The organism is Trichocoleus desertorum ATA4-8-CV12, assembly GCA_019358975.1.
Lineage (GTDB): Bacteria > Cyanobacteriota > Cyanobacteriia > FACHB-46 > FACHB-46 > Trichocoleus > Trichocoleus desertorum_A.
Window position 1 is genome coordinate 173015 of the sequence record JAHHIL010000004.1, and the last position, 57671, is coordinate 230685.

General features: G+C 48.9%; 55 protein-coding genes and 1 pseudogene (1 of these 56 cut by a window edge). 24 read left to right on the forward strand and 32 right to left on the reverse strand.

The window, feature by feature from the left end:
• Positions 1–44 precede the first annotated feature (44 nt).
• Positions 45–704: a hypothetical protein gene (locus KME12_06490; GenBank protein ID MBW4487422.1), complete on the forward strand. Its 660-nt coding sequence runs from the start codon at positions 45–47 to the stop codon at positions 702–704.
• A 7-nt stretch (positions 705–711) separates the two neighbouring features.
• On the opposite strand, the gene KME12_06495 is transcribed toward KME12_06490, so the two are convergent.
• From KME12_06495 to KME12_06505, 3 genes are all read right to left on the reverse strand, one after another.
• A complete protein-coding gene (locus KME12_06495; GenBank protein ID MBW4487423.1) occupies positions 712–1899 on the reverse strand; it encodes a class I SAM-dependent rRNA methyltransferase in 1188 nt (395 codons plus the stop codon).
• 144 nt (positions 1900–2043) lie between these two features.
• Positions 2044–2445 carry a hypothetical protein gene (locus KME12_06500; protein ID MBW4487424.1) on the reverse strand — a complete coding sequence of 134 codons (402 nt, stop codon included), beginning with the start codon at positions 2443–2445 and terminating at the stop codon, positions 2044–2046.
• A 52-nt stretch (positions 2446–2497) separates the two neighbouring features.
• A complete protein-coding gene (locus tag KME12_06505) occupies positions 2498–6007 on the reverse strand; it encodes a leucine-rich repeat domain-containing protein (GenBank protein ID MBW4487425.1) in 3510 nt (1169 codons plus the stop codon).
• 207 nt (positions 6008–6214) lie between these two features.
• On the opposite strand from KME12_06505, the gene KME12_06510 reads away from it, so the two are divergent.
• Positions 6215–6364 (forward strand): hypothetical protein, encoded by a 150-nt coding sequence (locus KME12_06510; GenBank protein MBW4487426.1) that lies wholly within the window; start codon positions 6215–6217, stop codon positions 6362–6364.
• On the opposite strand, the gene KME12_06515 is transcribed toward KME12_06510, so the two are convergent.
• The 5 genes from KME12_06515 to KME12_06535 all read right to left on the reverse strand — a co-directional run bounded on the left by KME12_06515 (position 6347) and on the right by KME12_06535 (position 13554).
• A complete protein-coding gene (locus tag KME12_06515) occupies positions 6347–7924 on the reverse strand; it encodes an AarF/ABC1/UbiB kinase family protein (GenBank protein MBW4487427.1) in 1578 nt (525 codons plus the stop codon). The two genes, KME12_06510 and KME12_06515, sit on opposite strands and share 18 nt — an antisense overlap.
• A 315-nt stretch (positions 7925–8239) precedes the next feature.
• Complete coding sequence (locus KME12_06520; GenBank protein ID MBW4487428.1) at positions 8240–9301, reverse strand: mannose-1-phosphate guanylyltransferase; 1062 nt, start codon at positions 9299–9301, stop codon at positions 8240–8242.
• A gap of 170 nt (positions 9302–9471) precedes the next feature.
• The gene (locus KME12_06525; GenBank protein ID MBW4487429.1) at positions 9472–10974 is read right to left on the reverse strand and encodes a PAS domain S-box protein; all 1503 of its coding nucleotides are present in this window, start codon (positions 10972–10974) and stop codon (positions 9472–9474) included.
• 26 nt (positions 10975–11000) lie between these two features.
• Positions 11001–11438: a response regulator gene (locus KME12_06530; GenBank protein ID MBW4487430.1), complete on the reverse strand. Its 438-nt coding sequence runs from the start codon at positions 11436–11438 to the stop codon at positions 11001–11003.
• 10 nt (positions 11439–11448) lie between these two features.
• Complete coding sequence (locus tag KME12_06535) at positions 11449–13554, reverse strand: PAS domain S-box protein (GenBank protein MBW4487431.1); 2106 nt, start codon at positions 13552–13554, stop codon at positions 11449–11451.
• Between the two features lie 102 nt (positions 13555–13656).
• Between KME12_06535 and KME12_06540 the strand changes: the two genes are divergently transcribed.
• Together KME12_06540 and KME12_06545 are read left to right on the forward strand one after the other, a co-directional pair.
• Positions 13657–14352 (forward strand): protease complex subunit PrcB family protein, encoded by a 696-nt coding sequence (locus KME12_06540; GenBank protein ID MBW4487432.1) that lies wholly within the window; start codon positions 13657–13659, stop codon positions 14350–14352.
• Between the two features lie 244 nt (positions 14353–14596).
• Positions 14597–15772 (forward strand): SpoIID/LytB domain-containing protein, encoded by a 1176-nt coding sequence (locus KME12_06545; protein MBW4487433.1) that lies wholly within the window; start codon positions 14597–14599, stop codon positions 15770–15772.
• 62 nt (positions 15773–15834) lie between these two features.
• Here KME12_06545 and KME12_06550 read toward each other — a convergent pair whose 3' ends face one another.
• Both KME12_06550 and KME12_06555 read right to left on the reverse strand, forming a co-directional pair.
• The gene (locus KME12_06550) at positions 15835–15993 is read right to left on the reverse strand and encodes a hypothetical protein (protein MBW4487434.1); all 159 of its coding nucleotides are present in this window, start codon (positions 15991–15993) and stop codon (positions 15835–15837) included.
• Positions 15994–16628: 635 nt separating this feature from the next.
• Positions 16629–16757, reverse strand: coding sequence for a ribbon-helix-helix domain-containing protein (locus KME12_06555; protein MBW4487435.1), 129 nt, complete (start codon positions 16755–16757; stop codon positions 16629–16631).
• A gap of 28 nt (positions 16758–16785) precedes the next feature.
• On the opposite strand from KME12_06555, the pseudogene KME12_06560 reads away from it, so the two are divergent.
• A pseudogene (locus KME12_06560) lies at positions 16786–18036 on the forward strand (transposase).
• Positions 18037–18400: 364 nt separating this feature from the next.
• Here KME12_06560 and KME12_06565 read toward each other — a convergent pair.
• Positions 18401–19711 carry a hypothetical protein gene (locus tag KME12_06565; GenBank protein MBW4487436.1) on the reverse strand — a complete coding sequence of 437 codons (1311 nt, stop codon included), beginning with the start codon at positions 19709–19711 and terminating at the stop codon, positions 18401–18403.
• A gap of 229 nt (positions 19712–19940) precedes the next feature.
• On the reverse strand, positions 19941–20807 hold the full coding sequence (locus KME12_06570; GenBank protein ID MBW4487437.1) for a hypothetical protein: 867 nt from the start codon (positions 20805–20807) through the stop codon (positions 19941–19943).
• A gap of 345 nt (positions 20808–21152) precedes the next feature.
• On the opposite strand from KME12_06570, the gene KME12_06575 reads away from it, so the two are divergent.
• A complete protein-coding gene (locus KME12_06575) occupies positions 21153–21623 on the forward strand; it encodes a hypothetical protein (GenBank protein MBW4487438.1) in 471 nt (156 codons plus the stop codon).
• An 8-nt stretch (positions 21624–21631) separates the two neighbouring features.
• Here KME12_06575 and KME12_06580 read toward each other — a convergent pair whose 3' ends face one another.
• Both KME12_06580 and KME12_06585 read right to left on the reverse strand, forming a co-directional pair.
• Positions 21632–22765 (reverse strand): class I SAM-dependent methyltransferase, encoded by a 1134-nt coding sequence (locus KME12_06580; GenBank protein MBW4487439.1) that lies wholly within the window; start codon positions 22763–22765, stop codon positions 21632–21634.
• Positions 22766–22869: 104 nt separating this feature from the next.
• Positions 22870–23412, reverse strand: a complete 543-nt coding sequence (locus KME12_06585; protein MBW4487440.1) for a DedA family protein — start codon at positions 23410–23412, stop codon at positions 22870–22872.
• A 186-nt stretch (positions 23413–23598) separates the two neighbouring features.
• Between KME12_06585 and KME12_06590 the strand changes: the two genes are divergently transcribed.
• The 3 genes from KME12_06590 to KME12_06600 all read left to right on the forward strand — a co-directional run bounded on the left by KME12_06590 (position 23599) and on the right by KME12_06600 (position 26265).
• Entirely contained in the window at positions 23599–24039 is a 441-nt protein-coding gene (locus KME12_06590; GenBank protein MBW4487441.1) for a hypothetical protein, read from the forward strand.
• A gap of 542 nt (positions 24040–24581) precedes the next feature.
• On the forward strand, positions 24582–25439 hold the full coding sequence (locus tag KME12_06595; GenBank protein ID MBW4487442.1) for a DUF1206 domain-containing protein: 858 nt from the start codon (positions 24582–24584) through the stop codon (positions 25437–25439).
• Positions 25440–25485: 46 nt separating this feature from the next.
• Positions 25486–26265, forward strand: coding sequence for a photosystem II S4 domain protein (locus KME12_06600; GenBank protein MBW4487443.1), 780 nt, complete (start codon positions 25486–25488; stop codon positions 26263–26265).
• Between the two features lie 16 nt (positions 26266–26281).
• On the opposite strand, the gene KME12_06605 is transcribed toward KME12_06600, so the two are convergent.
• On the reverse strand, positions 26282–26752 hold the full coding sequence (locus KME12_06605; GenBank protein ID MBW4487444.1) for a tetratricopeptide repeat protein: 471 nt from the start codon (positions 26750–26752) through the stop codon (positions 26282–26284).
• A 176-nt stretch (positions 26753–26928) separates the two neighbouring features.
• Here KME12_06605 and KME12_06610 point away from each other — a divergent pair, with 176 nt between their 5' ends.
• The 7 genes from KME12_06610 to msrA all read left to right on the forward strand — a co-directional run bounded on the left by KME12_06610 (position 26929) and on the right by msrA (position 34786).
• Positions 26929–27666 (forward strand): PspA/IM30 family protein, encoded by a 738-nt coding sequence (locus KME12_06610; GenBank protein MBW4487445.1) that lies wholly within the window; start codon positions 26929–26931, stop codon positions 27664–27666.
• A 13-nt stretch (positions 27667–27679) separates the two neighbouring features.
• Positions 27680–29080 (forward strand): ABC transporter substrate-binding protein, encoded by a 1401-nt coding sequence (locus tag KME12_06615; protein MBW4487446.1) that lies wholly within the window; start codon positions 27680–27682, stop codon positions 29078–29080.
• A gap of 138 nt (positions 29081–29218) precedes the next feature.
• Positions 29219–29623 (forward strand): hypothetical protein, encoded by a 405-nt coding sequence (locus KME12_06620; GenBank protein ID MBW4487447.1) that lies wholly within the window; start codon positions 29219–29221, stop codon positions 29621–29623.
• A gap of 81 nt (positions 29624–29704) precedes the next feature.
• On the forward strand, positions 29705–30352 hold the full coding sequence (locus tag KME12_06625) for a sigma-70 family RNA polymerase sigma factor (protein MBW4487448.1): 648 nt from the start codon (positions 29705–29707) through the stop codon (positions 30350–30352).
• Between the two features lie 45 nt (positions 30353–30397).
• On the forward strand, positions 30398–31525 hold the full coding sequence (locus KME12_06630) for a DUF1822 family protein (GenBank protein ID MBW4487449.1): 1128 nt from the start codon (positions 30398–30400) through the stop codon (positions 31523–31525).
• Between the two features lie 38 nt (positions 31526–31563).
• Entirely contained in the window at positions 31564–33972 is a 2409-nt protein-coding gene (locus KME12_06635) for an ABC transporter substrate-binding protein (GenBank protein MBW4487450.1), read from the forward strand.
• Positions 33973–34132: 160 nt separating this feature from the next.
• Entirely contained in the window at positions 34133–34786 is a 654-nt protein-coding gene (gene msrA / locus KME12_06640; protein ID MBW4487451.1) for a peptide-methionine (S)-S-oxide reductase MsrA, read from the forward strand.
• Positions 34787–34931: 145 nt separating this feature from the next.
• Here msrA and KME12_06645 read toward each other — a convergent pair whose 3' ends face one another.
• The 13 genes from KME12_06645 to KME12_06705 form a co-directional block, all read right to left on the reverse strand.
• On the reverse strand, positions 34932–35555 hold the full coding sequence (locus tag KME12_06645) for a cold shock domain-containing protein (protein ID MBW4487452.1): 624 nt from the start codon (positions 35553–35555) through the stop codon (positions 34932–34934).
• A gap of 406 nt (positions 35556–35961) precedes the next feature.
• Positions 35962–36162, reverse strand: coding sequence for a DUF2949 domain-containing protein (locus KME12_06650; GenBank protein MBW4487453.1), 201 nt, complete (start codon positions 36160–36162; stop codon positions 35962–35964).
• A gap of 27 nt (positions 36163–36189) precedes the next feature.
• Positions 36190–36405 (reverse strand): hypothetical protein, encoded by a 216-nt coding sequence (locus tag KME12_06655; protein MBW4487454.1) that lies wholly within the window; start codon positions 36403–36405, stop codon positions 36190–36192.
• A gap of 407 nt (positions 36406–36812) precedes the next feature.
• Positions 36813–37742: a GUN4 domain-containing protein gene (locus tag KME12_06660; protein MBW4487455.1), complete on the reverse strand. Its 930-nt coding sequence runs from the start codon at positions 37740–37742 to the stop codon at positions 36813–36815.
• A 22-nt stretch (positions 37743–37764) separates the two neighbouring features.
• On the reverse strand, positions 37765–38136 hold the full coding sequence (locus KME12_06665; GenBank protein ID MBW4487456.1) for a hypothetical protein: 372 nt from the start codon (positions 38134–38136) through the stop codon (positions 37765–37767).
• Between the two features lie 120 nt (positions 38137–38256).
• Positions 38257–39156 (reverse strand): SH3 domain-containing protein, encoded by a 900-nt coding sequence (locus KME12_06670; GenBank protein ID MBW4487457.1) that lies wholly within the window; start codon positions 39154–39156, stop codon positions 38257–38259.
• Between the two features lie 9 nt (positions 39157–39165).
• Positions 39166–40275 (reverse strand): LptF/LptG family permease, encoded by a 1110-nt coding sequence (locus tag KME12_06675; GenBank protein ID MBW4487458.1) that lies wholly within the window; start codon positions 40273–40275, stop codon positions 39166–39168.
• A gap of 114 nt (positions 40276–40389) precedes the next feature.
• Complete coding sequence (gene lptB, locus KME12_06680) at positions 40390–41118, reverse strand: LPS export ABC transporter ATP-binding protein (GenBank protein ID MBW4487459.1); 729 nt, start codon at positions 41116–41118, stop codon at positions 40390–40392.
• A 113-nt stretch (positions 41119–41231) separates the two neighbouring features.
• Entirely contained in the window at positions 41232–41705 is a 474-nt protein-coding gene (locus KME12_06685) for a hypothetical protein (protein ID MBW4487460.1), read from the reverse strand.
• A 173-nt stretch (positions 41706–41878) separates the two neighbouring features.
• Positions 41879–42319 (reverse strand): DUF309 domain-containing protein, encoded by a 441-nt coding sequence (locus tag KME12_06690; GenBank protein MBW4487461.1) that lies wholly within the window; start codon positions 42317–42319, stop codon positions 41879–41881.
• Positions 42320–42348: 29 nt separating this feature from the next.
• A complete protein-coding gene (locus KME12_06695) occupies positions 42349–42717 on the reverse strand; it encodes a ferredoxin--nitrite reductase (protein MBW4487462.1) in 369 nt (122 codons plus the stop codon).
• A gap of 127 nt (positions 42718–42844) precedes the next feature.
• Complete coding sequence (locus KME12_06700; protein ID MBW4487463.1) at positions 42845–44008, reverse strand: DUF58 domain-containing protein; 1164 nt, start codon at positions 44006–44008, stop codon at positions 42845–42847.
• 79 nt (positions 44009–44087) lie between these two features.
• Positions 44088–44690, reverse strand: a complete 603-nt coding sequence (locus tag KME12_06705) for a hypothetical protein (protein ID MBW4487464.1) — start codon at positions 44688–44690, stop codon at positions 44088–44090.
• Between the two features lie 181 nt (positions 44691–44871).
• Between KME12_06705 and dxs the strand changes: the two genes are divergently transcribed.
• On the forward strand, positions 44872–46776 hold the full coding sequence (gene dxs / locus KME12_06710; GenBank protein MBW4487465.1) for a 1-deoxy-D-xylulose-5-phosphate synthase: 1905 nt from the start codon (positions 44872–44874) through the stop codon (positions 46774–46776).
• Between the two features lie 85 nt (positions 46777–46861).
• On the opposite strand, the gene KME12_06715 is transcribed toward dxs, so the two are convergent.
• Both KME12_06715 and KME12_06720 read right to left on the reverse strand, forming a co-directional pair.
• Entirely contained in the window at positions 46862–47080 is a 219-nt protein-coding gene (locus KME12_06715) for a DUF433 domain-containing protein (GenBank protein ID MBW4487466.1), read from the reverse strand.
• A complete protein-coding gene (locus tag KME12_06720; protein MBW4487467.1) occupies positions 47070–49586 on the reverse strand; it encodes a hypothetical protein in 2517 nt (838 codons plus the stop codon). The genes KME12_06715 and KME12_06720 overlap by 11 nt, the downstream gene beginning before the upstream one ends.
• Positions 49587–49688: 102 nt before the next feature.
• Here KME12_06720 and KME12_06725 point away from each other — a divergent pair, with 102 nt between their 5' ends.
• The 3 genes from KME12_06725 (at position 49689) to KME12_06735 (ending at position 51385) form a co-directional block, all read left to right on the forward strand.
• On the forward strand, positions 49689–49895 hold the full coding sequence (locus tag KME12_06725; GenBank protein MBW4487468.1) for a hypothetical protein: 207 nt from the start codon (positions 49689–49691) through the stop codon (positions 49893–49895).
• 124 nt (positions 49896–50019) lie between these two features.
• On the forward strand, positions 50020–50625 hold the full coding sequence (locus KME12_06730) for a cytochrome b/b6 domain-containing protein (GenBank protein ID MBW4487469.1): 606 nt from the start codon (positions 50020–50022) through the stop codon (positions 50623–50625).
• A gap of 37 nt (positions 50626–50662) precedes the next feature.
• Positions 50663–51385 (forward strand): molybdopterin-dependent oxidoreductase, encoded by a 723-nt coding sequence (locus KME12_06735; GenBank protein ID MBW4487470.1) that lies wholly within the window; start codon positions 50663–50665, stop codon positions 51383–51385.
• 29 nt (positions 51386–51414) lie between these two features.
• Here the strand turns inward: KME12_06735 and KME12_06740 are convergent, their stop codons facing one another.
• On the reverse strand, positions 51415–51903 hold the full coding sequence (locus tag KME12_06740; protein ID MBW4487471.1) for a hypothetical protein: 489 nt from the start codon (positions 51901–51903) through the stop codon (positions 51415–51417).
• Between the two features lie 186 nt (positions 51904–52089).
• Between KME12_06740 and KME12_06745 the strand changes: the two genes are divergently transcribed.
• On the forward strand, positions 52090–53532 hold the full coding sequence (locus KME12_06745) for a bifunctional orotidine-5'-phosphate decarboxylase/orotate phosphoribosyltransferase (GenBank protein MBW4487472.1): 1443 nt from the start codon (positions 52090–52092) through the stop codon (positions 53530–53532).
• Here KME12_06745 and KME12_06750 read toward each other — a convergent pair.
• Positions 53529–53717: a hypothetical protein gene (locus KME12_06750; protein MBW4487473.1), complete on the reverse strand. Its 189-nt coding sequence runs from the start codon at positions 53715–53717 to the stop codon at positions 53529–53531. The two genes, KME12_06745 and KME12_06750, sit on opposite strands and share 4 nt — an antisense overlap.
• Positions 53718–53764: 47 nt before the next feature.
• Here KME12_06750 and KME12_06755 point away from each other — a divergent pair, with 47 nt between their 5' ends.
• From KME12_06755 to KME12_06765, 3 genes are all read left to right on the forward strand, one after another.
• The gene (locus KME12_06755) at positions 53765–55699 is read left to right on the forward strand and encodes a diguanylate cyclase (protein MBW4487474.1); all 1935 of its coding nucleotides are present in this window, start codon (positions 53765–53767) and stop codon (positions 55697–55699) included.
• Between the two features lie 125 nt (positions 55700–55824).
• A complete protein-coding gene (locus tag KME12_06760) occupies positions 55825–56394 on the forward strand; it encodes a hypothetical protein (GenBank protein MBW4487475.1) in 570 nt (189 codons plus the stop codon).
• Between the two features lie 262 nt (positions 56395–56656).
• A protein-coding gene (locus KME12_06765) for a response regulator (protein MBW4487476.1) crosses the window boundary here: on the forward strand, positions 56657–57671 show its 5' portion. It continues 1715 nt past the right edge of the window; the window shows 1015 of its 2730 coding nt (coding positions 1–1015); its start codon is at positions 56657–56659; its stop codon lies beyond the right edge, outside the window.

Sequence of the window (57671 nt, forward strand, 5' to 3'; positions counted from 1 at the left end):
TTGAAGTTGGATGACTAGATAGAGATAGTGTTTAGTTATACCGTATGTTCGATCAGCGAGAATTGTATGCGCTAGAAGAGGGAGGACCGTTACGCCTCGACATTTCTTGGGGATTCTTCAGCCCCAAAATTGTGATTCGGCTCGATGGCGAGGTCATTAGCAAAATCCCTAAAAGCCAACTTACTGAGCTGCATACGTTTCTCCTTAATGACGGCTCCCAGTTAGAGATTCAGCAGGTTGCCAGCTTCAAAATTTTGGGTATGGTGTTTCAGCCCTACTTGCACATCACCTTAAACGGGCAAGCTTTACCGGGGGTCATAGTCAACCCCGAACAACGTCAAGAGGATGCTAGCGGTTGGGTTCTCTTTATTGCCTTAATGAAGTTTGTTCAGGGGATACTGGCACCTACCAAAGCCCTCACGTTCCCTTTACCCTGGAAATTCCAAGAGTTGGTGGAGTGGCAACAGAGCTTTACAGGTGCGATCGCGACTGGCCTCATTTTGCTAGGACTTTGGTTTCTAACCAAGCGCTACAGCAAAATGGTTTTGACTGCGGCCCTGGTGATTATTTTGGGCAGCTTCCTATTGGAGCTCGCCTGCACCCTGATTTGTCGCCAACCTCGAACCTTTGTCCTAGCCGCGATCGAAGGTCTGGCCGCGATCTCGCTCTATCAAGCTTTAAAGACGGCTCCCAAAAGTCAATAGGCCAACCTCACCTGACTCGCCCGACTACAAACTTGAGATAGCGTCCTTCTGGAAAGTGAGCGGGGACAGGATGATCGAGGGGTTGACCTGCTTCATGGATGATTTGCACTCGTCGTCCTGCCGAAGCCCCTGCTGCCGCGATCGCTTCCTTAAAGGCTTCGGGGCTGACCTGACTCGTACAACTGCCGCTTACCAGTAATCCACCAGGAGCGACACAACGCAGAGCTAGTGCATTCAGTTTGACATAAGCTCGTTGTGCAGCATGACGATTTTGCTTGCTCTTGGCAAAACTTGGTGGGTCAAGAATTACTAGATCAAAAAAGCGCTTTTGCTCCACATAGCTATTGAGCAGATTGAAACAGTCTTGGGTCACAAAGGTATGTCGCTCAGGTTCCAGACCATTGAGAGCGATATTGGTGTTTGCTGCTTCTGCCAGCCCCTTGCCAATATCGACGCTGGTGACATGCCGTGCCTGACCCCGCAACGCATATAGCGAGAAGGCTCCTGTATAAGCAAAACAGTTGAGGACATCACGCCCTTGGCTTAGGTCTTGGACAAAGCGGCGGTTTTCGCGATGGTCTAGAAATAGCCCTGTTTTTTGCCCAGAATACAAATTTACCTGAAACGCCAGTCCGTGCTCTTTCACTACCAAGTCATCCGGTGCAGGCTGACCCCACAAGCGTTCGATCTTGCTATCACATTTGCCCTCAGCTGGTTCATCCGAGGCTCTATGCTGAGTGCGTAGGAAGATGCCCTGTAGGGGTTTGGCGGCTCTGAGGGCATCCACTAGCCAATCGAGGAGCACAGCGGCTCCTTCCATGTAGGTTTGCACCACGGCAAAGTCGTTATAGAGATCGACCGTTATCCCTGGCAGGCCATCTCCTTCGCCAAACAACCACCGATACGCAGTACAACCTTTTTCTCTGAGTGGAGAGCGCAAGTCCCAAGCGGCCTGTACCTGTTCCCGCAGCCACCGAGCATCCGGAACTTGCTCCTCCGAAAAAATCCGGATCGCGATCGGGCCATTGGTATCCCAAAGACCATATCCTGTCCAATTGCCACAGCGGGCTCGCACCCAGGTTCCGGATGGGAAATGCAGGTTAGATGGGACATGGTTACGGTAGACCCAAGGATGCCCTTGCAGGAGCCGCTCTTTGAGAGCTGTTGGAAGTTGAATGTGGGGCAGCTTTGCCATGATTTCAGTTAAACAGCCGTTCTTTGTTCGCTGCGCCTAAAAAGAGTCCTTTTCAACTATACAATTGCGATCGCTCAAATACCGATCCTAATGATGGAGCGATCGAGCTTTTAAGCTGTCAGAAATGTAAGCGGACACAAGCAATCAGGAGTTGGGTACGTGGTGGCCTCGCCAGTGGAGGAAGGCAGCAGCTTGTGCCTTGCGAAGCATGAAGCGGTCAGACTGCGATCGCAGTTCTATCAACTCCAGTTGTTCTGCTTGAGATAAGGTTCGGTTCTGGTTGCGATCGAGTAACTCGTCGTATCGTGCCATCTCTTCAGCAGTTTTTCGAGCTGAGGCAATTTTCCACAAAGCCTCGTCTTCAAGGCGATCGAGTGCTGCTAAGTCCGTCTTGAATTCATCTGGTACATTATCCCAGTCTGGCGGACTGCCAACTTTGAGGGCATGCAGCATCACTTCTTCGAGCGATCGCCCAGTTGCGTTAGCAGTATTGACCAACCGCTGATAGATTAGGTCTGGAATTTGTAGGGTAACAGTGGCAACCATTGAGATTCAACGTTCAACTTCTAGTAAAAGAATGTTTAGCAAGTCTACGGAGTTATGGCTTAGACGCAGGAGGAAGCTGAAGTTCAATGCCTAGTTTGCTGCCTAAATCTATGGCGTTATTGGCAAAATCGGTGCCGCTTGCAATCTGTGTAGCAATCATTGCACCGATGGCTGCTAAAGCAAACAAGCGCTTTCTCAATCGGGTTAAATTGCGCTGATTTTCAGGTTTCTTGATTTCCACTTCTACATCATCAATGTCAACCAAGGCATCATCCTGGATTTCCTGAGGGAATTGCGCGGCGATTTGGCGCATGTTGGTGATGAGTTGTAAGAGTTCAGCAGTGTTGGCACCGCTGGTTTGGCTAAAGTTGGATGCTGTCACTTGAGCGCTATCTTTAGCTTCATTGACGAAGTTTCCGATGTTTGCGCCTTGGTTATTGTTTGTATACTGAGAACCTTCTGACATTGCTCTTGCCTCTGCTTTGTTGTTGTTGATAATAAATATATTCTTGTATGCTTTCTCACCCATGCTTCCTTTCTCATCAATTTCGTGTTTTTGCCGCAGTTCGATCGGTTCGTAACCCTCTAGAAGTTGGCGCAGATTCACAATGATACCTAGCCTGCCGATTGGATGATCTCGAATTCCCATCTTTTCGAGTCCCAAGAGTTCCTGGTAGTTAAGGGGTGGATGGTTGGGATAGTCAGGAACAGGCACCCACTCAGTTGCTTCAGGGTTGGCGAAGGTGCCGTGAATTCGGTTGAATACATCGCGGATCATCACCAGGAACGATCGCCGAGTTGTTTCACGACCGCTGATAGAGATGAAGATTTTCTTATCTTCTAGGTCAGCTTTAATGCGGGCAATGTTGTAGGTTTCGCTACCTTCGGTATAGGCAAGCATGACTCCGCTGCGCCAGTAAGTGTGGCTATAGATTTTGTCGTGGGTAAGAACAATGAAGCGGGAGAGGATGCTTTCGGGTAGAACGCGATAGTGATACTGAAACTCTAGGGTGTCGCCTTCGAGGTTAGTATCTTTGGGTTCCTCTTTCGAGAGGAGTCCGGGGATGAGGAAGGTATCTGTAGCGCAGTTATGGATTTGGAAACAGAGCTGAAATTCTTTCATCAGCTCGATTAGGTAGTGATGACGATTGGTAGGGTAGCGTTGGGAGTTAAGAACGCGGCTGAGGTCAGCGTAGGTAAGAATGCCTTTGGTTTTAGTTTTGAGGATTTCATCACTGAGGAGGGCGTAAATACCCTCAGTTACCCAATCAGGGTTGAGGACGTTGGTGGATTGCAGAATCGGGTGATCGCGGAAATTAAGTACCAGTCCTAGGTTGTGCAGGAGGTCAATTAGTTGTTCTTGGTTCGTTTCTTCGGTGACAGTTTTGGCAGCACAGATGCAAGCGTATTTGCCATAGCTGATAAAGTCTTCATCCATGCTCTCAAGCTGTTCTTTCACCTCAAACCAGGAGAGTGGTAGGAGGTTGTAAACATCGTTGAGTTGGCCCACTTCACGGGTAATGGCGCTGCGGAGATCGTTGATTCCCTCGTTGGTGTCGCAAGATGTTTCAATAATGTCTTTGATGTTGGGGTATTTATCGCGTAGAGCTTTGCGGTTGATGTCGAAAGGCTGCTCGTCCTTTTTGTTGCCCACGATGATGACGGGAGATTGACCGCCAAAGCTTTCGATCAGTTTGAGCCAGTATTCAATGCGGTTTTCCTCTTCACTGGTGCGGCAGTTGCACACCAAGAGGTAAAGAGATCGCTTGGTTAGGAAGAACTGGTGAGTGGCATGGTAAATTTCTTGTCCACCAAAGTCCCAGACGTTGAGCCGCACATCTTTGCTGTTGACGTGAATATTCCAGGTTTCGATGTTGAGGCCATCTGTTTGAGATTCGTGGCGATTAAATCGGTTGTAGAGGAGACGGTTGATCAGAGAGGTTTTGCCGACACTACCTTGACCGATGAGGAGTAGTTTGGCTTCATTCAACGGGCGGACTTCGCCACTACGGAGTTGACGGCAGTAATTGAAGATAGCCTCAACAGAACCAGGATCTTGATGAAGGTCTGGTGGGCCAAGAATTTCTGGGGAAATGGGTAGCGGATTTTGACGCAGATCTAATTTATTGAGATTGGGTAGTTCTTCGAGCCAACTGGGTATCTCAGTAATTTGATTGTTATAGAGGTGAAGCTTAGTGAGATTGGTGAGTTGTGCGATCGCTTCTGGAACTTGCGTGAGCTGGTTGCCAGAAAGGTCAAGCTTAGTGAGATTAGTGAGTTGTGCGATCGCTTCTGGAACTTGCGTGAGCTGGTTGCCAGAAAGGTCAAGCTTAGTGAGATTAGTGAGTTGTGTGATCGCTTCTGGAACTTGTGTGAGCTGGTTGTCAGAAAGGTCAAGCTTAGTGAGATTAGTGAGTTGGGCGATCGCTTCTGGAACTTGCGTGAGCTGGTTGCTAGAGAGGGTAAGCGTAGTGAGATTAGTGAGTTGGGCGATCGCTTCTGGAACTTGTGTGAGCTGGTTGTTAAAGAGGGCAAGCGTAGTGAGATTGGTGAGTTGGGCGATCGCTGCTGGAACTTGTGTGAGCTGGTTGCTAGAGAGGGTAAGCGTAGTGAGATTGGTGAGTTGGGCGATCGCTGCTGGAACTTGTGTGAGCTGGCTTCTAGAAAGGTGAAGCGTAGTCAGACTTGTCAGTTGTGCGATCGCTTTTGGAACTTGCGTGAGCTGGTTGTTAGAGAGGTCAAGCGTAGTGAGATTGGTGAGTTGTGCGATCGCTTCTGGAACTTGTGTGAGCTGGTTGCTAGAGAGGGTAAGCGTAGTCAGACTTGTCAGTTGTGCGATCGCTTCTGGAACTTGTGTGAGCTGGTTGTTACGGAGGTAAAGCGTAGTCAGACTTGTCAGTTGTGCGATCGCTTCTGGAACTTGTGTGAGCTGGTTGTTACGGAGGTAAAGCGTAGTCAGACTTGTCAGTTGTGCGATCGCTTCTGGAACTTGTGTGAGCTGGTTGTATGAGAGGTCAAGCGTAGTGAGATTGGTGAGTTGGGCGATCGCTTCTGGAACTTGTGTGAGCTGGTTGTATGAGAGGTCAAGCGTAGTCAGATTGGTGAGTTGGGCGATCGCTTCTGGAACTTGCGTGAGCTGGTTGTTAGAGAGGTCAAGCGTAGTGAGATTGGTGAGTTGGGCGATCGCTTCTGGAACTTGCGTGAGCTGGTTGTTAGAGAGGTCAAGCGTAGTGAGATTGGTGAGTTGGGCGATCGCTTCTGGAACTTGCGTGAGCTGGTTGCTAGAGAGGTGAAGCGTAGTCAGATTGGTGAGTTGGGCGATCGCTTCTGGAACTTGCGTGAGCTGGTTGCTAGAGAGGTGAAGCGTAGTCAGATTGGTGAGTTGGGCGATCGCTTCTGGAACTTGCGTGAGCTGGTTGCTGGAGAGGTCAAGCGTAGTCAGATTGGTGAGTTGGGCGATCGCTTCTGGAATCTGCGTGAGCTGGTTGTTAGAGAGGGAAAGCTCTGTCCAACCTTCTTCGGCTGCTTGATCAATTAGCGCTAGCAACTCCTCTCGCGTCATGCCTTGTCTCTCCGGATGGTGTTTCTAGTCTGACAAAGCTTTTAGAGAATGTCAGGGTTTCATTGCAGCGATGATTCACCAACAATTACAGGTTAATGTTTTGGGTTTCACGCAAAGCTCAAAGTATTCTCGGTTACTGTTGATCAATTCACGACTGAATCTTTTCAACTCAAAGCTCAATGATTTTGATTCAGCCTTGATGCTATTTTGTTCAGCTCTAAAGGATTCAGCTTCAACGATAAACCTGCGCCCTTTAGCCGCCAATGTACAACCTTTAGCTTTGAATGGTCACACTTCAGGTTTGGCAAAATTGCGATCGCCCCAGCTAAACGCGATCGCCTACCGCAACCTGCCTGACCTGAGAATACTAACGACAAGCCAAAGTCCTAGAAAACTAGCAACGACGAATAAGCCAATGCTGAGTTGAGAGAGCCTACCTGTGGGGGCATTGGAGGAGATGATCGCTGCGCCGATCGTCAAGCAACCCACAAGGATACTAAAAGAGAGACGGTTGGCGGAGTCGTCCATGCTGCGACGGAGCGGATCGAGGTCACGGATGGTGAGATTCCACTTTAGGGTCTCGGAGGTGACGCGATCGAGCAACAGTTCAATTTGGCGAGGCGATTGTAGGGAAAGACTTTTGATATCTAGAGCCGTGCGGAGTAACGCTTGGAGCGGTTGATCGCCAATTAACTGTCGCCGGAAGAGATCGGTGATCAAGGGTTTAATCTGCTCTAACAAATTGATTTCTGGATCAAATTGTCTAGCCACACCTTCCAAGTTAGCCAGTGCTTTGGCATATAACCCTAGGTTGCTAGGGAAACGAATTTTGTTGTTTCGAGCCGTTTGCAAAATCTCATAGAACACCTGACTAAAGTTGAGTTCCGAGAGATTGACATTGGCATACTTCCGCAACATGCGATCGTAGTCGGTTTCTAAGCGGGCTAAGTTCACCACGCTTTGGCTGGAAGTTCCAAGTTGTAGGGTCAGTTGCACACAACGCTGAGCATCCATATCCGAAATCGCCAAGATCATCTCGGTCAAAATTTGCTGAGTACGCGGATCCAAGCGTCCCATCATGCCGCAGTCTAAAATTGCAACTCGGCCATCCTTGAGGTAGAACAAGTTTCCGGGATGGGGATCAGCGTGGAAGAAGCCATCAATGTAGAGCTGTTGGAAGAACACACGAAACAACAAAACTGTAATTTGCCGCCGTTCTTCTTCGGGAATAATAGTATCCGCACTAGGGCGAATCTCAGCGGATAGCAAAGGCACGCCATCCAGCCACTGCATCACGAGCAGCTTTTCGCTGGTCAAATCCCAGTTAATTTCTGGAACGACTAAACGGGCGGGGTCAAACCAGCGACTACTAGAGAGATTGCGGCGCAGTTGGTCAGTGTAGCTGGCTTCTTGGCAAAAATCCAATTCTGCTTGTAGCGCATTGGTAAATTCCTCAGCGATCGCTACGATGTCGTAGTCTTTGCCTAACTCGGTGCGGGCGGCTAAATCTGCCACTCCCCGAATCAAAGCAATATCTTGCTTAATCACTGCTTCCAAGCCCGGACGCTGGACTTTAAGCGCTACTTCCTGACCATTTGCCAACGTCGCGTGATGGGTTTGGGCGATCGAACCTGCGGCGACGGGGACTGCATCAATGGTGGCAAATACCTCATCCAACGGTCTACGGAGGGCTTGCCGAATCACCATTTCAATCGCAGGCCAAGCGACTGGAGGTACTTCGTCTTGGAGGGTAGAGAGTTCTTCAATATACTCAGCGGGCAGCAGGTCGGGGCGAGTGCTGAGTAACTGGCCGAGTTTGATGTAGACAGGGCCTAGATCTACCAAAATGTTTCGGAGGACAGCAGGAGGCGGCAATTTGGGCTCATCCGCCTTGCCTCCGGTGAGCAAGCGACGCATGAAGTCCCAACCGTTGCGGAGGACTACTTCAATAATTTCTCGCTGACGGGAGCTGGTTTGCGCTAAAAACACGGGACTTCCTAGGGAATGAGATCAGGGGGCATGAGTCAGTGAGCCGCGATCGCTCATAGCCAGAGCTAGAGACCCTATCCACTGGCATTGATTCGGTCACTGACTCTCTTTTAACGCTCAACGCTTCAGTTCGCCAAGTCCCCCAAGAGGGAGATTCCAGTCCAAATCCTATGGGAACCTAACCCCCAGCCCTTCCCTACCAGGGAAGGGGAGCCAAGAGCAGAGCCAGGTTGGGGAAGGAGTTTAAAGTAGGTGTTCTAGATCAGGGCGATCGCGCAGTTTTCCGAGGGCTTGCTTAATTTCCTGGGTGCGGTCTTTTTTAACGACTAAAGTAACATTGCCATCTCGCACGACCACCACATCCTCTAGGCCAATTGTGACGATCACATCTTCGGGGTTGGTGGCATAGAGAATCGCTCCTGCGGTATCAATGCCGACATGGGTTGCCAACTCAACATTGGCATTCTCTCCTTTAAGCAAGCGCTCGATCGCCGTCCAATCTCCCAAATCATCCCAACCAAAGCCGACGGGCAAAACATAAGCCTTTTGGGTCTTTTCCATCAGCGCATAGTCGATGCTCTTCTTCGGCAAATTGGGATACGAACTGGGGCCTTGCTGTTCTAGGAGGTGCATCAGCTCTGGGGCGTGAACTCGCAGCTCATTGAGGGTGACGCCCGCTCGAAAGACAAACATGCCGCTATTCCAGCTAAAGCGACCACTGGCCAGAAATGTTTCTGCGGTTTCGCGATCGGGCTTTTCGGTAAAGCGATCGACGCGGTACGCGGGGGAGCCTGCGTAGCTACCTGTATTTTCTCCCTGCTCAATGTAGCCGTACCCCGTGGAAGGATAGTTGGGTTTAATGCCCAAAGTGACGATCGCCTCTTGTTGGGTAGCTAGTTCCGCAGCAGCGCTCAGGGTTTGTTGAAAAGTAGCTTGATCCTCAATCCAGTGATCGGCAGGAAAAAAGCCAACAACCGCATCTTCTCCATAACGCCGAGCGATTTCTAAAGTGCTCCAGGCGACCGCAGGGGCAGTATCACGGCCTTCCGACTCTACCAACAAATTCTCTAGAGGGAGATCGGGGAGTTGTGCTTTTACGCCGTCGGCTAAATGGGCAGCAGTGACCACCCAGAGATTTTCCCAACCTCCTGCTAAGGGCAACAAGCGATCGGCGGTGGCTTGCAATAGGCTTTTACCACTGCCATCTAAACTTAGAAATTGCTTGGGTCGTAGCTTGCGGCTCAGGGGCCAGAAGCGTTCGCCTTTGCCACCAGCCAGGATCACGGGGATGAGGGAATTGCTCATTGCTTAGATTGTCTCTGGATTAACAGCCTATGTTTCACCACACTGACAACGGTCTAGGGATGAGAGTTCCGTTGCCAGAAACGGTCTATTGACACCATAGTCTAAGTTGTAGGGTAGAACTAGGGCTGAACCCAATTGGTCACAAAATTGTTCGCTCCCTCACAAAGTCATCACAAATGGGTTTGGAGCGGAAGGGTGACTGTAAAGGTTGTGCCCACTCCTAATTTGCTGGTGGCTGTAATGGTGCCGCCTTGCAACTCAGCAAATTTTTTGGCGATCGCTAAACCTAATCCTGTGCCTGGAATCTGTTCCACATTACTACCGCGATGAAAAGTTTCAAATAAGTGGGGCAAATCTTCAGCAGGGATACCAATTCCTTGATCTTGAACCTGTAAAATAGCAACGTCATGCTGTTGCTGTAACTCAAACCAGATCTCGGTGTTTGCAGGTGAATATTTAATGGCATTGGTCAATAGGTTGCTCAAGACATGGCGCAACAGATCCTCATCCATCTCTACTTCTAAGTCGTCTCTCTCACACCTAAACAGGATTTGATGTTTCTTGCCACTGGTCAGTTGAAACTCAGTGATTAATTCTTGACAAAAGGCGATCAAATCCAGCGGAGCAGGCACAAATTGAAACTTACCGGATTCCGCCTTACCTATGACCAACACATCATCGACTAGATGCACTAAGCGTTTTGTCGCATTAAGAATGCGTTGAAAACATTCCTGCTGCTTGGTGAGATCAAACGCTTCAGAATGATCTCGCATCAGTTGAGCGGTCATCTGAATGGCTGTGAGCGGGCTGCGAAACTCATGGGACATCATGGAATAGAACCGAGACCGTAGCTCACTTAGCTCTTTTTCGGTTTCGAGGGCTTTTCGCATCTCCTCAGCTTGCTTGCGTTCGGTGCTATCGCGTGCATTCACAATAATCCGGGTCATACCGCCGGGTTCCACAAAATGTTTGCCACTGGCCTCTAGGACTCGCCAACTTCCATCTTGATGTTGGCACCGAAATTCAGTCGTCGCCGTCACTCCGGGCTGAGCAATGACATCCTGCAAGAGGTGCTGTACGTTAGAAACATCCTCAGGATGCATGTATTGAAAAATATTGGTGGCTGCGATCGCCTCTGAGTTATATCCTAAAAGAGATTTGCTAGAAGGACTGCTGTAGTGAATGGTGCCATCGATCGCCAAAACTACAATCAAATCGAGGGCATTCTCGATCAGCGATCGAAAGCGTTCTTCATTTTCTCGCAAGGCTTTTTGGGCTTGCCGCAGTGCTTCGCGTTCTTGGGCTTCTCGCAGTTCCCGCTCGATCGCTGGCACTAATCGCGCTAGATTCCCTTTAATCAAGTAATCATGCGCCCCTGCTTTCATCGCGGCCACAGCAATATCTTCGCCAATCGTGCCGGAGACAATAATGAAGGGGATATCTAGATCTCTGGCTTGCAACAAAGCCAAAGCCGCTGGAGCACTGAATTGGGGCATGGAGTAATCACAAATAATCACATCCCAACTGTTCTGTTCTAGGGCTGCCTGCATCGCCTTGGTGGTGTCCACACGCTCGTAAATTGGGTCATAACCCTGTTGCTCCAGTTCTATGACTAATAACTCTGTGTCATCCTCAGAGTCTTCCACAATCAAAGCTCGCAAGAGCCGACCCATGACATGCTCCTGTCAAACTAAAGTGTTTATAGTGAGGGCGTTTCGTTTAGAAGCAACCAATAGACCCCTAGTTGGCGAATTGCTTCCATGAATTGATCAAAATCTACAGGTTTGCGAATGTAGCTGTTGCATCCCAAGCTGTAACTACTAATTAAGTCTTGCTCCTCTTTGGAGGTGGTTAAGACAATGACGGGTAAAACGTTGGTGCGATCGTTACTGCGGAGACGACGCAAGACTTCCAAGCCATCAATTTTAGGGAGCTTTAAGTCCAACAAAACGAGGGATGGCATAGGGTAAAGCTCGCGATCGCGATAGATTCCTTGACCCAATAGGTAGTCTAGCGCTTCGGCTCCATCCCGCTTAACAATGACCTCGTTGGCAATCTGGCAGTCTTCAAATGCCAATAAAGTCAACTCTTCGTCATCGGGATTATCTTCTACGAGTAAGATTCTTTTTTTGAGCATGGCAGTTGTTTTAGACCGTTTCCTGATTCTCGGAAGAGAGGTTGCGCTCGGCTTTGGGGGACAGCGTAAAGTAAAAGCAAGCTCCTTGCTCCACGGCCCCTTCGGCCCACACCTTACCACCATGTCGGTGAATGATACGCTGTACGGTGGCTAAGCCAATGCCAGTCCCAGGAAACTCAGTCATCGCATGCAGTCGCTGAAAAGCTCCGAATAATTTGTGAGCATACTCCATATCAAAGCCAGTGCCATCGTCACGGACAAAGTAAATGGGTGTGTCTGCTGAGGGTAAGGCTCCCAACTCAACCCAGGCTTGAGAATGTTTGGATGTAAACTTCCAGGCGTTTCTCAGTAAGTTGTCGAGCACAATGGTTAGTAGTTGAGTGTCACCATAGGCCATCAAGTCAGGGGCGATCGCCAACTCGACTTGACGCTCTGGCGGGCTCTGCTGTAGCTCGGTCGCGATAGACTGGGCGATCGCGCTTAAATCTACTGGCTGCCAGCTCATTTCGCTGCGAGTCACTCGCGACAAATTGAGCAAATCATCGATCAGTTGGCCCATTCGCTGCGTACCTGCCCGGACTCGTTGCAAGTAATGTTGCCCCTTAGCATCGAGTTGCTCGGCATGGCGCTCTAGTAGCGTTTGGCTGAAGCCATCAATACTCCGCAAAGGAGCACGCAAGTCGTGGGATACCGAGTAGGCAAAGGCTTCAAGTTCTTGGTTGATGGCCGCTAGTTGGGTAGTGCGCTCCGTGACCCGTTGTTCCAATTCCTGATTGAGCGCTTTAATTTCTTGCTCTGCTCGCCTGCGATCGGTGATGTCGCGCGTCACCTTGGAGAAACCCCGCAGTTGCCCAGTTCCGTCATTCAAGGCAGTCAGGATGACATGCGCCCAAAACTGCGACCCATCTTGGCGCATGCGCCAGCCTTCTTCTTCAAATCGGCCTGTCGTGGTAGCGATCTGTATTTCTTGCTGAGCTTTAGCCTGTGAGTTGCTGACATCGGGGTAAAAACGAGAAACTGATTGGCCAATAATCTCTGGTGCTTGATAACCCATAATTCGCGCTGCACCGCTGTTCCAACTGGCGACTTGGCCCTCAGCACTCAGCATAATAATGGCGTAGTCTTGCACCCCTTCTACTAGCAAGCGAAAGCGCTCCCTGCTGTTCCTTAGGGCTACTTCTGCTTGTTTGCGCTCAGTCATATCGAAGCGAATGGCTAGGTACTGGAAGGGGTGCCCCGCCTGATCCAGAAACGGCACGATGGTCGTATCGACCCAGTAATAGCTGCCGTCTTTCGCTCGGTTCTGAATTTCTCCGTGCCATACTTTACCGCTGCTAATGGTGGCCCACAGAACTTCAAAAAACAGAGCAGAATGATGACCCGAATTAATGATGCGATGGTTTTGGCCTAGCAATTCGGCTCTGGAGTATTTCGACAGCTCACAGAATTTGTCATTGACGTAGTTGATGGTGCCGTGTTGGTCGGTTGTGGCTACGATCGCGGCTTTATCTAGAGCAAATTTAATATCAGATAGCTCTTTGAGCGATCGTCGCAGTTCTGTTTCGACTCGGCTGCGCTCAGCAATTTCACTTTTGAGCCGTTCGTTCGATTGTATTAAGGCGGCGGCTCGTTCACTCACTCGTTGCTCTAGCTCTGCATTTAGAGTTTGTACATGAGCTTCTGCTTGCTTACGCTCCACCACTTCATTAGATAAAGCTAGGTTGACCGCTGCAAGTTGCGCTGGACTGGTTAAAGCCAAGGCTTGAGGCAGTAAGTAAAATAACGAAGCGGCGGTTCCTACTGAAGCTAAAGCAGTAATCGCCTTAACCAGGCCAGCCAGCCAATACACGGGATGCCATAGCGTCCAAATATTAATGACATGCGTTGTGCCGCAAGCCACAATAAACAGCCCAAACATCCAAAAAATCCAGTCAAAAGGAATATCTCGGCGCTTCCGCACGAAATACACCAGCATGAGCGGAATTGAGTAATAAGAGAGCGCTATCAGGGCATCTGAGACGAGATGCAGCCCTACTAGACCTGGCTTCCAAAGGTAACAGTGTCCGTGTGGGATAAATCCGCTGGAAACCAGCAACGTTTCGAGAAACTCCGACATACCATGTTTCCTAGGGGCCTGTCTCTATTCTCAATGGTTCTTTGCTGGTTGACCGCGAAGGGATGCGAAGTTCACCCAAAATCAGTAGGAGGCATCAACACCATGCCGATACCATTCTGTTTAAGAGAGCCAAATTTCCTGAAGGATGGTTGGTGTTTAAGGTTATTGATTTTAGGTTTCGCGATCGCCTTAGTAAGTTGCACTCCTGCCCCTGTACCTGTGATATCTGGGACATCTGGGACATCTGGGACATCCGGGGCATCTGCACCTGGAGCATCTGTGACACCTGGGGCACAACCTCAAGCCGCCCCCTCTAGCTCTACCCAAACTAAACTTCCTGATGCTTCACCTACCGAAATCGCCACCAGCTCATCTATTTCGTTTCAAATGTTGCCCATTGGACGCAATCCTTTATCAACCCGCTCTATTTCTGAGCCGCAACTTTTAGTATTTCGAAATCAGCAAGAATGGGCTAATTTTTGGAATTCTAATGCTTCGTCCGATGCAAATCCGAAAAAGACTGTGGTGCCTGCCGTTGATTTTCTCGACCAGCAGGCGATCGCAGTCACCTTGGGTTCGCGGCCTACAGGTGGTTTTAGTATACAAATTGACCAGATAGAAAAGTTAGCAACATCCCAGAGTCAAGAGTGGGTGGTTCGTTATACAGAGAAGGTTCCAGGTGCAGATTGTTTTGTGACTCAGCAGACAACAACCCCAACAATTTTTCTTTTGACAGCCGCTTCCGATGCGCCTATTCGTATGCAAGGAAAGATACTCACAGACTCTTGTAATAGTTAGCAACTTTCTTGAGAAATTCGAGAAACATTCCCCCTCAAGGTGGAGTCTGACAGACAGTGGTAATGAATTTAACTTGCGTTTTATTCACTGCCTCTATCGCAAGTTCGAAGAAATTAGCTTATATTAACTAGGGTTTGCATCGAATTACTCAGGCTGATCATTATTCTAGTTACATTCATCTAGCCACACTGTTTGGAGTGAGGAGACTTACGCAATGACATCTGGACATACCCCTGCCTTCCTAATGCAAGGACTCCGGTATTTGGTTCGATTAGGAGGGCGGCACTGGTGGGTATCTGCCCTGATTTGGCTAGCCATGATCGCGCCTGCACGAGCTGCTCTGGACTTACGAGTTGCGATTGAAGAAGGAACCCAGCAAGTAGGCGTGGCTAGCTCTACCAAAGCCTTCATTAAGGATGGGGCGGGACGTACTTTAGGAGAGCTCCCTCCTGGTCAAGCTTTGAGTGCTGCCTTGAGTGCAGGTGGTGTGTCCCTACAAGGACAGTGGAAAGCAGGTCAGATTTGGGTAGAACCAACAGAAGGGGGATATGTCTGGATTGGCGATCGCCCAGAGCGCGGTAACTGGTATCGCGGACGAGCGTTCTTGGTGCCCACGGCTAAGGGGCTCACCGCTGTTAATTACGTAGATTTAGAGCAATACCTCTACAGTGTGGTGGCTTCTGAGATGATTCCCAGTTGGCCTCAAGAAGCTCTAAAGGCTCAAGCGATCGCCGCCCGCTCTTATGCTCTCTATCAGCGACAAACCTCGGCCAACAGCGTTTACGACGTCGGTGATACGCAAGCGTGGCAAGTTTATGAAGGGGTTGCCAAAGAAACCTCCACAACTCAAGCCGCAGTCAGCGCCACGGCTGGGCAAGTTTTGACTTATGGCGGTCGCATCATTGAAGCGGTGTTTCATTCTTCTTCGGGTGGGCACACCGAGAACGTAGAAGATGTATGGAAACAACCTCTCCCCTATCTGCGTGGCGTGCAAGACTACGACCAAGGCACACCCGTTTATCAGTGGGTCAAAATGTTCTCTAATTCTGAGCTGAGCAACCGCATTTCTGGTGTCGGAAATGTGATTTCTATGCAACCAGCGCGGACAACGCCTCGCGGTCGCGTTGTCACGATGAAGGTAGTGGGTGATGCTGGCAGTCGCACCCTCAGTGGAGATGCCCTCCGCAGCGCTTTGGGGTTGAGAAGTACCCTGTTTACTGCGACTCCTGTAGCGGGTGGAGCGGCGAATAAAAGTAGTGGTTCCCTGCCAGCTTTTCAAATTTCGGGTCGTGGCTTTGGTCATGGTTTAGGCATGAGCCAATGGGGAGCCCACAACCTAGCTCAGCGTGGTCATAACTACCAGCAGATTGTTTTGCACTACTACAAAGGCACAGCGCTTGCCAAAATTCAGGTGCAATAGAAGTGTAGTCGAGTTGTTTTGCTTGCCTACAACGTAACTTCCTAGAGAAATTCAGGAGTTAGCTAGCGACGGAAGCCCCGCGCTGTACTTGAAAAGTCAGCGTCGGGATAGGGAGTCCGGCGATGAGGAGTCTCACCCCGAACGATGCCATAGGCGGGTGGAGTAGGTGAGCGACGAATCGCCAACCTATCGAGCAAATAAAAGGCTTGAAGTCTATTCATGGCAAGGGTCTCAAGGTATAATTCAGATGGTTTAACACCCCACCTGACCGCATCGAACAGACAGGCAAACTTCAAAGTAGAGGTTCGACTCTTGCCGCAGACAGATCGGTAGCTCAGGGAAGCTGTTTTCTCCAGCTGGTCGCCATGGCGTAAATCCAAGAGAAGCAAAAGCAAAAGTTATCAACCTGCGGAAGGCGGGTTGCTGCCTGGGTGGTAGGCAACTATCACGGGAGTCAGTGGGATGTGCTGCGAATGCAGGCATGACCAAAACCTCCAGAAGCTGCGTCAGACCAATACTTTGCTTGCAAGGTGGAGGCAGCGGCTGTTGAAACAGGAAGCCCGTGCTGTATTGCTTGCAATCAGCGTCGGGTACTTCACGAGCCAGAATTTAGGAGCTGAGAGAAATTCTAGATTCTGGCTTTTAGCTCTTTTTTAAGGTTAATCCTGTCACTCTTGAGCCGAGGCTAAAGCAGCATAGCTGGCTAGCTCATGTAATTGAGAGTTATCAAGTTGGTGGCGTTAGGCGATCGCTTTGGCGGGTACTCCGACTGCTATTGAACAATAGCGCGATAGTCCCCATCCCTCTTTAGGGTGGGGAAGGATAGCACGGCAATGGAGCGTAGCGGAGTTGCCAATTAAGGCTTAGGCTTCCAGCTACGAATGATTTGTCGAATCACGTCATTAATTGATTGCTCCGTTTTGTCTGCATGTTCCACAATCTTTGCCAACTCTTCATCCGAAAGCCTCAGAGAAAATCTTTTCATAGCGTCGTTTTAGCGTTATAATGACACTATATTAACACGCTGCATTACATTTCGCCTGTATCCAAAACCTGCTCAAGCAGCCCAGCTTTTTGAGTGGAGACGGCTGCATGCGTATTTGTATAACAGTGCGTTGGCAGACCGCAAACACAGCTATCAGCAGCGCGGTGAATCAGTTGATTACTTTGATCAACAGAACCGTCTACCTGCCTTTAAGGAAGTTTGGACAGAGTACAAAGAGTTAGGCTCTCACGCTCTGCAAGCCACCTTAAAGCGGGTCGATTTCGCGTTTCAGCGCTGCTTCAAAGGGTTGGGCGGCTATCCCCGGTTTCAGTCCATTCGTAAATATTCGGGGTGGACGTATCCCTGTAAAGCAGGCTGGAAAGCTCATACAACGGGTGATAACGGGTATCTGGAGTTGTCCAACTTGGGACAGGTTCAGATGCGCGGCAAGGCTCGAACTTGGGGGACACCTTCAACCTGCACCATCGTCTACAAGCATGGCAACTGGTTTGCTTCCATCACTGTGAAGTGTGAACCAGTCAGGACATCAGGCGAGGGTGCAGTCGGGATTGATTTTGGTTGCTTGACTGCTGCTGCCCTGAGTGATGGCACGATGGTTGAAAACCCTCGGTTTCTCGCCCAGACCTAGAGCCAGATTCGCAAAGCATCCAAACAAAAACGACGCAAGAGAGCGCCCAACTTCAAGCGCAAGGTTAAGGCTTCAAAGCGCTGGAAAAAGGCATCTACCAAGGTTGCCGCCCTTCAGCGCCGAGCCGCAAATCAACGTCAAGATTGGGTACACAAACAGGCAGCAGAGATCGTGAGCCGTAATTGCCTCGTTGCCACCGAAAAGCTCAATCTCAAAGGGATGACCGCCAAAGCTAAGCAGAACAAGCGCACCCGCCAAAAGTCGGGGCTAAACCGCTCGATTCTAGACGTGGGCATGGGACTCTTGCGCAAGGCTTTGGAATCCAAGCTCATCGAAGCGGGTGGAGTGTTTGTGGAGGTGCCGACTCAAAAGGTGAAGCCCTCTCAAACCTGCCCGGATTGCGGTCATCAGGCAAAGAAGGACTTGTCACAGCGCGTTCATCACTGCTCTCAATGTGGATGCAGTGAGGATAGAGATATCGCGGCTGCAAAAGTCATGCTCAATTGGGCATTGGGGTTAGGAACTAGCCTCACAAACGCTGATCAGCAAAGCTCTACTTCAAAACCTCGTCAAACGGGATCTCTGAAGCAACTGGCTGAAACGAAGCGTCAGAAACCCGCCGCTCTGTAGCGGCGCGGTAGTTCATTAAATCTAAGGTGGAGTCTCATTCACTTCAGCCATCACATTGAAGTTAGCCATAGGCGCAAACAAATAAGTACTGCCTCGACTGCTATGGCGGCTTCGTTGTAACCAGTTATCTACAGCTATGGTCATGAGAAGAAACATAGCGAACAGAGGTAAGGTGAAGCAGAGAATGCTCTGAATCTGAAGAGATCAGCTTCTCGCAATCTTACTTAGATTAGATCTACGGCTCATCCTAACCAAGCCCGTCAGATGAAATCAAGCTTTATCAAGTTTGCGTAAATCAACTGAGGCACTGAGCCACCGTAAAACTAGGCTTTATCAAGTTTGCGTAAATAAACGGTGGGCATAGCTACCGAGACTCATTGAGGCGACGTTGCCACTCGGCGTCAATATCGTCCGATCGCTCAACTTCTTGTTCTAAGAGATCGGTTTCAGTGGTGTAAACCAAATCCTCTTGAGTGACCACAGTTTCTGCTGCAAACTGCTTAGCATAATCCAGCTTGCGCTGTAGATCTGGGTCAGCTTGATTTAGCTTCATGGCTCGTTGCCGACGATTTTGATTGCGAACCGCTAGTTTGCTGTTGCGCCACTGAATCCAGAAATAGCGCACCAAGGGAATGGCTAGAAAGGCCGTACCGTACCCTAGTAATAACCAGTAGATCGACTGGACAAAAGCAACTAAACCCCCTAACTCTGCGGCTACCGTACCATCGGCCAGCAAGCTACCGAGTACCAAGGCACCCACTAGATTGAGTCCACCGAGACCTGTTGCCAGAATAATCTGCCCCGCGCCAGCAGCACTAAAGCGCCAAGGAGTTTCTTCTAAATAGGCCGAAACAGAGCGAGGCCGATGCTGAGCCACAGTGGTTTGCAACTCTGGGAAGTGATAGACAATGCCACCTTCAGGGCTGACTTCGGGGCGACCATTGAAGCGGGAGAGGACAGGTATCATATAGTCTTCGTACTCGTAGCCATACCCTTTCCCTACATTATCTAAGTAGGGGGCAATCTGTTCAGCTACTACTGCTCCCCGATGGTTGCGAATCACAGTGCCGATCGCCTGCCAGCGTCGTTCTTCTAAATCAGCGTTGGGGTTGCCATCGCCAAATAAGAACGAAAAGATGGCTTCTAAAAAATTGAGCTGGTTGGGTTCGCTATTACGAGAACGGCGACGACGGCGTTCGTAAGGGCGATCGTAATAGTTGGGGTAAAAGATCCAGAAGAAATCGGGGGTAACCCAAAAATTGGGTAGAAAGATGCCGCCCCCACCTCCGGAGTCGTTGTCATTGTCTCGGCTGGAATTCATCGTTGCTACGATCAAGGCGATCGCGACAATAATCAAAGCAATCGAAACCAGCAACAGAATGCCAAAGGAAATACGGATGAGGTAGAACAGTACCCGCCAAACCCGATTCCACCATTCCTGCAAGCGCAGCCGCAAGAATTTGTTGCGTAAGACATTGCGAAAGTTCTTGGGAAAGAGATAAACAACCTCGCCGGATTCAGCGACTTGCAAATGCCCGCCAGCATCGGATGCTAGGGCCAAAAGTCCCTGTTGGGCGAGGTTAATATCTAGCCCAGCCTGAGCCGCAACATCCCCAACAGTAACGCGGTAATCTAGTTTTTCTACCGCTTGCATAAGCGTGGGATTTGGCACCATCCGCTTCCTTCCCCTGCAAAACCATAATCGTGACTACCTCCAGTATAGGCATCAGGAGTTGTAGTGCTTGACATATGTGCTTGACATAGGCAGTTGCGTTGCTATCTTCATTCCCCTTCTCTCAGTGTGTCAGTGTGAAAGAAAGGGAATGACACTCTTGCTCTCCTCTGGCAGTTTTAGCAGACGGACTGGTAGGGAGAGCAAAGAGCCAGAACTTAAAGCCTGAAACCTATTGGCAGCGATCGGCAGTGGATTTTAGCGCTGAGCCTAGATTAGCTGCAAACGTGATTGTCTGGACAAACGGAGAGGAGCCAGAGCAAGTCATGCGCGTTTTATTGGTACGGCGCGGAGAAAACCAGGAGTTTACTTTGACGACAAGGCTGCTACCTGTCCAAGATAAGCCTGTGACGGCCACAGAATTGCTAGCCCCACTGGTTAGTTGAGCTGAGAGAAAAGTAGCATTGGCGATCGTCCCTGTAGAAGGGTTGATGCGGGCCAATACAGCTATTTTGGAGCCGCCTCCTTGACCATAGGTGGGCAACCAACTATTGGTAGCAAAACGCCGGAAGTCTTGACTGGCTAAACCTTGAGTCCCTGTGGAGCTAAAGACGCCATACAGGACACTGCCACCATCCCAAATCAGCCCATACCCGGTACCGTCATCATTGGTGACTTCATAATCTGTTTTGCACCAAGTGCGCTGACCATTATCAAAACGGACTAAGCGGGGGTTTTTGTTCAGAGATGAAACTTGTTGATAACCGATATAGATACTAGTGGTGCCGAAGGTGACAGAGGGACCACCCTTGGCTTTGATTGTGGCCTGACTGTCACTACAGGTAAAAGCGACTGCTCTGCCAACCGAAGCAATTGGAGCAGCTTGTGCAGGTTTTGCGGTTAATTCTGCCCAACTGAGGCTGCTACCCACTCCTAAAAGCGTTGTCAGACCTAAAGCAGTGAGCTTGGTCTTAATGGAACTGGTTTGCTGTGATGGTGCCGAAGCGTTGCGATCGCTACTGCGTAACTGATGAGGTTGCTTTGCAGACAGGTTGATTTGTCGTTGCTCAAGCAACGCAGACAGAAAACGCTGATTCATAGGATATTTCTCCAGCAAAAACTTTGTCAGAAATTTCGTTTCACCGCTTCTACAGGGGTTCTGGCTACCGATAAGCCAACCTGGAAATTCAAACTGTGTAGAAACGAGGCAGAGCGCACCAATGAACCTTGACGTGAACCTTGGACGTGAACCTTGGACGAGTGCAATCTAACTCAGAGGTAGAAGCAGGGAGGACAGAAAATTTACTGAATCTTCAAAATCTTTTACACAAACTTTAATTTATTTGGAGAATTTTACTGGTATCGCTTAACTTTGTTTGAAAAGTACCCTGGTGATTTCTAACCAGCCTGAAAAGTAGAAAGAAGAAAGTTGACTCAGAGTTATATGCAAAAATTTTCGTCTATGGCGATCGCGGTTGGGCTGATATTAATTCCCCTCAAAGCTCCAGCCTCTCTGACATCGGCTACTGCCCAGTCAACTTCCTCCGGGGATGGAGACACGCCACTCTGCTACATGCAAACTACGAGCCGAGGTTTGGTGGATTTGAGCTATCTATGTCAGCAACAACTCACGCCTCCGCCTCCTAGCAACCCCCAAGTTGTGGTGCTAGATGTGCAGCGCAGTGGCGATCGCGTGCTCGGTCAAGTCCGTAATGACACGGGTAAGCCAGTCAGATTTGCCATTGTGAACTATGCGGTTGCCTCCAGTGCCACACCTGCCATAGAAGCCAGTTTTACTTACGTGACACCAGAATCTCTTCAACCTGGACAAATAGGTAGTTTTACAGGCACCGTTTCCCAACCCGGCACAGTGACAGTCACGTCCGTGGATTGGGAAGCGGAACCTAACAGCTAAATAGGTCGTTACAAACTCAAGCCCCTTAAAGGTTTTTGTGCTGTTCCTGCCTCTAGCCCCTTACTTTGAATCAGGACATTAAAGTTGCCCAATCCCATCGGGCTTGCTAGGGCATGTAATGCTTCTCGCCGACTCAGCAAAGTTTGTAAAGACTGTCCTGGTTGGCTGAGATCGGTCTGAGACAGGGCGGCAATGCGATCGCCTAGACCGAGTGCCATCAAAAATAAGCCTTGCTGGATCAGCCCGACTGTTTGTAAACCACAGCGATCGGCTTGGCGTTCTAGAGCGGTAAAATCCACATGGGCCGTAATGTCTTGATAACCCACATATAGATAAGGATTGTTGTGATAACGATGTTGGTAGTAGCACTGCAATGTGCCCTCCGCTCGCACTGGGCTATAGTAGCGCGTGGCTGGATAACCATAGTCGATGGTGAGGAGATATCCACGCTGCAAGCGATCGGCGACTGTTTTTAACCAATCCAAAGCCGCTAAATTGACTTCAGTCCTATATCCTTCAGGATAATTGCCGGATAACAAAGGGATACCCACCCACTCGAAATATTCTTTTAGTTCAGGCGTTGAGAGTTCTCCAAATCGTTCAGCAAACTGAATTGTGCCCATCCTATCGATAGAAGATGAGCTAGAAGTTAGGGTGACATAAACTTCTTGCAGCTCTCCCTCGGTGAGCACTACTTGATGGGTAGGAAAAGCATCGACCAACTCATTAGAAAAGCAGCAACCCACAATAGAATCAACCGGGATCTCCTCCCAAGTACACCAACGAATAGGGCTAGAGTCTGCTAGGGGCTTGTGCGATCGCAGCCGTTGCTGTTGTTGTAGCCGCAGTGTAGGAGACCGTTCTACAATCAGATATTCTATAACTTCAAAGAAATCAGGATATTGCTGTTGGAGATATTGCAAAATATCTGTGGCTAAAATCCCCTGACCTGCTCCCATCTCTAGTAGCGTAAAAGGAGAAGGTTGCCTTAGCGATCGCCACATATCTACGAATTGCTCCGCCAGCAGTTCGCCAAAGTCAGAACCTAAATGCGGCGAGGTGAAAAAATCTCCTTGGGCTCCAATCGTTACAGCCCTAGTGGAGTAGTAACCTTGTTGCGGATGGTAGAGAGCTAAATCCATGTAGTCCGCGAAAGTAATCCGCTGATCGGGACTGTTGGCAATTTTCTGGGCAATCACGTTGCAGAGTGCCGAGTTACTACCATCCGGGTAGCGTTGCTGAGCTGTCATAGTTTCGATTGTAATTTTTTTGCTCTTAAGCTTGACTGTGATTTAGCGCGCCGGATTTTATACTTAAACAGCAAAACTACCATTGTCACCAACAGGATTGCCATAATGACATTGGAAGCAGGGCCAAGATACTGTCTGACTAAGTAGTAGCGATCGCCTAAGACATATCCTGCACTCGCTAGCAAAGATCCCCAAACGAGGGCTCCGCAGCCCACATAAAACAGAAACAACAGCACAGGCATACCGCTGATGCCAGCAGGCACAGAAATAACTGTCCGAACTCCTGGCACGAGCCGACTCATTACAAGCGCTCTGCCTCCATACTGCTTAAACCAAGACTTAGACTTCTCAATATCTTCTACCGATACTTTGATCCAACCCCCCGATTGACGGGCTAATTTCTGTAGTCCTGGCTCCCCTAGATACTTACCTGCAAAGTACCAAGGTAATACACCCATTAAAACCCCGAAGACCCCTGCTAACACCGCATACACCAAATTCAGTTGACCCTGGGCTGCCATAAAACCCGCTAACGGCATGATGACCTCCGAAGGCAGAGGCGCGATCAATGTCAGTAGTATGATTCCGAGGTAGCTCAATGATTCCATGTCGGGGTTGCCTTGCTAGCCTTCCATTCATTCTCTACGATCGCGCCGCAATTAGCCTTTGTCAAATTAGCAACAGTATACTGACTTAACCAAACATATTTTGGTAGGGCATTTCTAATGAAAGACTACGGACCACCGCTACTTCCGCCTTTTCAATGTTTTATGGGGCAGTGGGAAGGGCTATGTAAAACCTTTGACCTAGAAGGAAATTTTCTAGAAGCGTCAGCAGTTCATGCTGATATTTATTGGATTGAACCGGAGGTCTGGCAATTCAATGAACACTTTGACAACTTGTACGGCTACGGTGCAATCACGTTCAATTGCCCAATCAGAGTCACCGGAAAAACTTGCTATGGTGAGGACGTGCAACTCAAAATTCGGGGTACAGAACTAACGCCCTATAACTATATCTTTCAAGTTCAAAGCACCGTTTCTCAGGCCACTATCTTCAACAACCATTATTTTCAAGATCCCAATCAGCGCCGCATCATCACCCACAAGCTCCAAAATGGAGAAAGCCACATTTTTCAGATTCAAGATTTTGTCAGAGTTAAATAGTGGGCGATCGCGAGAAGCGTTAAGCCAAAGTTGTGTTGAGGTATACCTCCGGACAGACTGGGAAGCGATGGCAGGGCTGTTACGCTAAGCCTGTCGCTAAGTGCTCAGGTCGTTTCTACATGACAGGACTCTGGCTAGGATTTCTGGGGCTAGCAATTATTAGCCTGACTGTTTTTGATGTGCTTTCCACCACATTGAGCATTAGTGGAGGGGGTAGCCCGATAACCACTAGTATGGTATCCCTACGGTCAGCGATCAGGTCTTTAATCTTGCAGTCCAAGATTTGGCAAAACGACGCCAGTTGCTCCTCACCTTGGTTTGTCATGATGGTTGGTGCTGGGATGATGTGACTGCTTCGGAAGCGGTTCCTTATGTGCGTAACCCTAAAGTTTCCCCGCAAGGATGGTAGTGGCAGTGGGCTTAATCGATACCACAAGTTACCAAAACTCTCCCTAGAAACCCCACCTTCCGGAAGACAGAGGATAAGGGCGATCGCTGCTAGTTTAGAACCAATCCAACAAGGGTAAGTGGGAGGCAGAGCAATGAGAGGGCGCAAGTCAGTAGAACGAGCCAGCGATCAAGCAGGACGAACCGCGAGGCAGGTTGCGTCTCAACCGTGGGTGGAGCCTCTAGCCCGATTCGGGTATACCGCTAAAGGGATTGTCTATGGCTTAGTGGGTCTCCTAGCCGCTCAAGCTGCTTTTGGTTCAGGTGGCAAAACCACAGATTCGCAAGGAGCGCTGCAAACGATACTAGAACAGCCTTTCGGGCAGGTTTTGCTAGGTTTGATAGCGATCGGTTTGTTGGGTTATGTGCTTTGGAGCTTAGTCCAAGCGGTAATGGATACTGAAAATAAGGGCACAGATGCTAAAGGAATTGCCCAGCGTCTCGGTTATGTCGGGACGGCGATCGTCTACTCAGGGCTGGCGCTGACGGCGGCTAAGTTGGCACTGGGTTCTGGGGGCAGTGGAGGAGGGAATGCTTCTCAAGATTGGACGGCTCGCCTCTTGGCTCAACCCTTTGGTCAATGGCTGGTAGGCACAATTGGAGCCTTGACTATTGGCTTTGGTTTCTATCACTTCTATGAAGCCTATACTGCCAAGTTCCGTCGTAAATTAAAGCTCAACGAAATGAGTACGCCTGAGAAAACCTGGGCGACTCGGATGGGTAGGTTTGGTCTAGCGGCCAGAGGCGTTGTATTTAGCGTCATTGGCTTTTTCCTAATTCAGGCGGCTCGGTCTTCTAATGCCAGTGAGGTGCGCGGGCTGGGAGGTGCTCTGGCGGCTTTAGCGAGTCAACCTTATGGCCCTTGGCTGTTGGGTTTAGTGGCACTGGGGTTGGTAGCCTATGGTATTTACAATTTTGTCCAAGCTCGCTATCGCCAGATGGTCATCCATTAGCTTCTCCCTTTAAGATCAGAATTGCTCTCTAAATTCCATCTGACGCATGCTGCCACGCGAAGATCTATTAAAAGGCATTGAAAATCGAGACGCGATCGCCCGTGTCATTGACCAAGCAGACCAAGCGATCAAAACTTGGGAAGTAGTCTGTAGCGATTTTCTTGCGCCTCCTGAACTCGCTGACATGCAGCAAGCTTTTGGTCGGCTGACCGAAGTACAGGTGTTAGCGTGGGGCGGCTACCCACAAGCCGAACGACAACGAGTGGCGATCGCGCGGTCTGAACTACCGCTCGAAGCGAGTCAGGTAGAAATAGCAGCCCTTGATATTGCAGGCAACTTTTTGTTTGACCCTGCCACCCACCGTGACTTCCTCGGAGCGCTTTTAGGGACAGGCATTGTCCGAGAAAAAGTGGGCGACATTATTGTTTTGGGTGAGCGCGGAGCGCAGGCGATTGTAGTGCCTGACCTGGTAGAGTTTCTAGAACTCCAACTTAATCAAGTGCGATCGGTGCCCGTAAAAACTCGGCGAATTGAACTGAGCGAACTCAAAATCCGAGAACCCAAGAAAAAAGAACTGACGACCGTAGAAGCTTCACTGCGTCTAGATGCGATCGCCTCGGCGGGTTTTGGTATGTCTCGCAGCAAAATGGTGGACTTGATTGATGGGGGAGATGTCCGGGTGAACTGGAAGGAGATCGTTTCTGCTAGCCATCAACTCAAACCAGGAGATTTAGTGGCAATCCGAGGCAAAGGTCGCTTAGAAGTGGGTGAAGTCGCTGTGACAAAAAAAGATCGCTATCGCGTTCAACTGACTCGATTCGTGTAAACGGAGGTGCGATCGCTCAGCTCAATTTAGCGCTACATTCCAAAATTAACCGTTGGTTTTCTACAGAATAGGGCTGAATTTCTAAAGCGCGACGAAAGGCGAGAATGGCCTCTCGGTATTCGCCCAGCGCCACATGGCACAGCCCAATTCCATGTAGTGCGCCAAAGTGAATTGGGTTGAGCTGCACCGCTTGCTGGCAGTCAGCTAGAGACTTACGATACTTAGCCTGGATATAATACAGCACTGCTCGTCGATTCCATGCTTCGGCAAAGTCAGGTAGATCTTGAATTAGCTGGGTGAGCACCGCTTCTGCCTGGAGTTTTTCTCCGCGTTCTAACAACATCTGTGCCTGTCGAATGCGTTCCAGGCCCAAAACGCCTTTCTGTTCAAACCAGCGTCGCCACAATTCTTGGGTAGCATGATTACGCACCTCTGGGTCTGCGTGTTTGAGGTCTGTAAGTAGCCGCTCAGTTGATTGATTATCCATGCACTATGACTCTACCGCAAGAATCAGCAAATCTCCTCTCCTATTGTGGCCTCAATTAAAGGCTAATTGTAAAGTTTTGCAAAATTCAAAATAAGTTCTTGGCTAGAGCCTGAGAAGCACATAGGCGATCGCTTCTCGAAATATCGATGTCGTTACAACGGCTGGATCTTGGCTCTATGGCTCAAAAACATTTCAAACAATTGATCTATTGGTTCGTGGGAGAGCGGGCTGGACGCGTACTAACAGCTACCTGGTCTTGGCTGTGGGGCTTACCTGTGGAGTCAGGCGGCAAGATTGCGGTGGAAGTGGCTCAGGAATCTTTGCAAACCATGCAAAAGTCAGTCGCTCAACTCACCCAATCAGTTGCAACTCTAATGGCTGCTTACCAGCAGGCTAAGAGTATGTACGAAAGTAGACAGAAAGAATTTCAACAAGCTGAACAACAAGCAATTTTGGCACAGCAACAAGGCAATGCGGAAGCCGCCCGGATGGCGATGACGAAGGCCATTTTGCTCGATCGATCGCTACCTTCCTTAGCGGAAAAATTTGCTAGAGCGGAGACAGTGGTACGGGGTGCTAAGGACAAACTCGACCGAGAACGCCAGAAGCTGGAAACTTACAAGCTGGAAATGCAAAATCTCAAAGATTTGGCGGAGTTGAATGAAGCGCTGGCTGTGATCGATCAGGCTAATACTGAACTTGAAATTGGCTCCGCGCGATCGCAATTTGCTACGGCTCAAACCTCTGTAGAGCGCCGACATCTCCAGATGACTGCACAGGCAGAACTCTCAGATAACCCAGCGGAGAAACTAACCGCAGATTTAGCTCAAATGACCCTCGACGATGAAATTGCCCAACGACTGCAACGACTAACCGCTTCATCCTCTCGTTCAGCCACTTCATTAGATGCCTAAAGGAACTCCTACAATGACTTCAACTCAAAAAAGAACTTCTATTTCTGTGCGTTCCAAAGCCAGCGTTCCGCCTATTGTGCTGTTGTTACTGGGTGTAGGGCTAGTGACAGGTATCTCTTGGCTCAAGGGTAATATCTTTCCTCAATCATCCAAGTCGCTGGATACTGGTTCCCTGCAAGATCGCATCAGTCTAGGTGATAACCTCTTGGTTGAGGCGGATGCTACACCAGAGAAACGTGCAGGCATTGCTGCTTTTGCGAAGGGAGATTTTGAAGGTGCGATCGCTCAATTTGAGGCTTCTTTGCAAAAGCGCCAAAATGACCCGGAGACGCTGATCTATTGGAATAATGCTCGCTCTGGGAAGTCAGCGTTGCGAATTGCAGTCAGTGTGCCGATTGGTAGCAACCTGAATGTGGCTCAGGAGATGTTGCGGGGGGTGGCTCAAGCCCAAGATGAGGTAAATCAAAACGGCGGTATCAACGGTGTGCCGTTACAGGTGGAGATTGTCAATGATGAGAATGATCCAGAGATTGTGAAACAGGTAGCGACAGAGTTGGTGAAAGACCAGCGTATCCTGGCTGTAGTAGGGCATAACGCCAGCAATGCTTCTTTGGTTGCGGCTCCCATTTATCAACAGGGACAGTTGGTGATGGTGACTCCGACTAGCTTTGCTAATAATCTCTCTGGGTTCGGCAGTTATATTTTTCGTGCCACTCCCACGATTCGGTTAATGGCGGAACCTCTAGCTGAGCATGTAGTTGCCACTGCTCGCAAAACCAATATCGCCATGTGCTATGACTCTCAGGCTCCAGACAATGTCTCGTTTAAGGATGAGTTTGTGGCAGCGCTGGTGGCTAAGGGGGGTAAGCTAGTGCCGACGGTTTGTGATTTTTCTAACCCTACTTTTAACCCCGCAACTGCGATCGCCCAAGCGGTGAGTAGTGGAGCAGATGGGCTGTTAATTTCTCCTCACATTGATCGACTCGATCGCGCCATTGATCTCGCTAGAGCCAATCAAGGGAGGTTAGCTTTGTTTGGTAGCCCCACTTTGTACACCATCAAAACGCCGCAGTCTGGGCAAGCAGATGTGAATGGCTTAGTTCTACCTGTACCTTGGCATCCTACCGCTTTTAGCAATCACCCCTTTGCGACTAGTGCCAAGCAGCGTTGGGGAGGAGCAGTCAATTGGCGGACGGCAATGGCTTATGATGCCAGTCGTGCCATTGTCAAAGGCTTAAGCCAAGATAACACTCGGAGTGGCTTACAGAATGTTTTGCGGAGTCCAAGCTTTTCGGCCTCTGGAGCAGGCGATCCGGTGAAGTTTCTGCCATCAGGCGATCGCTTAGGTCAAGCGGTTCTGGTGCAAGTCCAACCCAGTGCCTCCAGCTATGATTTTGTCCCCATTCGCCCGTAAATGCTGTTCTTACTGAAGTGGTAGGAGATTGAAATTTTGCCCTTTGATTACTCAAGTAGGTTGTGGGATTGTGAAGATGAAAGCTTCTTTAGAGACCGAGAGCTAAAGCCACTTCGCCAACAGGGTCCACACTGCGTTGTGACAGCATTAGCAATTCTGACTAACTCCACACCAGAAGACTTCCAGGGGAGCATCAACACTCAAAATCCGGTTTCTTGGTCTAAAGCATTACGTCTTTGGAACATGAAGCTAGCCTACTGTCCCATTGATCTCAGACGAGTTGCTTTCTACGTGCCAGAGTTAGTAAAGCTGGATGATCTGTTTACCATCAGTTACTACCTGACAAGAGATAGCGGCAACATTTTGGCAGATCCTAATCAGCAGGGGTGGGTTTGTAGTTCTCATGTTGTAGTGTTACATCGTAGCCATATTCTTGATCCAGCATCCGGAACGAGTATAGATGCTTTGGCACATCATCTGAACAATTGTCATACGAAGCGGATTTTTAGAGTTGTTCCTGATAACCATCCGCGCGGATTATAGCTTCATGCCCAAACGAGGGATCTAACATCTCTATCGACACCACCCTACATGACTCATCCCATCCTTGACTCTACTAGCCGCATGGATGAAATCGATCAACAATTGCGCCAACTGGTGATGGCTGCTTGTCGTCAGCCGCGAGGGAGCCTGGAGCGCCAACGGGCCTTGAATCAACTAATTTGGCAGATTCAGCGCTCTGGCAAATTACTTCGAGGCGTGGGTGTTCCCGATTATGAGGATGCGCTCCAACAAACTTGGCTCTACTGTTGCCGCAATCTCTGTGAAGCCCTGACTGGCAATGCCTACGATCCAGAGCTAGCCAGTGTGATTACTTGGTTAAATGCCTATCTCAAGCGACGGTTGAGCGATCGCCAACGGGAAGTGTTTCAACAACAGGCAGAACGCGCCTTTGGTCAGGTTGCGGAAACAGGAGAACTGCTCAATCCGATCGACAACCTACCTGCCCCTGCCAATCCACCCCCGATCCTGGAAGAGATTCGGGAATGGGTGGAGCGCGAAGGCAAACAACTGCGGCGGATTCATGTGCGCGATCGCCCCGATATCAATTGCCAAGTGCTGATTCTGCGTCGCTTACCGCCGGAAACCTCTTGGGAAACCCTATCTCAGGAGTTTGGTGTGGCGATCGCCACTTTGAGCAATTTTTACCAACGAGAATGTTTTCCGCGCCTCCTCAAGTTTGGACAAACGCAAGGATATTTAGATTCATAGATTGGCTCAGCATCGTTTCGATTGCCGCATTCAACCTCCTTACTCATGATTGACTCAACCCAAGACCTCACAATTACGCTGCCAATTCCTGCCTCTGCTCGCCAGGTGGCGCAACGGTTTGCTCAAGCCCAACCCAACTCAGAGAAAGCGGCTCAAGTTTATCGCAATACGTTGGCTGTGCTGGTGATGCGAGATTATTTACAAATGCTCGATATCCCGACGAATCTGGAGGCGAGCTATAGCTGGAACCCGATCGCTCGTCTCTGTGCAGATGTAGCTGATTTAGAAGTCACGGGAGTGGGGCGTTTAGAATGCTGTTCTATCCAAACTGGCGATCGCAGTTGCTCCATGCCGCCGGAGGTATGGCAAGACCGCATTGGCTATGTGGTAGTGCAATTGGATGAAACTTGCCGAGCTGGCACCCTACTGGGATTTGTCCCCAGCGTGGCTACTACCATGCTACCGCTGACACAACTGCAATCTTTAGACGCTTTACTCCTGCGCTTGCATCACCCTGATCCTGCCGTTGTGCAACTGGGTCAATGGTTCAATCAGATTTTTGAACCCCAATGGCAGGCGATCGCGGCTTGGCTAGAGAACCGAGATACCAGTTATGCAATGGCTTTTCGAGCTAGACAGGTAAAAGGCATGATCATCGATACGCCGGAAGCGGTGAAACGCTTGGTTGAGCAGTTATACGCTAATCAGGCTGAGCAGGAAACAGAACATTCCACTCAAGGTGCTGCTAATTTGGGTGTTATTCCTGCCTTGACCCAACTGCTGCAAACCACGCAAGACGAAGAAATCCGTTGGACTGCGGCTGAACTGCTGTGGACGCTTGATCCTGATCACCCCGCCGCCGGAGTCAGACGCATCACAGACTTAGGCATTCACTTGGCAGGCCATGCGATCGCATTAATGGTAGCAATCTTGCCCAAGCCAGAACAAAAAGTGGCAGTACTCTTGCGGGTTTACCCAATGGCAGGTCAAGCTTATTTACCACCCGAATTGCAATTGGTTGGTTTAGATGCTGGAGGACAGGCGTTTTTGACCACCCAAGCTAGACGTAAAGATGATTACATTCAGTTGAAGTTTACCGCTGACCTAGGAGAACGATTTAGTGTGAGAATTGCTCTAGAGTCAGCTAGCATTGTGGAAAATTTTGTGGTTTAGCCTTGTTTCGCGGGCGATCGTAAGACGGAAAAAAGATTGTGAGCAAGTTGGTCGTCTTCAAGTTTGGTGAGGGTAGTTTTGCACAGGGGTTTCCTGTGATGCTGCAAATTGGCGAAGAGGGCCAGCCGTCCGCGATCGAGGTCAGAGGAAGGTTTCCAGCCGCTCCAGATATCCCTCGGCTATATCAGCATTGGCAAAAGGTTTACTATCGGCTAGGTGGTATGCGGATTGAAGTTCCTCCTGCCCAAGTGACTAATGTTTCCACCGTGACTGAGTGCGACCAAGCCGCTCAGAAACTGCGAGCCAGCTTAATCCACTGGTGGAGTCAAGCCAGCGTGCGGGATTTGCGCGAACAGGTTCAAGAAGAGGTGCAGCGCCATGAAACAGCACGGGTGATTGTGCAGACGCAAGATCTCCTTTTACGCAAACTCCCTTGGCATCTCTGGGCTTTGTTTGAGCGTCGTCCTGGGGCTGAAATGGCTCTCTGCGCTGATTATGCTCCTGCTTCTCCACCGCTCAAAAGCCCAGTCAAAATTTTGGCGGTACTGGGTAACAGTGAAGGCATTGATGTTCAGGCCGATCGCGCAGTCCTAGAGCAGTTGCCAGGAGCCAGGGTGACTTTGCTAGAGAAACCTCGTCGCCAGCAGCTCACTGAACAGTTGTGGAGTCAGCCGTGGGATATCCTGTTTTTTGCGGGCCATAGTTCTAGTGAGGAACGTGGACAAATCCAAATTAATGACAGCGAAACGCTCTCCCTAGATCAGCTCCGTTATGCGTTAAAAGCAGCAGTCCGTAACAATCTGAAGCTAGCCATTTTCAACTCTTGCGATGGTTTAGAACTGGCTCGACATCTAGCAGATTTAGGCATTCCGCAGGTCATTGTGATGCGAGAACCTGTACCTGATCCCGTGGCTCAGGCATTCTTGCGCTATTTTTTGCAAGCTTTTGCCCAAGGTCAGTCGTTATATTTGTCGGTGCGTCAAGCGAGAGAACAGCTACAAGGGATGGAAGGAGACTTTCCCTGTGCTTCTTGGTTGCCTGTCCTCTGCCAAAATCCAGTGGAGTCTCCTTTGGCATGGCCTGTGGTCAGAAAACCCTATCGTCTTGCCAAAACATTGTTTGGAGGGGCGATCGCGGCTCTCTGTACCGGAATGTTGCAGCCGACTCCCCCCTTGCCAACACCTTGGGCCAACCGCATCAGCTTAGGCGACAAAATTTTAGTCCGGGCGATCGCCACACCCGCTAAGGAAGCAGGGGTTAAAGCATTTCGCACTCAACAATTTGGCTGGGCCGCGAAGCAGTTTCAAGCCTCTCTGGAGCAACAACATAACGATCCAGAAACCTTAATCTACTTAAATAATGCTCGCATCGCTAACCAAGTAGCAGTCAGAATTGTGGTTAGCGTGCCGATTGGTAGCAACCTGAATGTCGCTCAAGAGATTCTTCGGGGCGTGGCTCAAGCTCAAGATGAGATCAATCATCGAGGTGGAATTCGGGGGCAACTTCTACAAGTGGCGATCGCAGATGATGAGAACCAACCAGAGATCGCTCGCCAAATTGCCACAGCGCTAGTCAAGGATACACAGACCCTAGCCGTGGTGGGGCATAACGCCAGTGATGCTTCTGTGGCTGCTGCTCCCATTTATGACCAGGGAGAGTTGGTGATGCTCTCTCCTACGAGTTTCTCGGACAAGCTCTCTTCTAGCGGCAAATATATTTTTCGCATGGTGCCGAGCATTCGGTTCATTGCTGATGCCCTGGCTCGCTATGCGATTAAAACCGACTATAAAGCCAAGATTGCCATCTGTTCTGATACGGCTGCGGTAGACAATGAATCTTTTCGCAATCAATTCACAGCGGCGGTTTTTGACGATGGCGGACAGTTTATCAATGTGCCTTGCGACTTCTCTGCCCCAGATTTCGATGCGGAAACCGCGATCGCGACCATTATTAGTAGTGGCGCTGACAGCATCCTCTTGGCTCCCCATGTCGATCGCATTAATAAAGCCGTGGAGATGGCACGAGCTAACCAAGGGCGTTTAACCTTAATCGGCAGTCCCACGTTGTATACGGCTCAAACGTTGCAAGCGGGGCAAAGCACAGTCAGTGGCTTAGTGTTGCCTGTACCTTGGCATCCTGGATTTTTAGTCAAAAACGCTTTTCTCCGCGAAGCTCAACAGCTGTGGGGTGGCTCGGTGAACTGGCGTACCGCTATGTCCTATGATGCGACCCAAACTGTGTTTATGGGATTGCAACAACAACCTACTCGCAAAGGTTTGAGAGATACCCTCAGAAGCCCAGATTTTTTGGTTGAGGGAGCCAGTGGCAAGATTCAATTCTTACCTTCTGGAGAACGCAGAATTGTGCCAGGAATCGGTGTACTTGTGAAAGTCCAACCCAGCGCCAAAGCTCCTCTTCGGTATGAGTTTGCCCTTCTCAAGCCATAAATCGGGTCTTAGTTTCTGCCTGGGAGGAACCTGCGATCGCAATCGCCTCGAATTTCCTTGGCGTTAGATGAAGCTGACTGGCGGGGACAGGGCAGTTATCAGGTTAGTCACTTATCATTAAGTAAGGTAAAGCGTATCTCAAAAAGTAGAGTTAAAACTCATGGTGTTATTTGGATTTGGCAAAAAGTTGAGCCTACCTACGCCAGCAGAAGCCTTGCCAGGACGGGCAGAACCCATGTCGGTCCCGGAAAAGCACTTTGTTAATGGCAACCCCTTGCAGCCTCCTTACCCTGCTGGGCTAGAGGTGGCTATGTTTGGCATGGGATGCTTCTGGGGCGCAGAACGGAAGTTTTGGCAGTTACCGGGTGTGTTCACAACTGCTGTGGGCTATGCTGCTGGCGTGACCCCAAACCCCACTTACCAAGAAGTTTGCTCTGGTATGACTGGGCACAATGAAGTGGTGCAAGTGGTGTTTGATCCCAAGCAAATCAGCTATGAGGCTTTGCTGAAAGTGTTTTGGGAGAACCACAACCCCACCCAAGGCATGCGTCAAGGCAATGATTCTGGAACTCAGTATCGCTCTGGGATCTATGTGTATTCGGAGCAGCAACGTAAACTGGCGGAAACTTCGCGGGATGCTTACCAACCAGGCTTAATCAAAGCAGGTTATGGAACTATCACGACGGAGATTATTGAGGCTCCAGAGTTATACTACGCAGAAAGCTACCATCAACAATACTTAGCGAAGAACCCCAACGGTTACTGCGGCTTGGGTGGGACTAATGTTTGCTTGCCAGACGTGATTCAAGCTTAAGGCAAAGTTTGAGAGTTCTACGCAGTTTTGCGATCGCTGGCAGCACCAACCCTGCCAGCTTTGTTATTTTACACACTCAATTTATTGGTGCGATCGCTCCTTCTTCTAGGGATCTCTGGAGGCAGGTGCCCCCAGAAGTTTAGTACTATTCCCAACCCAGAGGCGGTTCAATTAGAGTTTGGTCAGATTTGCCAACCGTTGCTCCTGGCTTATCCACAATTTTGACTGTGGTTGCCTGTGGCCCTTCCTCTCCATCTTCCACAAAGAAACGCACACCTGTGCCAATTTCCAGGCGATCGAAATCGTTGTGCAGGACGCTATTACGGTGGAAGTAGATATCTTGACCATCCAAAGTTTTGATAAAGCCGTATCCTTCCTCACGAAAGATTTTGTTAACCAAGGCAGTCGTCTCATATGCTTCTTGGTTTTGAGCCTTATCACTTTCGTGCTGACGTTTGGTGAGTTTTCTTAGCTGGCGACGAGCCGCACTGAAAGCATCCCGAATGACCGTATCGAGTTCAACGTATTGCGTTTCCTCTCCAGGGTTAGAGTCGGCGATTAACTCATGACCAGGAGGTACGGTCATATCAATTCGGACCCGGTAGGGAGAACCGCTGCGGGGGTGATCGTGAACTTTTTCCACAGCAATCTGGCAGCTACTGATGTGGTCGCAAACTTCTTCTAACTTGGCAACTTTTTCATGAATGAGAGTATCAATCGCGGCTGTTTTCTCAACATTACGATAGGTCACTTCTAAAGGAACTTTCATATTTGTCTCTCCAATGATTAGGCATTCTGGGTTGGAGCAGAAACTAAAGCCCTCCTAAATCGGGGAGGACTCTGATGCCTGCTACAACTAGAAATGCTCAGAAATTAAGCTTGACCTCAGGTGACCGACATCGCTTCCACAGCAGCCTGGGTGTAGCGAATAAAGTTAACTGGGTCAAACTTTGTAAAATCAGGGCTGAAGCTAGATTTGAAACACTACTTCCGATCATGCTATGCGGCGATCGCAGCAACGGATTCTATCGCAATACAGAAATCAAAATTCAGTGGTGTCTCTAAGGACTTAGGCAGCTTGGCTGAGGTTTTTGCGGGGCCGAGTGCTAGGGGGAACCGCCTCAAGTTCCAACGGGCGATCGCATTTTCTCCAATTCACCCGCTTTCAGTTCTACTTACAGCAAGGTCAAGCTTTGTTGTTCTAGCCAGTCAAAGATTTGATCCAGTTGGCTTAAAGTCACCAACCCATACTGCCAAAGCATCATTGGTAAGAGGTTAGGAAATTCTGAGTGTTGCCAAGCTAGCATGACAGCAGCGGCTGGAATCGCCAAGTCCTCTTGCAAAAACCGGATGAATGATTGATTTCTAGCTTCCATCGTCCTCACCCTGTGGTTGGTTTGCCGTTACGTCTCTGCCGACAATTCGTTTACAACTTGTACTCGATGTTGTTTCAAAGCATGAAGTAAACGGTCAATTGTGCATTGCTCCTCTTCGCTCATCTCGTCGCTTAGAAGGGCTGCCAGGATGCCATAGCGATCGGCTAAGGTGATCTTGCCAGAGCTGCTGACCTGAGCAAATAGTTCGGAGAGAGCAGAGGGCAAGATGTTAACAGGAGGCATCGTGACGTTCAGGAACTCGCTACTGTTAATATCCAATTTTTCGCAGCAAATTCCAGTGATAGACCAAGCTCAGCCTTGTGATAGTTGGGGCGTGATCAGGTGACGAGCATCACGCGATCGCCTAGCCTCTAGCAGCCCAACTCCTCAAAGCCACTTGTAAATAAAAAGCTTGACTCGGATTATTCTCCTAGAAACCAGTATCTCAACCATGATGGAATGAACGAGCTACGGCTATACTGCCGCTCCATCAAAGAGTCAAAAACAGTTTGGTTAAGGTAGCAATAGTTCGAAGAATAGGAAGACCAAGGATTAGCATCCTCAAACATTACAATTGCGGGTAGATGTCCTGGTGGGGCTGTTAGAGAATATTTGAGGTCAGTGTAGTATAGTCGGCCATTTTCAAAAGACTAGTCAACACAATCAATAAAGGCAGCATAAGCACGCTCATTTTTCCAGGAACTTTCTTTTGGCGGGTAAGTGTTTAAAACTTTTTTCCAAATACGCTGCTGCACGCTAAAACCAAAGCGTCCTTTACTGTATTTGACCCATAGCTTATTGATTATTTTGAGGTCTCCTGGAGGAATTTCTTCTACTTTAAGCCTATAGGTCTGATATGGCATTAGACTCTGAATGAATCGTGTTGTCTCCTCATCAGCTTCCTTCCATTGTCCAGCTTCAAGGAGATCATGCAGTATTTTATACTTGCCTTCTACAACAAAAATAGAATCATTACCTGGATTTATAGTGTTTTCAGGAACCTCATCAGCAAGCTGAACGAGTTTTTCAGAAATTTCTTCTACATCGGTAGTAGAGTGACCTAACGATTTCTTCCATCTAAAAAGCTTTTTTCGAAATTTAGAGTTTTTATAACATTCAGTTTTTAGCTCTTGAACAACCCGCTCCTTAGCTTCTTCTTTAGAATAGTCTTGTGTTCGGAGTTGATTCAAAATCTCTTGAATTTGAGCAGTGAAGTGGGATAAATCCTGACCTATATATATTTGATTTCCTTGGATTTTAATATAATCACCCTGAACATAATCACCCTCAATAAACTCGTTATAGATCCCACCACTCATGTTGATATTTTTGTTATAGTTACTGCCACCCTTTGCAAAAGAAAGTATTTGTCTGATTAGCCGCTGATTCATCCAACTTGAAAAATACAAATAACATCCAATTAAAAATATAGGAATACCTATAAAAAATCGAAGTGATGGTATTTTCCAAGTAATTATGAAGCCGATCGAAACAAAAAATAAACCTGACAGGCAATACTGCCAGTCCTTCGGGATTCTAGAGATAATCTGTATTATTGAAACAGTTTTTTTCTCCTGCATTGAGGTTGCTCTTACTGCTTCACTAGAGAGGAAGATTTAATAAATTTAGAACGATTTTGATTACCTCAACAGCAGCTTGCCCTATAAGTCCATTTGCAGCACCATCTCGCACATACTGGCCTAATCTAACCAATTTCTGCTTGATATTAGGTTGGTTTTTGGCCTGATTAGCTAGCTCAGCAGCAACAATTTTCTGCGCTTCATCTAGACTATATTTCCTCTCAGCTTGAATTTGAGTAAGGCGATGTTGAATTTGAGAAATGAGTTGCGATAAGTCTTGACTGATATTTATGTAGTTGCCTTGGATATTAATAGAGTCTCCTTGTACGTAGCCTCCCTGGACAGATTCGTTATAGTTTCCGCTACCCATATTGATGATGCGATCGCCACTCATACACAAATCCGTTTAGTGTTTTTAGGATCTTAAATCTCTTTTACCTAAATGGGTATGGCGATATTTATTACAACACTAAAAATTTAAAGATAAGCTCCTTGTTGTCTTAAGGAGCCGCGACTAGTTACCGTCTCCTCTTAAGAAGTAACGCAATCGCCACTGACCCCGCGATCGCACAAAGCTAACTCGGTAGTCTCTCGGTTCGTGGTAGACATACTCGCTTGCCACCCAACCACGACGACCATTAGGGAGTACCACGGGTGTCCACCCATCAGGAGAGTTAACCAGTTGCTCTTTGCTACGCTCTGGCAAGTTGTTGTAGGTATTCTGGTCAAAGTTCAAAAGCGTATCGGACACCTTGGTAATAACAGTGCCACCTGTTCCAGGTTCAGTACGAACGTTGACATTGCGGCCAATGATGGCAACACTACCATTCCAGCCAAAATTGTAGATGGGTCGTGCTGTCGTTACCGGACAAATCCAAATCTGAGAACCTGGCTCTTGGTAGGTGACGCGTGCCTGTGGATCAACAATACAACCCGTACTGACCGCTTTATCTAGTTGCTGCCAAAACAAAGACTGCGGATTATCAATTTTGTAGGTATCCAGATTTAGACTACCGCCAAAACTCCATTGAGTTTCCGGTGTGACGATCGCCTGGATAAACTCAGCATCTCGACGCGCGATCGCACCCAGCAATCGCCTCCGAAATTGGGAGAATTCGCTGGCATCCGGAGGCGTGGGGCTAGCAGTGGGTGAGGCTTGAGGGGTAGGGGTGGGAACAGATGGGTTACTAGGAGATGGCTTGGGGCTAGCAGAATTTGGATCAAGAGCAACCGGACTCAGTGAGACAAGCGGAGATGGACTAGGCGTGGGAGAAAACACCACAGGTGGTACCGTAGCCGTAGGATCGACGGTGGTAGATTTACGTCCGCCCAAATAGCCAATAGTTGCTAAAGTCGAGCCTAGAATAGCACCTAAGGCGATCGCCACAATCACTAAACCTTGCCGATATCTCATAAGCGGTTTCTAGGTAGAACGAGCTAACAGCAGACCTCCCACCCCAAAGCCAAAAATGTTCGGTAGCCAAGCTGCCATGATGGGAGAGAAAGCTCCTGCTTGGCCCAAAGCTGCGCTGAGAAAGGCCAATGTGTAGTAGACAAAGATAATCAAAATACTGAGGCCGAAACCTGTAGCTCGGTTGGTGCGGCCTGGTTTAGCGCCCAACACAGCACCAATTAAACCGAAGACCACACAAACAAAAGGAAAGGCATATTTGCGCTGGATCTGTACCCTCAGCTTGCGCAGGCTTTGCTCATCCGCACTTTGACTGAGTAAAGAGAGATACTGCTGTGCTTCAGCAATATTCATCTCATTGCTGTCTTTATTCCAGTTGGCTAAGTCGAGTGGGGTGCGAGCGATCGCGAAGGCTTGCTGTTGAAATTCCTGGATGCCGCTATAGGAGCCATCTGGGGCAACTGCATAAATAGTGCCCTCAAAAAAATCCCAAACTTTTTGAGCGGGATTCCAGACAGCAGATTTGGCTGACACAATTTGTTGCAAGTTTTTTTGGCTAAACGTCAGCACCGTGAGGTTGAGCATGCGTTGGCCATCAAATTGTTTGGCGTAAAACAACTGCGATAGAGCTTGCTCTGTTCTGCCATTGGGTTGCTTGAGGTTGCTAAATTGTCGATAGAAGATATCACGCTGCTGAAAGGAGGGCCGATCTTTCTTCAACGTTCGATTCAGTAAAACGGAAGCTTGATAAGTAGTCTGAGGGGCGATCGCTTCATTTAGGGCAAACGTGCAGCCCGTCACGGCTAAGCTCAAAATCAGCGCCGGAACTACCAATCGTCGGACGCTAATCCCACAGCCCCGTAGCGCGATCAACTCGCTATCTGTTGCGAGCCGACCGTAGGCAATTAATGTTGCCAGCAAGGTAGACATGGGTAAGGCATACACGACAAACTCTGGCAATCGCAGAAAAAAGATCTGAATCGCTAAACTCAGCGGCAGATCGTCGCCTGTTACCTTGCGAACCAAATCAAATAAAGTGCCAATCGAAACCGCGATCGCTGAAAATGCCCCTACACCGAACAAAAACGGCATGATCAGTTGACTGCTGATGTAGCGATCCATTAAGGATAGGCCACCCGTCAACCAAGTTAGGGGCCAGAACAGAAATCGGAAGGATTTTGCAACGCTGGTCATAGAAGCCGAAATCCTGGAAAACAGTCAAACCGAGCTGCAACGCTAACGTTGGAAGTTGTCTCCTAGGTAGTACTGCCGCACCAAGGGATTATTGTAGAGTTCTTCGGCATTACCAGACGCTAAAATTTGCCCATCCCGCATAATATAAGCGCGATCGGTAATGGCTAAGGTTTCACGCACGTTGTGGTCTGTAATCAAGATGCCCATTTGGCGATCGCGCAACCGACTCACAATTTCTTGGATTTCCGCCACCGCGATCGGGTCTACGCCCGCAAAAGGTTCATCGAGTAACAAAAATTTGGGGCCTTCTCGTCCTGCTGCCAAGGCTCTGGCGATTTCTGTCCGCCGCCGTTCCCCACCCGAAACCCTCACGCCCAAGGTAGAGGCAACTTTTTCTAAGCGAAACTCTTGCAGCAAATGGTTCAGGCGCGATCGCCACTCTCGACGGGGAATCTTGGTCTGCTCCAGCACCAACAAAATATTGTCTCGGACACTCAAATGCCGAAAAATACTGGGTTCTTGGGCCAGGTAGCCGATCCCCAACCGAGCCCGTGAGTGCATGGGTAAGCTTGTGATTTCACGATCATCCAGCCAGACACGGCCTTGATTGGGCTTTTCTAGCCCGGTGGCGATGTAGAACGTGGTAGTCTTCCCGGCACCATTCGGGCCTAGCAACCCTACGATTTCTCCTTGGGAAACCGAAAGACTGACGCGATTGACGATCGTGCGCTTGCCATAGGATTTGTGAATATTCTCCAGTACAATCTTCAACGATTTTTACTCCCAACCTACCTGCATCACCACCCAATCGGCCTTGATGGTATCAAAGATGAGTGGCCTGAAGTTACTTCTACGGGCTAAGCCCCTAAGATACAGGTTTCGCATTAAAAGGGTGGGTTCGCTAAAGCGGGCGGAGTCGCTGGGGTTCCTGCTGGGTCAGCCACGATATAAATTGACTCCACTTGTTTACTGGCTTGGGGTAAAGCAACAAATCGACCTTCGTCAATCAGGTACGTAATATTCTCGCCCCGCAAGCTGTTACCTTGCTGCAAGACGTATACGTTGCCACTCAAGACAATTCGGCGTTCACGGCTAAAGTATTGAGCCTGAGCCGAAGTTGCCTGGATTTGACGGGCTGGATAAGTAATTTGCACATTGCCACGGGCCGTGACGACACCCGTTTTAGCATTGGCTTCTTGCACATCAGAGCGCAGAGTCAACGCGCGGCCTGGAGCCGTCTGGGCTTCAGCACTTTTAAGCGTGGCTGGTAGGGCGATCGCGGCTAGAGTTGCAGGAACCAGCAAAGCCGCAGCGAGACGACGACTAGTAGAACGGGACAGTTGAGCAAAAGGCAGCATAGGTCGTACAAGTTCAGGAGGGCAAAACAGTAACCGGGTCAGACCTCAGGCTGGACGAGAGGCAAAATCTCTGTAGGTAGTTTACCGAATCCTGGTGCCTAGTTCAGGAAGAAGTGTAGCAACTGAGGTAGAAACCTTGACGATTATTGACCTCTGTAAGTTTCATCTGTGAGTCAGGATGGAGCGACTAAAACAATTTGGGGCCATTGGGGTTGAGGTTGTGTTGCAGAAAGGGCAATCGTTTCCTCACTACCTTGACCTGCTTGTAACTGCTGCCTCAAATTTCCCACATTTTCTGGGCCTAGCTGTTGCACTTGCTGCAACAAGGCTGCACTTTGATCCAGTAAATTTGTCACCTCAATGCCGCCGTAAGTCGGTTGGTAGTCTCGCAGTCGATTCATGCCCTCGCCTAGGAGTATTGCGGCACCACGCCCATTAAGGTTCGACAAATGATAGCAAGCCACCGCAATCTGCAAGATGCCTTGATAGAACCGTCGTAGGGGATCGATTTCCTCTAGCCACAGCGCTTCTAGAGTGTCATGGCAAGCATAAAACTCGCCTTGATTAAACTGTTCCACCGCCTGCCAAAACTCTGGTGGCATGGTTTCACTCATACAAGCCTTCCTGATGCAGCTTCCTCAGCTTAAGGCGATAGGCTGGTTCTGACTACGGCTAGCTCGTCCAGCGAAATTTCTTGCTGCTGCCCCGCAAAGTCATTATCGGGTTGCAGGAATAGCATGCAATGGCATTCTTTGCGCTCTCGCATGGGCACACAGGGGCAATTCCAGAACGTTGCATTGACCTCTGCTTCTTTGTCTTCGTAGTGGCGGCAGGGACAGAGGGGGCAACCTAGTTGATCTTTATGCTTGGCTAGACCCTCAATCACCACAGCCGTTACAGCTAAGTCCACGCAAAAGTAGGTGTTGGTGCGCTTGGCGTAGGTTTCGGCAAAATTTCGCATCGCTTCCAAGTTTTTTTCACTCGCCAGGGTGTTGTTTTCAGATGGGTCCATAGGGCAAGCTCTTCAATACAAGCGTATTCCAGCATTCTATCGCGGCGTTTCTCTGGGTTGAAGGAAGGCTAGCATCTAGCTAGTTCTCTTAACTGCTGGCGCTTGGCTCCTGGCTCTTAACACCTAACTAAAAGCGCTCTAATGGCGATTGCAAGTGAGTTTGTAAAGATTTATCCGGTTGGATGACTAACCCAGGAAACTCTAGGTCGCTACTAGCCATTAACGGAGCCTTTTGATCTGCGGGTGGCCATAAGACCCAACGGCTACCGGGAGGCAAGGTATTTAGGCTTTGCGGGTTTTGAGTTAACCAGACCATAGACGAGTCGGGTAAGCTCTCCGCTTGCACCTCTTCCCCGGCGTAGGTGCCTGCTAATGCTTCTAAAACCGAGCGATCGCCCTGTAGCAATCCTGTCCCCGCTGTCCACAGCTGCACATGAGTATCACGATGGGCCATGTAGAAATACAGCGAAGCCGCCGCAATCACCGCTTGTTCAAAATCATCGACTTGCCATACTCCAGCACTGTCTAGACAGATAACGATTTCTTCCCCACCTGTAAAAACTTCTAACTCCCGCACCCGAAATTCGCCATAGCGAGCGCTGGTACGCCAATGGATTAGGCGAATCGGATCGCCCCAACGGTAAGGGCGCAGGGCACGGGTAATGCCTTCAGTAGCATTTTGGGAGCGACGGCTACTATGAAACTTGGGGCTATTTTCTCGCCCAATTTCATCAATCAGCGGGCAGGCTGTGAGCGGCAAAACGGTGGGGTAGACGATCGCCGCCGCTTTAACAGTGCGCTCCCGCCGACACCAAAACAACCCTAAAGGCGCAGCGGTTCGTAGTTGTAGATTGTGCCAACGATACACCCCCCGCTTCTCAGTGGGTTGAAAGTAAGTCCAGCGATAAGTTTTTCCGGGTGGAATGGCCTCCACGACCGTTGCCGCAGGCTTGGCCAAGCGATAGGGTAGCAAATCTCGGACTTGCAGCAGTGTTTTGGCTTGAGCGGTGCGGTTTTCCAGGTCTAGCTCAATGGTGAGGTCATTCCCTACGCTGACCGGATTGATGGGGCGACGTGTTACCTGAATGCTCCGCAGCGATCGCTCTGGCAAAATGGCGGCGACCCCTAGCAGCGCCACAATCACCCCGCTCATCACGTATAGCCACCCAGACAGCGTATTAGTCCCTGCCGCAAAGAAGAAGATGGCGAGTCCTGCTAGGAGCCAACCACTGTAGGAGGGCGTTACCCAGTGCGTTTCTAGCCAGTCAGCGATTCTCTTGCCAAGGTTCATAGTGGATGCGTGTCCTGAAGCCAAACCGTGAGTTGGGGTTGGCTCCAGTCTAGACCAAGCGATCGCTGACTTGAAAGCCTTAAGGCAGGACAGGCGATTCTACGGGGGCTGTTAGCGGGGTAAAGCGAGGGGGTAGGCTTGCATCTTGCGGAATGAAGTTGGGTGCAAAATCCACGACTGGGTCGCCAGCATCAAGACAGGTTGCCATTGCGTTCGTTGGGCTGAGGTCGTCAATCCGGCGGCTCAACCCCACGACACAGTTGGCGAAGCGCTGAGGCAGCAAACTACGGCGGCAAGTATCCAATACTTCTGGGAGGGCGGGGTTTTCGGTCTCGCGATTAATATCTACCACGCAACTGGCAAGTTCTAGGGGCCGTCGCACTTGGCGGCAAGTCAAGAGAGCATCCAGACCTGCTGCTGACGTTTGACGAGTAATTCGCTCAACACAGTTGGACAAGTCTCTGGGGCGGAGTACTTCGCCACAAGCCTCAGCCACAATGGGGGGATCGATCCCCGCATCTAACAAGTTAGCGGCACAAGTTTCGTACTCATTGCGTTGAGCCTGAAACAAGAAAGCAGCACCAGCAGGGTCTGGAGGGATGGCAAGGACCAATAACCCAGCGATCGCTAAGGGTGCTCCAGACAAACGGACTAAGTAGTGCGAAAGATCGATGTGACGCATAACAGCTACTAGGAGAGCAACGAAATCAACAAATAATCAACAAACGAAGCTGCGGTGATTGTCTCACATTGTCCAGGGTTTGAGCGGAGGGTTTATGGTTGATTGAGAAAAGGTTAGTAAAACCATCTAGAGTGAAAAAGGTAATTAAAATCCATTTCAACGACCCAGGGGGTAGTCCGGTATGCACCTGAGTGAACTGACCCATCCCAACCAATTGCGGGGTCTCTCGGTTCATCAACTGCAGCAAATCGCGCGTCAGATTCGAGAAAAACATTTACAAACAGTTGCCGCCAGTGGCGGTCACCTCGGCCCCGGTTTGGGAGTCGTGGAACTGACGCTAGGGCTGTATCACACCCTAGACCTCGACCGCGATAAGGTAATTTGGGACGTGGGTCACCAGGCCTATCCCCACAAATTGATTACAGGACGCTATCACCGCTTTCACACCCTGCGCCAAAAGGACGGGGTGGCGGGCTACCTGAAGCGCTCTGAAAGTAAGTTTGACCACTTCGGCGCGGGGCATGCCTCCACCAGTATTTCTGCGGCCTTGGGGATGGCTTTAGCTCGTGACTTGAAGGGTGAGAAGTTCAAATCGGTTGCAGTGATTGGGGATGGTGCGCTTACAGGCGGCATGGCTTTGGAGGCCATCAACCATGCGGGACACCTACCCAAAACCAATCTGCTGGTGGTGCTCAATGATAATGAGATGTCGATCTCGCCCAACGTGGGAGCGTTGTCTCGTTATCTCAACAAGATGCGCCTCAGCCCTCCCATGCAGTTCCTCTCGGACAACCTCCAAGAGCAAGTCAAGCAGCTTCCGTTTGTGGGCAGCTCGCTTTCTCCCGAACTGGGTCGGATCAAGGAAGGCATGAAACGCCTCGCCGTTCCCAAAGTCGGAGCGGTATTTGAGGAGCTGGGCTTCACCTACATGGGGCCAATCGATGGACACAACCTGGAAGAACTGATTGCTACCTTTGAGCATGCTCATCAGCAAGTTGGGCCAGTTTTGGTGCATGTCTCTACCATCAAAGGGAAGGGATATGCGATCGCCGAGCAAGACCAAGTCGGCTATCACGCTCAATCTCCGTTCAACCTGGCGACTGGCAAAGCGACTCCTTCCACCAAGCCCAAGCCTGCCAGCTACTCCAAAGTATTTGGCGACACTTTGGTAAAACTAGCGGAGAATAACCCCCGGATTGTTGGGATTACTGCGGCAATGGCGACGGGTACTGGCTTAGACAAACTCCAAGCCAAGCTGCCTAAGCAATATATGGACGTTGGAATTGCCGAGCAACATGCAGTGACGATGGCTGCGGGTCTAGCCTGTGAAGACATTCGGCCTGTCGTGGCAATCTATTCCACCTTCCTACAACGGGCTTACGACCAGATTATTCATGATGTTTGCATCCAAAACTTACCTGTCTTCTTCTGCCTAGATAGAGCGGGAATTGTGGGTGTGGATGGTCCTACCCATCAAGGCATGTATGATATCGCCTATCTGCGCTGTATCCCTAATATGGTGCTGATGGCTCCCAAGGATGAAGCCGAATTGCAGCAGATGATGGTGACTGGTGTCGGCTATACTGATGGCCCGATCGCCATGCGCTATCCTCGTGGCAATGGTCATGGGGTAGCTTTGATGGAGGAAGGCTGGGAACCTCTCCCTATTGGCAAAGGCGAAGTACTGCGCCAAGGCGACGATGTGTTGCTAGTCGGTTTTGGCTCAATGGTCTACCCTACGATGCAAGCGGCAGAAATCCTGAGTGAGCATGGCATTGAGGCGACTGTAGTTAACGCTCGTTTTGCCAAGCCCCTCGACATGGAACTGATTGCTCCTTTGGCGCAAAAGATTGGTCGGGTGGTGACGCTGGAAGAAGGCTGCGTCATGGGTGGCTTTGGCTCAGCGGTCATGGAAGCGTTGATGGATCACAATGTGGTTGTGCCTGTCATGCGGATTGGTATCCCCGATGAGCTGGTTGAGCACGCGACTCCAGAAGAGTCTAAGGTAACGCTAGGTCTCACCCCTTCTCAAATCGCCGATCGCATCCGTACCACTTTTGTAAAACCGCCTGTTACCGTTAGCTAGGCATCAATTAATATCCTTAGGGTGGGCAATGCCCACCTTTTTTATTGGTTTAGCTGATGGGGCGATCGCATACTGTCAATTTTTTTTATTGGTGAATAATCGCTGAATCACGAGTAAATAAAATTACAGCTTGAATATCTTTTTGCTCTAAATCGTTGTAGTCAGTCAAGATTTCTTCAGGTGTCATGCTAGCGCTAAGAAGTTCAAGAATAAACTTAACTGGATAACGCAAGCCTCTAATACAGGGTTTGCCATGACAAATTTCTGGGCTTTGTGTAATGCGTTGTAAGAGATCAGTTTCCATACACCTTCCAACTATTATTCTTCAATATTTCTTCTTCCAATTCCTCTCGTAACTTCTGGCACTCGTCAGTTAATGGAATTTTTAGCTCTGTAGCGATCGCTAATGCTTGATCACAATACTTAATAGCACAGGTGGATCGTTCTAATTTTTGAAACAACTCTGCTAATTCTTTAAGGCATTTAGCCTCATCAGCACGTTTCCCAACTTCTCGAAGAATTTCAAGTAGCAATTGCAGGATTTGTATAGCTTCTACATAATCCTGTTTAATAACAATATATTGACTTGCTAATGCTTGAAGAGTAGATATTTCTATTGCACGCCAACCATAAACTTTAGAAAGTGCTAAGGATTCCTTCAAATTTTGAATACATTCATCTGTACTTTTTGTTAGTCCATTCAGAGGGGTTAAACAGTCTTCCTCCTCAAAATCATCCTCTTTCTTTCCAAGATTTTTTAGAATTTGACTCTGCAATCCTCCAATCTGGTTCAAGATTCCTTTCTGCTCAGCGCCTGAACGTAGCTTTAGAGTAAGTAGGTGAAGAATCTTGCTTAATAGTGTAATCTTTCTGTTCTTACTATTTTTGTCCGACCCGTATACAGAACTTAAAGATGTATCATAAGATAGCATTGCTTTATCATAATATCCCAGTCCTCGTTCTGCATCTCCTAACGTTTCAAGAACTATGCTCTCTTGCTTGAAATCATTAATTTCCCGCGTAATCACTAAGGCCCATTTGCAATATTCCAACGCTTGAATGTGATTACCTAACTCATTAGAAATTTCTCCTAAAATTCGGTAATGCTCAGAATTTTTATTGGGTAATGACTTGTTCAAAATGCGACTGATCAGCTCAACTTTCTCTTGGTAGTAACCACATAAATTCAAGCAATGAGTGAGTGAGATTTCCTGTTGAGATGGAGAGTTGAATACATTGACATTCATTTCAAGAACTCTATTGGCTGCCTCCCAATCTTCCACCTCGCAATAATGGTGAAATGCTTCTAGATAGCCCCTTACCTTCTCCAGGTTTGTTGTACAAGACATAGGTTCATAAGCAGTCAGCCATTGGTCGGCGGCTTTTCGCTCAGCACTATTTCGTATGGCAGAACTACTGTTTAAGAGGTCACAGGCAATAGTTCGGATGACATTATGTTGTTGTAAGGGAATGCTACCGCTTATACCTAGCCATGCATCTGGTGCCCAGTCTTCTTCTACCAAATCACAGGACTTCAGTAGCTTAAGAGCGGCTTGATGCTGTGCTTCAGTGCGATCAGGTAACAAGGCAAAATAGAAGGATTCGGGGACTGGGCGACGATAAACTGCACTGCGGCAAAGAAGTTGTAAAGCCTCCTCTGATAAGCGTTCTAGTGATTCCTTGACTCGTTGCTTTACTTCAACTTGCAATCTTCGGCGAGATAACTGAACCACATGACTGTTTTCCAAGTCAGCAAAACGGCATTGCTGCCAGTAGCGAACAACATCTCTTCCACAGGCTTTTAGATCCTCAGCAACCACGCGCAGCACTAACGGATGGCCCTCATAGAGTTTGCCAATCCGCTTTAGATAGCTCTCGCCCTTGGTATCAAGCTGGAGTCCCCGCTTATGGAACAACTGCAACTGTTCTTCCTCGCTCAATCCTCGGATTATTACGCTGTGCCAAAACTCCGGATAACGAGAACCAATTGCCTGCAAGTCTCCTGGCAAATCCTGAGTTGTGAGGATCAGTTGACTCTGACATTCATTTCCTGCCAAAAGTTGTTGAAACAGATCGTGCCAAAGCGGGTCATGAAACTCGCTCCATCCCTCCTCCTCATTCCCCTTTAGGAGTCGTTCCAATGAGTCAATTTGAATTCGATAATCTTGGGTTCGTAGTAGCTCCACAAGACGTATGAGTAAATTTCTTGCATCTTGCTGATCCTCTAGCGTTAGTTCTTCACCCAGTTTCCTCAATAATGATGCGCCACTACTGGTAAATTCAGGACTTACTCCACTATCATCCAGATTCAATTGATAGAGTTGCTTTCCATGATTCGATTCCGCAAATAATCTTTTAGCAAGATCTGTCTTACCAATTCCCGTAATACCAGTGAGGGTAAGAATGCGACATTGCCCTTGCAAAACACTAAGAAGAGAAGTCGTGAGGTCTAAGCGCTCAACCCAAGCTGCTTCGGCATAAGTAGACGAAATCAAAGAAGAGACTTTTTCTCTTGATTGTTGCGGTGCAGAATTAGTTGAAACAAGCTCAGGCAAGTGCTGAGTAAACAGCGCAATCAACAGCGGTAGCTTTCTCTCTCCCGATCTGGGATCATCTGCCTCATTTTGAAAAACTTCAATCTCGAAACTCTTGTAAAGTTGTCTCTTGTGCTGAGTTAGAGCAGAGTCGCTCATCACTCCAGCATCCACCATAATTTTTTCACGAGTATCACCTCTGAGAATTCCTAGCAGTACCTGCTTGCGTTTAGTAGGCAGACTGTTGAACGTTTCTAGCAATTTCTCTCGGCGCATACCCATACCTTCTCACTGGACTGAGATTTTTCTCACTACCTATATTATGAGAGCTTCTATTGAGAAGCTTGAGGAGACAAGTTCAGTCGAGGAATAAAGCTAATGACTTCTCAACAATCAATGAGCACAAACCAACTCATTCCACCGATCGCTCCTATTAACTCTAAAGCGATTGTGGAGAATGGCAACTCGCCTACCGCGATTATTTTGGCGATCGCTATTCTCATTGCTGTTTTGCTTGGCTCAATTACTGGATTAGTTCGGGTGTTGGTACTTGTAATGCTACAGCGATCGCAGTCTTCTCAATAAAAAGACAATCCTAAGTACCTATCGCATCTTTTTGAAGGGTGCGATTTCTTGCTATAAAACCTTTGTCAGAGAAGCTAACAACGTAGGATAGAAGTAGAGATCTTCTTCGCGATCGCCCTACACCATGACTGCTAAGACTTCTGCTAAAACCATTCCTCCTTGGCTACCTCGTCAGACATTGCTGGCCAAGAGTTTTCATTGGATTAACTTGATCAGCTTGTTTCTCATGCTGACGAGTGGGTTGCAAATTTATAATGCAAATCCTGTCTTCGGGGGACGAGCAGGTTGGCAGATTCCGCCTGTTTTTGCGTTAGGGGGATGGTTGGCAGGGGGACGGCACTGGCATTTTGCCGCGATGTGGTTATTCTCCTTAAATCTACTGTGGTATGGCCTGTATGTGTTGATCTCGCGTCGGTGGCGACACCGATTTGTAGGCACAAACGACCTCAAAGCCCTACAGCGCAGCCGTAATCCACAACGTCGCATCTACGCTTGGCACCGCATTGCTTACACCATCATCGTGCCAATTTTACTACTGGCAATCTTAACTGGGATTGGCATGTACAAACCCGCTCAGTTCCCGTGGATCGTGGATATGTTCGGCAGTTGGCAAGCCCTGCGGATCGTGCATTTTAGTTCTGTACCCATTGTGGTACTGTTTGCGATCGCCCACTCTTGGCTAGGCTTGAAAGCTGGCGGTTCACGGCTATTGGAGTCCATGTTTTGGTAGACAGAGTTTTGGTAGAGAGTGCTTAGGTGATAGTGTCATGGGTTTGATTCGGGTTCCTCAGTCTCAGTTCAATCGGCGGCAATTTTTGCAAGTCTCTGGGCTTTCGAGCCTAAGTTTTCTATTGGGCGGTTGTGGTGGCCCGTTGTTTGAAGACATTGTTGGCAAAGTTTCTGAGCCACTGAACCAACGAGTCGAAACACTCCTGTTTCAACCCCGAAAACTAGTTCCAGAATTTCCTCTAGAGGCGATCGAACCTGAAGCCTTGATCGTCAATTCTTTTCGGGGCAATCCGGTGATTGATCAAAGGGCTTTTCGCTTAATCATTGATGGAGAAGTCAATCACCCTTTAAGCTTGAGCATGGCTGACATCCAGCAACTTCCCCTGACTTCGATGGTGATTCGTCATGTGTGTGTTGAAGGATGGGCGGCGATCGTGCGATGGGGTGGCGTGAGGCTACAGGAATTGGTAGCACTGGCACAGCCAAAACCAGAGGTAAAATATGTCTATTTCCAATCTGCGGATGGCTACTATGGCAGTTGGGATTTACCTTCGGCGCTGCATCCTCAAACCTTGATGGCTTACCAGAAAAATGGTGAACCTTTGCCGATTGAGAACGGTGCCCCGTTGCGTTTAGCGTCTCCAGTCAAACTTGGCTACAAGCAAAGCAAATGGGTGACTCGTATTACCTTGATGAGCCAATTAGGACACGTCAAAGGTTACTGGGAAGATCAAGGTTATGAATGGTTTGCTGGGCTTTAATTTTTACCCCAATCCTGACGCAAGTTTGCTTAAGGCCGCATTCCTAGAAACTTCCGAATAAGGGTGACGATCGCCTCTTTGTCTTGGCGGCTGGCATTGAAACCGCACTGTAGGGGCAAAACGCGATCGCCTCGCAATAACACCACACCTTGATAGACGGCGCTCGAATCATGATGCCAACTGCTCAGTTGCAATTGCACATCCAAGATATCCTTTAAGACGAATTCAGTTGTTTGGGTTTTAAGTAGCTTGTGATGCTGAATCGTAAACAGGCTCAACGTTTTATCAAACTGATAAGTGATAGCCTGACCCGCAATGAGAAACAACAGCGCTCCACAGCCAAACCAAAACACCACGAATAAGGGAAACCACCACAGGTAGTTTAGCCAGACATTGCTTGCACTCAGCCACAACAACAGAGCAGGCAGGGCGATCGCCAGTCCTCCAGCTAAGCCCCAGATTTGGGTGGGACGGTGGCGTAGAACTAGTTTTGTTGCAGTTTGTTCCACAGTTTTCATAGTTGCCGCTGAGTTAAAGCTGGATAGTTTAGTAGAAGCCTCTATGAAAACTTTCCCTAGAAACCTCACCGAATTGTTAAATGCTGTTGTTTTTTACCCATGAAACTGGACAATTTTGGTACAGACAGCCAATCTTCAGTAGAAGACCGTATCTGCAACTCAACAGCCTAGGGTGGGAAATACTGCATGAGCTTTTTCGACAAACTCAACGAAGCGATCGCTCGCAACCAAAGCTTGTTGTTTTTGGGTCTGGACCCGAACCCAGAAATGATGCCCGCTCATCCTGTCAACACTTCACCAGACGAATTGATCGATCAGCTATGGGACTGGCTCCAATTCGCGATCGCGGAAACGGCTGATCTGGTTTGTGCTTATAAACCCACTCTAGGTTTCTATACGGCTTTGGGGGCTCCAGGTCTAGAACTGCTCCAGCGCACCCTTGCAGCTATCCCAGACGATATCCCAGTGATTTTAGATGCCAAACATGCAGACCTTAACACCAGCACTTTAATTGCTCGGACTGTGTTTGCCGAGTGGCAGGTGGACGCGATCACCCTCAACCCTTATGCAGGACAAGATCAAATTGCGCCATTTCTGATGTATCCCGGTAAAGCGGTCTTTGTGCTTTGCTGCACTTCTAACCCAGCCGCGATCGCCCTCCAGTCTTACCCCAATGCTCAAGAACCCCTCTACGTCCAGGTTGTGCAGGAGGCAAGAAGCTGGGGTACACCGGAACAAGTGGGTTTGGAAGTTGGCACCATTGCCCCAGAGGTGCTCAGAAAGATTCGCGCGATCGCCCCAGAACGCTTGATTCTAGCTCGGAGTATCTGGGCCGAAGATAGCGACCTACCTGCATTACTAGCCGCAGGTTTGAGCTTTGAGGGAGATGGGCTATTGATTCCGGTGCCTCAAGATTTGGTCAGCAACAAGCACTTGGGTAGAGCCATTCAGTCCTTGCGCGAAGAAGTAAATCAAATCCGAGTGGAGCTGGTAGGTCAAGCTTCTAACTGTGACTTATGGATACCCGATATTTGCCCCTTAGATCAGCACCCGCATTTAGATTTGATCTTGCAACTCTACGATATTGGCTGCATCTTGTTCGGGGAGTTTGTGCAAGCTTCTGGTGCTACTTTTCCTTACTACATCGATCTGCGCAAAATCATTTCCAATCCTCAACTTTTCCACCAAGTTCTGACTGCTTATGCGGATATTCTGCAAGATCTGAGTTTCGATCGCATTGCTGGCATTCCTTATGGTTCCTTGCCTACTGCCACGGGTCTGTCACTCCGCCTCAATTACCCGATGATTTTTCCCCGCAAAGAGGTTAAAGCTCACGGCACTCGGCGCGTGATCGAAGGCAACTTTCAGCCTGGGGAAACAGTGGTAGTAGTAGATGACATTTTAATCAGTGGTAAAAGCGCGATCGAAGGAGCCGAAAAGCTAAAATCTGCGGGCTTAAATGTGGAGGATATTGTGGTGTTTATTGACCATGAACAGGGGGTCAAAACCCGACTGCAAGACCAAGGCTACCGGGCGCACTCAGTTTTAAGCGTCTCTGAAATCACTAACACGCTCTATCAAGCGCGACGGATCAGCGATGAGCAGTTTCAAGCCTTTGTAGAACATTAAAGGCGATCGCTATCTCTAGAGAGCACATCTTTAGAAGTCACATTTCTCAATTCTAAAAATGGTTTTAAGTTTGAGGAAGCGATCGCGTTAGAAAAGCAGTAAGTCAGGGTATTCTGGCCTTCAGAGAAATACGCTTTATGCTTGGAATGTACGGCTGAAAAATTAGTTTGGGTTGTTTCAGACAAGCTTTGCAGCAGTTCGGTATGCCCCTTTGCAACAACTCCATAAGCCTATGTCGAGCAAGTTTGAGCGACTGGTTACGGTGTGGCCCACAGTAAAGCTTCCCCAGTGTCCCCTACGGCAGCCTAAAAATGTGCCCCTGCGAGGACTGCTGATTGTCCCCTTTGTCCTACAACTGGCTATTACCGTGGGACTGGTGGGCTACTGGTCGTTTCGCAATGGCCAACAAGCGGTCAACGAACTCGTCGTTAATCTCCAACATCAAGCGACCCAACAAATCCATCAACATCTTGACTGTTACTTAGCCAATGCCCGCCAGCTCAATGAACTGAACGCTACAGCCATTAGTTCTAGCTTGGTTGACCCCAAAGATCAAGATGGTTTAGGGCGCTTCTTTTGGAAGCAAGCCAAGCTGTATCAGTTCGGCTATATCCTTTTTGGGGCCAAAACCGGAGAATATGTGGATGTAGGACGACCTGCAACCTACGACCTGGAGCTGATTACCGAGCGGATGAGTACTCAGCGATATGGAGATAATCGTCTCTACATCTATGAGCCAGACTCCCAAGGAAATCGCGGTAAATTAGTGGATTCAGGAAAACATTACCCATTTCAAAAAGAGCCTTGGTACACAGAGGTCATGCGGACGAGCAAACCGCAATGGACCTCCGTCTACACTTGGCAGAGCTGGGTAACTAATCCTTTAGCCATTGCCATTAGTAGCCCAGTTTATGACAAAAACAAAAACTTGATTGGAGCGATCGCGATTGAGCAACGCCTGTCCCAAATTAGCGACTTTCTGCGGCAACTTAAAATTAGTGCTTCCGCCACCATCTTTATTGTGGAACGAGACGGGCGGATGATTGCCAGTTCCAGTGCTACAAAACCTTTTAAAGTCGTTAACGGCACTCCAACCCGCCTCAAAGCTTCAGACAGCAATGATTCTCTCATCCAAGCAACTGCCACCGCTTTAACTCAGAAATTTGGTAGCTTGGATGTCATTCAGCATCGTCAGCAACTGGGGTTCGTCCGACAAAATCAGCGTCAGTTTGTGCAGATCACGCCTTGGCAAGACGATCTGGGGCTGGATTGGCTAGTGGTGGTAGTTATCCCAGAATCAGATTTCATGCAGCAAATTGACATCAATACTCGTCACACAATTTTGCTCTGCACTGTAGCTCTGCTGATTGCCATTCTAATTGGCATTGTCACAGCTCACAAAATCATCCAGCCAATTCTACAAATCAATGCCTCAGCTAAAGCGATCGCGGATGGCAATTTAACCCAAACCATAAACACGCAAGGAGTTCATGAGTTAGAGCTACTCAGTCACTCCTTTAACCGCATGGCCGATCAATTGCAGCAATCTTTTACCGCTCTAGAAAACGCCAACTATGTGTTGGAACGGCGGGTGGAGGAACGTACTGCCGAACTGGAGAGAGCCAACCGAGAACTGCAACGCCTCTCTGAAGTAGATGGATTAACCCAAATTGCCAATCGCCGCTCCTTCGATCAATACCTGGCGCAGGAGTGGCAGCACTTACAACGCGAACAGCAAGCTTTATCGCTAATTCTCTGTGATGTCGATTTTTTCAAAAAATACAATGATTTCTATGGCCATCAAGGCGGAGATTGTTGTTTGCGACGAGTAGCTCAGGTGCTACGACAAACCGTGAAGCGCCCTGCCGACCTAGTAGCTCGCTACGGTGGTGAGGAATTTGCCATCATTTTGCCGTTTACAGATTTTAAGGGAGCGATCGCCGTGGCCCGATCCATTCAGCACGAAATCTACCAATCCCGACTCCCCCATGTCAATTCAGAGGTGAGCGAATTTCTCACCCTTAGCTTAGGTGTAACCAGTGTGGTGCCAACGAGTACGACTTCTTCAGAGCAGTTGGTAGCGGCAGCAGATGAAGCTCTCTATGCAGCCAAACGCCAAGGTCGCGATCGCTACATCTCCCGCTCTATTACCCAAATAACAGTCTAATTCTCCCTGTTACTCCATCAAAGTAAACCTAATTGTGGGGATTTGTGTCCATCCGAAACCCGACTCAACCAGCTTGTATTCCTTCCCAGGAGTACTGAACTTCAAGTTCCGAGTAATGAGTCAGCATGGAAAATTCTCAGAATAAATCTAGAAAACGGCGATCGAAATATAGCTCATTTAAGCTGCAAAGTACTTCTGCTTATTTAGAGGAAGCCTGGTTGACAACGCTTGTAGCGGTCCTGCTGGTCATTCAAAGTTGGATGTTCTTCATCAACCCTCAGCTAGCAACCTTAACCTGCGATCGCCCCAGCTCCAATCTCGGCATTTGCAAGCTAATCCTCTCTGGTTTGTTAGGGAAAAAAGTCGTTCCTTTCCCGCTGACTCAACTAGAAAGCGCAGAAGTTAAACACCACGGAAAGTTAAGACAATTAGTTTTGGTCTTGCCAGACAATAAACTCTATTTTCCAGTAGATCAGGGCTTTGGCTCTCCAGAAAACAAAGCTGCTCAAATCAATGCGTTTCTACAAGACTCAGAAATTAAGTCTTTATCACTACGACAGGATAACCGTTGGCTCATCTACTCGGCGGGAGTGATAGTGACGGCATTGGGTAGTTGCGTTACTTGGTTTCGTATCTTAGATCTGCTTAAGCGTTCTTCACCTGGCGAGATGAAATCTGTCAAACCGAGGAGATAACTTGCGTTGCGATCGCCCTTCAACCAGTCACCAACTCACCTAATTAACCTAGAGCAAAAATTTTCCGGATGTAGTTTAGTTAACTAGGAATAAAGGAGTGGTAGATGCACCCTGATTTCAGCCCCTGGTTTCGGCTAGGGGTTTTTTGTTGGCAAGCAAATTGGCTTCAGGAGAATTTGCTGCTCAGTTCTCTCAGAACAGCGTTTGGTCACTTTCAGTGGGCATACTAGAGACGTAAACTGACACAAGCCAGACGCTCACTATGAAGCCCTTGAAGAGAGTTACCTCTGAATTGGTTGGTTTAGCGGTAGACGATCGCGAACCCATCCACATCATTGGTCAAATCCAGCCTCATGGATTACTCTTGGCCTTACACGAGCCAGACCTCACGATTACCCATCTCAGCGAGAACACTCAAGGGTATTTTGGCCTAGCTTCAGAGTCCTTACTGGGTCAGCCATTATCACACATCTTTACTGGTGAAACAGTCGAGTCCATTACTGCGCTATTACAAAACGAGTCGGACACTTCTAATCCCTTTGCTATTAGCCTAAAATTGCCACCCCTTTCCGATTCCTCTAGCCCGCAAGAAGCAGCCTTTTTAGCCACAATGCATCGGAATGCTCAGGCGATCGTTCTGGAATTAGAACCCATGCCATCAGCTAACCCGATTGAATCGGGCGAATTTTATAGTCAATTGACTAGGGCTTTGGTCAACATCAAACAAGCCTCAACCCTCACAGAGCTGTTTCAGAATGTAGCGAAAGAAGTTCGCAAGGTGATTCAGTTCGATCGCGTCATGATCTATCGTTTTGATACCGACCACAGCGGTATTGTCGTAGCAGAGGAACTGAGTTCTGAATTAGAAAGTTATTTAGGCTTGCGCTATCCTGCTGCCGACATTCCCTCTGTCGCCAGAGATTTATTTACTCGCAAGTGGCTGCGAGTCATTCCCGATGTGAATTACCAACCTGTCAATCTAGTAGCGGCGGAAACTGTTGATGCTCCTCTTGATCTCAGTCAATCAGGATTGCGGGGCGTCTCTCCCTGCCACCTAGAATATCTACGAAACATGGGCGTTTCTGCCTCCATGTCCATCCCACTCATTGATCAAAATCAATTATGGGGATTAGTGGCTTGTCATCACTACAGCCCAAAGCTGGTGGGATATGAAACGCGGCGGGTATGTGAGTTACTAGGACAATTAGTCTCTGTCGAGTTAGTTTTGCAGCAAGAGCGAGAGCTGCAAAACTATCGGGAGCAAATTAGACGCATTG

Coding starts and splice junctions, on each gene's coding strand:
- KME12_06490 (MBW4487422.1), top strand. CDS start 45: ATGTTCGATCAGCGAGAATTGTATGCGCTAGAAGAGGGAGGACCGTTA.
- KME12_06495 (MBW4487423.1), bottom strand. CDS start 1,899: ATGGCAAAGCTGCCCCACATTCAACTTCCAACAGCTCTCAAAGAGCGG.
- KME12_06500 (MBW4487424.1), bottom strand. CDS start 2,445: ATGGTTGCCACTGTTACCCTACAAATTCCAGACCTAATCTATCAGCGG.
- KME12_06505 (MBW4487425.1), bottom strand. CDS start 6,007: ATGACGCGAGAGGAGTTGCTAGCGCTAATTGATCAAGCAGCCGAAGAA.
- KME12_06515 (MBW4487427.1), bottom strand. CDS start 7,924: ATGCGTCGCTTGCTCACCGGAGGCAAGGCGGATGAGCCCAAATTGCCG.
- KME12_06520 (MBW4487428.1), bottom strand. CDS start 9,301: ATGAGCAATTCCCTCATCCCCGTGATCCTGGCTGGTGGCAAAGGCGAA.
- KME12_06525 (MBW4487429.1), bottom strand. CDS start 10,974: ATGGGTCGGCTCTTGCGAGCTTTGATTGTGGAAGACTCTGAGGATGAC.
- KME12_06530 (MBW4487430.1), bottom strand. CDS start 11,438: ATGCTCAAAAAAAGAATCTTACTCGTAGAAGATAATCCCGATGACGAA.
- KME12_06535 (MBW4487431.1), bottom strand. CDS start 13,554: ATGTCGGAGTTTCTCGAAACGTTGCTGGTTTCCAGCGGATTTATCCCA.
- KME12_06540 (MBW4487432.1), top strand. CDS start 13,657: ATGCCGATACCATTCTGTTTAAGAGAGCCAAATTTCCTGAAGGATGGT.
- KME12_06545 (MBW4487433.1), top strand. CDS start 14,597: ATGCAAGGACTCCGGTATTTGGTTCGATTAGGAGGGCGGCACTGGTGG.
- KME12_06550 (MBW4487434.1), bottom strand. CDS start 15,993: ATGAATAGACTTCAAGCCTTTTATTTGCTCGATAGGTTGGCGATTCGT.
- KME12_06555 (MBW4487435.1), bottom strand. CDS start 16,757: ATGAAAAGATTTTCTCTGAGGCTTTCGGATGAAGAGTTGGCAAAGATT.
- KME12_06565 (MBW4487436.1), bottom strand. CDS start 19,711: ATGGTGCCAAATCCCACGCTTATGCAAGCGGTAGAAAAACTAGATTAC.
- KME12_06570 (MBW4487437.1), bottom strand. CDS start 20,807: ATGAATCAGCGTTTTCTGTCTGCGTTGCTTGAGCAACGACAAATCAAC.
- KME12_06575 (MBW4487438.1), top strand. CDS start 21,153: ATGCAAAAATTTTCGTCTATGGCGATCGCGGTTGGGCTGATATTAATT.
- KME12_06580 (MBW4487439.1), bottom strand. CDS start 22,765: ATGGATTTAGCTCTCTACCATCCGCAACAAGGTTACTACTCCACTAGG.
- KME12_06585 (MBW4487440.1), bottom strand. CDS start 23,412: ATGCCGTTAGCGGGTTTTATGGCAGCCCAGGGTCAACTGAATTTGGTG.
- KME12_06590 (MBW4487441.1), top strand. CDS start 23,599: ATGAAAGACTACGGACCACCGCTACTTCCGCCTTTTCAATGTTTTATG.
- KME12_06595 (MBW4487442.1), top strand. CDS start 24,582: ATGAGAGGGCGCAAGTCAGTAGAACGAGCCAGCGATCAAGCAGGACGA.
- KME12_06600 (MBW4487443.1), top strand. CDS start 25,486: ATGCTGCCACGCGAAGATCTATTAAAAGGCATTGAAAATCGAGACGCG.
- KME12_06605 (MBW4487444.1), bottom strand. CDS start 26,752: ATGGATAATCAATCAACTGAGCGGCTACTTACAGACCTCAAACACGCA.
- KME12_06610 (MBW4487445.1), top strand. CDS start 26,929: ATGGCTCAAAAACATTTCAAACAATTGATCTATTGGTTCGTGGGAGAG.
- KME12_06615 (MBW4487446.1), top strand. CDS start 27,680: ATGACTTCAACTCAAAAAAGAACTTCTATTTCTGTGCGTTCCAAAGCC.
- KME12_06625 (MBW4487448.1), top strand. CDS start 29,705: ATGGATGAAATCGATCAACAATTGCGCCAACTGGTGATGGCTGCTTGT.
- KME12_06630 (MBW4487449.1), top strand. CDS start 30,398: ATGATTGACTCAACCCAAGACCTCACAATTACGCTGCCAATTCCTGCC.
- msrA (MBW4487451.1), top strand. CDS start 34,133: ATGGTGTTATTTGGATTTGGCAAAAAGTTGAGCCTACCTACGCCAGCA.
- KME12_06645 (MBW4487452.1), bottom strand. CDS start 35,555: ATGAAAGTTCCTTTAGAAGTGACCTATCGTAATGTTGAGAAAACAGCC.
- KME12_06650 (MBW4487453.1), bottom strand. CDS start 36,162: ATGGAAGCTAGAAATCAATCATTCATCCGGTTTTTGCAAGAGGACTTG.
- KME12_06655 (MBW4487454.1), bottom strand. CDS start 36,405: ATGCCTCCTGTTAACATCTTGCCCTCTGCTCTCTCCGAACTATTTGCT.
- KME12_06660 (MBW4487455.1), bottom strand. CDS start 37,742: ATGCAGGAGAAAAAAACTGTTTCAATAATACAGATTATCTCTAGAATC.
- KME12_06665 (MBW4487456.1), bottom strand. CDS start 38,136: ATGAGTGGCGATCGCATCATCAATATGGGTAGCGGAAACTATAACGAA.
- KME12_06670 (MBW4487457.1), bottom strand. CDS start 39,156: ATGAGATATCGGCAAGGTTTAGTGATTGTGGCGATCGCCTTAGGTGCT.
- KME12_06675 (MBW4487458.1), bottom strand. CDS start 40,275: ATGGATCGCTACATCAGCAGTCAACTGATCATGCCGTTTTTGTTCGGT.
- KME12_06685 (MBW4487460.1), bottom strand. CDS start 41,705: ATGCTGCCTTTTGCTCAACTGTCCCGTTCTACTAGTCGTCGTCTCGCT.
- KME12_06690 (MBW4487461.1), bottom strand. CDS start 42,319: ATGAGTGAAACCATGCCACCAGAGTTTTGGCAGGCGGTGGAACAGTTT.
- KME12_06695 (MBW4487462.1), bottom strand. CDS start 42,717: ATGGACCCATCTGAAAACAACACCCTGGCGAGTGAAAAAAACTTGGAA.
- KME12_06700 (MBW4487463.1), bottom strand. CDS start 44,008: ATGAACCTTGGCAAGAGAATCGCTGACTGGCTAGAAACGCACTGGGTA.
- KME12_06705 (MBW4487464.1), bottom strand. CDS start 44,690: ATGCGTCACATCGATCTTTCGCACTACTTAGTCCGTTTGTCTGGAGCA.
- dxs (MBW4487465.1), top strand. CDS start 44,872: ATGCACCTGAGTGAACTGACCCATCCCAACCAATTGCGGGGTCTCTCG.
- KME12_06715 (MBW4487466.1), bottom strand. CDS start 47,080: ATGGAAACTGATCTCTTACAACGCATTACACAAAGCCCAGAAATTTGT.
- KME12_06720 (MBW4487467.1), bottom strand. CDS start 49,586: ATGCGCCGAGAGAAATTGCTAGAAACGTTCAACAGTCTGCCTACTAAA.
- KME12_06725 (MBW4487468.1), top strand. CDS start 49,689: ATGACTTCTCAACAATCAATGAGCACAAACCAACTCATTCCACCGATC.
- KME12_06730 (MBW4487469.1), top strand. CDS start 50,020: ATGACTGCTAAGACTTCTGCTAAAACCATTCCTCCTTGGCTACCTCGT.
- KME12_06735 (MBW4487470.1), top strand. CDS start 50,663: ATGGGTTTGATTCGGGTTCCTCAGTCTCAGTTCAATCGGCGGCAATTT.
- KME12_06740 (MBW4487471.1), bottom strand. CDS start 51,903: ATGAAAACTGTGGAACAAACTGCAACAAAACTAGTTCTACGCCACCGT.
- KME12_06745 (MBW4487472.1), top strand. CDS start 52,090: ATGAGCTTTTTCGACAAACTCAACGAAGCGATCGCTCGCAACCAAAGC.
- KME12_06755 (MBW4487474.1), top strand. CDS start 53,765: ATGTCGAGCAAGTTTGAGCGACTGGTTACGGTGTGGCCCACAGTAAAG.
- KME12_06760 (MBW4487475.1), top strand. CDS start 55,825: ATGGAAAATTCTCAGAATAAATCTAGAAAACGGCGATCGAAATATAGC.